Source organism: Caballeronia sordidicola, assembly GCF_001544455.2.
Lineage (GTDB): Bacteria > Pseudomonadota > Gammaproteobacteria > Burkholderiales > Burkholderiaceae > Caballeronia > Caballeronia sordidicola.
The window spans coordinates 171743-229413 of the sequence record NZ_FCOC02000007.1 but is presented as its reverse complement, the minus strand read 5'-3'; the positions used below and the strand labels follow the sequence as shown (position 1 = coordinate 229413).

At 60.5% G+C, this 57671-nt stretch carries 48 protein-coding genes and 1 other RNA gene (1 of these 49 cut by a window edge); 33 read left to right on the top strand and 16 right to left on the bottom strand.

All coding sequences use genetic code 11. From position 1 onward, the window contains the following. The first annotated feature begins 229 nt into the window (after positions 1 to 229). Positions 230 to 757 carry an inorganic diphosphatase gene (gene ppa / locus AWB64_RS14550; RefSeq protein WP_060856118.1) on the top strand — a complete coding sequence of 176 codons (528 nt, stop codon included), beginning with the start codon at positions 230 to 232 and terminating at the stop codon, positions 755 to 757. A gap of 70 nt (positions 758 to 827) precedes the next feature. Here the strand turns inward: ppa and AWB64_RS14545 are convergent, their stop codons facing one another. Next, complete coding sequence (locus tag AWB64_RS14545) at positions 828 to 1139, bottom strand: GIY-YIG nuclease family protein (RefSeq protein WP_060856165.1); 312 nt, start codon at positions 1137 to 1139, stop codon at positions 828 to 830. Positions 1140 to 1295: 156 nt separating this feature from the next. Between AWB64_RS14545 and AWB64_RS14540 the strand changes: the two genes are divergently transcribed. The 5 genes from AWB64_RS14540 (at position 1296) to AWB64_RS14520 (ending at position 8793) form a co-directional block, all read left to right on the top strand. Beyond that, positions 1296 to 2435: a GNAT family N-acetyltransferase gene (locus AWB64_RS14540; protein WP_060856117.1), complete on the top strand. Its 1140-nt coding sequence runs from the start codon at positions 1296 to 1298 to the stop codon at positions 2433 to 2435. 173 nt (positions 2436 to 2608) lie between these two features. After that, entirely contained in the window at positions 2609 to 4660 is a 2052-nt protein-coding gene (locus AWB64_RS14535) for an NAD(+) synthase (RefSeq protein ID WP_060856164.1), read from the top strand. A 193-nt stretch (positions 4661 to 4853) separates the two neighbouring features. Then, complete coding sequence (locus tag AWB64_RS14530; protein ID WP_056355876.1) at positions 4854 to 5192, top strand: P-II family nitrogen regulator; 339 nt, start codon at positions 4854 to 4856, stop codon at positions 5190 to 5192. 225 nt (positions 5193 to 5417) lie between these two features. Next, a complete protein-coding gene (locus tag AWB64_RS14525) occupies positions 5418 to 7175 on the top strand; it encodes a cation:proton antiporter (protein ID WP_060856116.1) in 1758 nt (585 codons plus the stop codon). Positions 7176 to 7296: 121 nt separating this feature from the next. Beyond that, positions 7297 to 8793, top strand: coding sequence for a gamma-glutamyl-gamma-aminobutyrate hydrolase family protein (locus tag AWB64_RS14520; RefSeq protein WP_060856115.1), 1497 nt, complete (start codon positions 7297 to 7299; stop codon positions 8791 to 8793). A gap of 87 nt (positions 8794 to 8880) precedes the next feature. On the opposite strand, the gene AWB64_RS14515 is transcribed toward AWB64_RS14520, so the two are convergent. From AWB64_RS14515 to AWB64_RS14505, 3 genes are all read right to left on the bottom strand, one after another. After that, positions 8881 to 9576, bottom strand: a complete 696-nt coding sequence (locus AWB64_RS14515) for a DUF2968 domain-containing protein (RefSeq protein ID WP_082850489.1) — start codon at positions 9574 to 9576, stop codon at positions 8881 to 8883. Between the two features lie 90 nt (positions 9577 to 9666). After that, complete coding sequence (locus tag AWB64_RS14510) at positions 9667 to 10860, bottom strand: hypothetical protein (protein ID WP_060856113.1); 1194 nt, start codon at positions 10858 to 10860, stop codon at positions 9667 to 9669. 356 nt (positions 10861 to 11216) lie between these two features. Further along, positions 11217 to 11705 (bottom strand): GNAT family N-acetyltransferase, encoded by a 489-nt coding sequence (locus AWB64_RS14505; RefSeq protein ID WP_060856112.1) that lies wholly within the window; start codon positions 11703 to 11705, stop codon positions 11217 to 11219. Between the two features lie 376 nt (positions 11706 to 12081). On the opposite strand from AWB64_RS14505, the gene AWB64_RS14500 reads away from it, so the two are divergent. Beyond that, positions 12082 to 13380, top strand: coding sequence for an MFS transporter (locus AWB64_RS14500; protein WP_060856111.1), 1299 nt, complete (start codon positions 12082 to 12084; stop codon positions 13378 to 13380). Between the two features lie 77 nt (positions 13381 to 13457). Here the strand turns inward: AWB64_RS14500 and AWB64_RS14495 are convergent, their stop codons facing one another. Next, the gene (locus tag AWB64_RS14495; protein ID WP_060856110.1) at positions 13458 to 15323 is read right to left on the bottom strand and encodes a tetratricopeptide repeat protein; all 1866 of its coding nucleotides are present in this window, start codon (positions 15321 to 15323) and stop codon (positions 13458 to 13460) included. A gap of 129 nt (positions 15324 to 15452) precedes the next feature. Here AWB64_RS14495 and AWB64_RS14490 point away from each other — a divergent pair, with 129 nt between their 5' ends. The 3 genes from AWB64_RS14490 to AWB64_RS14480 all read left to right on the top strand — a co-directional run bounded on the left by AWB64_RS14490 (position 15453) and on the right by AWB64_RS14480 (position 18583). After that, entirely contained in the window at positions 15453 to 15794 is a 342-nt protein-coding gene (locus AWB64_RS14490) for an ArsR/SmtB family transcription factor (RefSeq protein WP_060856109.1), read from the top strand. Continuing rightward, positions 15795 to 16802, top strand: coding sequence for a cation diffusion facilitator family transporter (locus tag AWB64_RS14485; RefSeq protein ID WP_060856108.1), 1008 nt, complete (start codon positions 15795 to 15797; stop codon positions 16800 to 16802). Positions 16803 to 16876: 74 nt separating this feature from the next. Continuing rightward, the gene (locus AWB64_RS14480) at positions 16877 to 18583 is read left to right on the top strand and encodes an FAD-dependent monooxygenase (RefSeq protein WP_060856107.1); all 1707 of its coding nucleotides are present in this window, start codon (positions 16877 to 16879) and stop codon (positions 18581 to 18583) included. A 4-nt stretch (positions 18584 to 18587) separates the two neighbouring features. On the opposite strand, the gene AWB64_RS14475 is transcribed toward AWB64_RS14480, so the two are convergent. From AWB64_RS14475 to AWB64_RS14460, 4 genes are read right to left on the bottom strand one after another with little or no spacing between them, the layout of a single operon-like run. Continuing rightward, the gene (locus AWB64_RS14475) at positions 18588 to 18830 is read right to left on the bottom strand and encodes a formate dehydrogenase subunit delta (protein WP_060856106.1); all 243 of its coding nucleotides are present in this window, start codon (positions 18828 to 18830) and stop codon (positions 18588 to 18590) included. A 2-nt stretch (positions 18831 to 18832) separates the two neighbouring features. Then, a complete protein-coding gene (fdhF, locus tag AWB64_RS14470; protein ID WP_060856105.1) occupies positions 18833 to 21742 on the bottom strand; it encodes a formate dehydrogenase subunit alpha in 2910 nt (969 codons plus the stop codon). A gap of 16 nt (positions 21743 to 21758) precedes the next feature. Beyond that, positions 21759 to 23315 (bottom strand): formate dehydrogenase beta subunit, encoded by a 1557-nt coding sequence (locus tag AWB64_RS14465; protein ID WP_060856104.1) that lies wholly within the window; start codon positions 23313 to 23315, stop codon positions 21759 to 21761. Then, positions 23312 to 23818, bottom strand: coding sequence for an NAD(P)H-dependent oxidoreductase subunit E (locus tag AWB64_RS14460; RefSeq protein ID WP_060856103.1), 507 nt, complete (start codon positions 23816 to 23818; stop codon positions 23312 to 23314). The genes AWB64_RS14465 and AWB64_RS14460 overlap by 4 nt, the downstream gene beginning before the upstream one ends. Before the next feature lie 130 nt (positions 23819 to 23948). Between AWB64_RS14460 and AWB64_RS14455 the strand changes: the two genes are divergently transcribed. The 3 genes from AWB64_RS14455 (at position 23949) to AWB64_RS14445 (ending at position 27052) form a co-directional block, all read left to right on the top strand. Beyond that, positions 23949 to 25040, top strand: coding sequence for a substrate-binding domain-containing protein (locus tag AWB64_RS14455; protein WP_060856102.1), 1092 nt, complete (start codon positions 23949 to 23951; stop codon positions 25038 to 25040). Positions 25041 to 25238: 198 nt separating this feature from the next. Then, on the top strand, positions 25239 to 25505 hold the full coding sequence (locus AWB64_RS14450; RefSeq protein ID WP_060856101.1) for a hypothetical protein: 267 nt from the start codon (positions 25239 to 25241) through the stop codon (positions 25503 to 25505). Positions 25506 to 25975: 470 nt separating this feature from the next. Further along, positions 25976 to 27052: a glycosyltransferase family 4 protein gene (locus AWB64_RS14445; protein WP_060856100.1), complete on the top strand. Its 1077-nt coding sequence runs from the start codon at positions 25976 to 25978 to the stop codon at positions 27050 to 27052. Between the two features lie 77 nt (positions 27053 to 27129). Here the strand turns inward: AWB64_RS14445 and AWB64_RS14440 are convergent, their stop codons facing one another. From AWB64_RS14440 to ompA, 5 genes are all read right to left on the bottom strand, one after another. Next, positions 27130 to 29550: an FG-GAP-like repeat-containing protein gene (locus AWB64_RS14440; RefSeq protein WP_244164062.1), complete on the bottom strand. Its 2421-nt coding sequence runs from the start codon at positions 29548 to 29550 to the stop codon at positions 27130 to 27132. A 209-nt stretch (positions 29551 to 29759) separates the two neighbouring features. Then, positions 29760 to 30128, bottom strand: a transfer-messenger RNA (tmRNA) gene (gene ssrA, locus AWB64_RS14435). Positions 30129 to 30202: 74 nt separating this feature from the next. Further along, positions 30203 to 30919 (bottom strand): phosphoglycolate phosphatase, encoded by a 717-nt coding sequence (gph, locus tag AWB64_RS14430; RefSeq protein ID WP_060856162.1) that lies wholly within the window; start codon positions 30917 to 30919, stop codon positions 30203 to 30205. A gap of 95 nt (positions 30920 to 31014) precedes the next feature. Then, entirely contained in the window at positions 31015 to 31713 is a 699-nt protein-coding gene (ubiG, locus tag AWB64_RS14425) for a bifunctional 2-polyprenyl-6-hydroxyphenol methylase/3-demethylubiquinol 3-O-methyltransferase UbiG (RefSeq protein ID WP_060856099.1), read from the bottom strand. Positions 31714 to 31870: 157 nt separating this feature from the next. Beyond that, positions 31871 to 32530 (bottom strand): outer membrane protein OmpA, encoded by a 660-nt coding sequence (ompA, locus tag AWB64_RS14420; protein WP_060856098.1) that lies wholly within the window; start codon positions 32528 to 32530, stop codon positions 31871 to 31873. 675 nt (positions 32531 to 33205) lie between these two features. Between ompA and gyrA the strand changes: the two genes are divergently transcribed. The 17 genes from gyrA to cysM all read left to right on the top strand — a co-directional run bounded on the left by gyrA (position 33206) and on the right by cysM (position 52368). Next, entirely contained in the window at positions 33206 to 35884 is a 2679-nt protein-coding gene (gene gyrA / locus AWB64_RS14415; RefSeq protein ID WP_060856097.1) for a DNA gyrase subunit A, read from the top strand. Positions 35885 to 36017: 133 nt separating this feature from the next. Continuing rightward, complete coding sequence (locus AWB64_RS14410; protein ID WP_060856161.1) at positions 36018 to 36623, top strand: DUF2059 domain-containing protein; 606 nt, start codon at positions 36018 to 36020, stop codon at positions 36621 to 36623. 201 nt (positions 36624 to 36824) lie between these two features. Next, on the top strand, positions 36825 to 37907 hold the full coding sequence (gene serC / locus AWB64_RS14405; protein WP_060856096.1) for a 3-phosphoserine/phosphohydroxythreonine transaminase: 1083 nt from the start codon (positions 36825 to 36827) through the stop codon (positions 37905 to 37907). A 60-nt stretch (positions 37908 to 37967) separates the two neighbouring features. Then, on the top strand, positions 37968 to 39050 hold the full coding sequence (gene pheA, locus AWB64_RS14400) for a prephenate dehydratase (protein ID WP_060856095.1): 1083 nt from the start codon (positions 37968 to 37970) through the stop codon (positions 39048 to 39050). A gap of 27 nt (positions 39051 to 39077) precedes the next feature. After that, positions 39078 to 40193 (top strand): histidinol-phosphate transaminase, encoded by a 1116-nt coding sequence (gene hisC / locus AWB64_RS14395; RefSeq protein ID WP_060856094.1) that lies wholly within the window; start codon positions 39078 to 39080, stop codon positions 40191 to 40193. A gap of 27 nt (positions 40194 to 40220) precedes the next feature. Then, positions 40221 to 41201: a prephenate dehydrogenase gene (locus AWB64_RS14390; RefSeq protein ID WP_060856093.1), complete on the top strand. Its 981-nt coding sequence runs from the start codon at positions 40221 to 40223 to the stop codon at positions 41199 to 41201. Between the two features lie 16 nt (positions 41202 to 41217). Continuing rightward, positions 41218 to 42522: a 3-phosphoshikimate 1-carboxyvinyltransferase gene (gene aroA / locus AWB64_RS14385; protein WP_060856092.1), complete on the top strand. Its 1305-nt coding sequence runs from the start codon at positions 41218 to 41220 to the stop codon at positions 42520 to 42522. Positions 42523 to 42577: 55 nt separating this feature from the next. Continuing rightward, entirely contained in the window at positions 42578 to 43258 is a 681-nt protein-coding gene (gene cmk, locus AWB64_RS14380; protein ID WP_060856091.1) for a (d)CMP kinase, read from the top strand. Between the two features lie 199 nt (positions 43259 to 43457). After that, positions 43458 to 45173, top strand: a complete 1716-nt coding sequence (gene rpsA, locus AWB64_RS14375) for a 30S ribosomal protein S1 (protein WP_060856090.1) — start codon at positions 43458 to 43460, stop codon at positions 45171 to 45173. Positions 45174 to 45193: 20 nt separating this feature from the next. Next, positions 45194 to 45535 (top strand): integration host factor subunit beta, encoded by a 342-nt coding sequence (locus tag AWB64_RS14370; RefSeq protein ID WP_060856089.1) that lies wholly within the window; start codon positions 45194 to 45196, stop codon positions 45533 to 45535. 278 nt (positions 45536 to 45813) lie between these two features. Next, positions 45814 to 46107: a LapA family protein gene (locus AWB64_RS14365; RefSeq protein WP_060856088.1), complete on the top strand. Its 294-nt coding sequence runs from the start codon at positions 45814 to 45816 to the stop codon at positions 46105 to 46107. 78 nt (positions 46108 to 46185) lie between these two features. Further along, positions 46186 to 47361: a lipopolysaccharide assembly protein LapB gene (gene lapB / locus AWB64_RS14360; RefSeq protein ID WP_060856087.1), complete on the top strand. Its 1176-nt coding sequence runs from the start codon at positions 46186 to 46188 to the stop codon at positions 47359 to 47361. 143 nt (positions 47362 to 47504) lie between these two features. Beyond that, positions 47505 to 48896, top strand: a complete 1392-nt coding sequence (locus AWB64_RS14355; protein ID WP_060856086.1) for a UDP-glucose dehydrogenase family protein — start codon at positions 47505 to 47507, stop codon at positions 48894 to 48896. After that, positions 48874 to 49857, top strand: coding sequence for a D-glycero-beta-D-manno-heptose-7-phosphate kinase (gene rfaE1, locus AWB64_RS14350; protein WP_060856085.1), 984 nt, complete (start codon positions 48874 to 48876; stop codon positions 49855 to 49857). The genes AWB64_RS14355 and rfaE1 overlap by 23 nt, the downstream gene beginning before the upstream one ends. Positions 49858 to 49875: 18 nt before the next feature. Then, positions 49876 to 50868, top strand: a complete 993-nt coding sequence (rfaD, locus tag AWB64_RS14345) for an ADP-glyceromanno-heptose 6-epimerase (RefSeq protein WP_060856084.1) — start codon at positions 49876 to 49878, stop codon at positions 50866 to 50868. A gap of 74 nt (positions 50869 to 50942) precedes the next feature. Further along, positions 50943 to 51296 (top strand): ComEA family DNA-binding protein, encoded by a 354-nt coding sequence (locus AWB64_RS14340; protein ID WP_060856083.1) that lies wholly within the window; start codon positions 50943 to 50945, stop codon positions 51294 to 51296. A gap of 169 nt (positions 51297 to 51465) precedes the next feature. Further along, complete coding sequence (gene cysM, locus AWB64_RS14335) at positions 51466 to 52368, top strand: cysteine synthase CysM (protein ID WP_060856082.1); 903 nt, start codon at positions 51466 to 51468, stop codon at positions 52366 to 52368. A gap of 78 nt (positions 52369 to 52446) precedes the next feature. On the opposite strand, the gene mltB is transcribed toward cysM, so the two are convergent. Then, on the bottom strand, positions 52447 to 53631 hold the full coding sequence (gene mltB / locus AWB64_RS14330) for a lytic murein transglycosylase B (RefSeq protein WP_060856160.1): 1185 nt from the start codon (positions 53629 to 53631) through the stop codon (positions 52447 to 52449). 321 nt (positions 53632 to 53952) lie between these two features. Here mltB and AWB64_RS14325 point away from each other — a divergent pair, with 321 nt between their 5' ends. Beyond that, positions 53953 to 54876 (top strand): histone deacetylase family protein, encoded by a 924-nt coding sequence (locus AWB64_RS14325; RefSeq protein WP_060856081.1) that lies wholly within the window; start codon positions 53953 to 53955, stop codon positions 54874 to 54876. Between the two features lie 18 nt (positions 54877 to 54894). Here the strand turns inward: AWB64_RS14325 and AWB64_RS14320 are convergent, their stop codons facing one another. Continuing rightward, positions 54895 to 55791 carry an alpha/beta hydrolase gene (locus tag AWB64_RS14320; protein ID WP_060856080.1) on the bottom strand — a complete coding sequence of 299 codons (897 nt, stop codon included), beginning with the start codon at positions 55789 to 55791 and terminating at the stop codon, positions 54895 to 54897. Positions 55792 to 56055: 264 nt separating this feature from the next. Between AWB64_RS14320 and AWB64_RS14315 the strand changes: the two genes are divergently transcribed. Both AWB64_RS14315 and AWB64_RS14310 read left to right on the top strand, forming a co-directional pair. Continuing rightward, complete coding sequence (locus tag AWB64_RS14315) at positions 56056 to 56805, top strand: electron transfer flavoprotein subunit beta/FixA family protein (RefSeq protein ID WP_060856079.1); 750 nt, start codon at positions 56056 to 56058, stop codon at positions 56803 to 56805. Between the two features lie 13 nt (positions 56806 to 56818). After that, positions 56819 to 57671 carry the 5' portion of an electron transfer flavoprotein subunit alpha/FixB family protein gene (locus AWB64_RS14310; RefSeq protein WP_060856078.1) on the top strand. Its footprint extends 83 nt past the window's final position, so the window shows 853 of its 936 coding nt (coding positions 1-853); its start codon is at positions 56819 to 56821; its stop codon lies off the right edge, out of view.

Here is a 57671-nt window from a genome sequence, read left to right as displayed (position 1 = left end):
GCTGTTTTCCCGGCCGTCCGCAGCCACCGGAGTGCGCGCTTCGATTGGCTATAATGACGCAAATACGCGGCGTGATGGGCGCGCAAGCGGCATGAAAATCGCGCCGTGGCTGAACGGTGACGCTTCACGTGTAACGCCGCGACGCAGTAAATCGCCGCTTTGGCGTGTACCGGATTCGTCGAATTCGCCTATCTCCCGACCCTGAATTTCCACTTCGAAGAGAGTGCATATGAGCTTTAACAACGTACCCGCAGGCAAGGATCTTCCGCAGGACTTCAACGTGATCATCGAGATCCCGGCGCAAAGCGATCCGGTGAAGTACGAGGCGGACAAGGACATGGGCCTGCTCGTGGTTGACCGTTTCATCGGCACGGGCATGCGGTATCCCGCCAATTACGGTTTCATTCCGCAGACGCTTTCGGGCGACGGCGATCCGGTCGACGTGCTGGTAATCACGCCGTTCCCGCTGCTGGCAGGTTCCGTGGTCCGCGCGCGTGCCTTGGGCATGTTGCAGATGACGGATGAGTCCGGCGTGGACGCGAAGCTGGTTGCCGTTGCCCACGACAAGATCTGCCCAATGACGGCGCACATGAAAACAGTCGATGACGTGCCGGAATACCTGAAGGACCAGATCAAGCATTTCTTCGAGCAATACAAGGCGCTCGAGAAAGGCAAGTGGGTAAAGGTCGAAGGCTGGCAGGGCGTGGAAGCAGCCCACAAGGAAATTACCGAAGGCGTGGCTAACTTCAAGAAGTAATTCAGCCGCTAACTTTCGAAATACAGTAGACCCGCCCGGTCCTGCCTGATGGCAGGACCGGGCGGTTTTTTTATGTATCGACCTGCTGGGCGCCTTCATCCTCAATGTCTTCTGCCGGCATAACTTCCGACAGCGCCAGTTCACCCGCCACCAACGCCCATTTGCGCGCCACCTTCAGCCGTTTCACCCAATATTCCGCCCGCGATGCCTCTGCGCGGCCGCTCAACTCAAACGAAGCCCGCACGGCCACGGGCTTGCGCGAGCGCGTATATCTCGCGCCATCGCCGCTCAGGTGCTTGGCGAACCGCGCATCGACATCCGTAGCAATCCCGGTGTAGAGACTTCCGTCGGCGCATTCGATGAGGTACAGGAACCAGGGCATGAGGCAGAAGATGAAAACCGGATGCCGCGCATTATCCCTCAAGCCCGCACACACCCCGCTCCGACAAAAACCTGCGACTTCGGCGAGAATAACCGTTCCGCGCCGCACCAGGCGCACGGCAGCAGCCATGAACAAGCTCGAAGCGAGGTAAGCCCGTTGAACCGCACGGTCGAAATACATGTGGTCGATTCGCTCGATACCGTGAGCCCTGACGAATGGAACCGTCTCGCCGGCGACAACCCGTTCGTCCGTCACGAATTCCTCTCCGCGTTGCAGGATACGGGCTGCGCGGTGGCTCGAACCGGCTGGCGTCCCCATTTCCTGCTGCTCAAACGCGACGGCCAGCTTGCCGGCGTCATGCCGCTTTATCTCAAGAAACACTCGCGCGGCGAATACGTGTTCGATCACGCCTGGGCCGACGCCTTCGAGCGCAACGGCATTCCGTACTATCCGAAAGGGTTATCGGCGGTGCCGTTTTCGCCTGTGACCGGGCCCCGCCTGATCGCCGGCACGCACGCGGAGCGCGTGATGCTGGCCCGCGGGGCGATAGAGTTGTCAAAGCAGTTGGAACTGTCGTCGTTGCACGTGCTTTTTCCGCAGGAGCAGGATCTCGAAGCGCTGACGGAAGCCGGTTACATGCTGCGCGAAGGCGTGCAGTTCCACTGGGAAAACGCAGCCGGCGGATACGAAAGCTTTGACGCGTTTCTCGCCACCATGAGCCACGACAAGCGCAAAAAGGTGAAACAGGACCGCCGCCGCGTAACCGATGCCGGCGTGAGCTACACCTGGCTGCGCGGTGCGCAAATCGATACTGACGCGCTCGATTTCTTCTACGCGTGCTATGAAAACACGTATCGCGAGCACTGGAATCCGCCATATCTGTCGCGCGAATTCTTCGGCCAGATCCACGCAGCCGCGCCCGAAAGCATGCTGCTCGTGATCGCCGAAGCCGATGGCAAGCGGCTCGCGTGCGCGCTGAACATGATCGGCGGCGACGTGATGTTCGGCCGTTACTGGGGCACGAAAGAGTTTGTCTCGGGGCTGCATTTCGAGACCTGCTACATGCAGGGCATTGAATATTGCATCGTGCATGGACTTGCGCGCTTCGAAGGCGGCGCGCAGGGCGTGCACAAGATGTCGCGCGGCATGCTGCCCACGCCGACATGGTCCGCGCACTGGGTTGCGGACCCGCGATTCGCGCATGCGATCAGCGAGTTCCTCGATGAAGAAACGGCCGCAATGGACCAGCATATTCAAGAGCTCGAAGCGCACACGCCATTCCGCAAAAAGGTTTGACGTTTTTGCTGAAAACCTGGCCGAATGGCCAACGTCGATGGTAATACGTGCCTGGAAATGGCAACTCGACTTATCATCATGTCGAAATGCTTTCGTTTCTCAACCGTAGTTCTCAACCCGTCATGCGCCGGAACAGGACCCCGAATACGGGGCATCGTATGGACAAGCTCAAGATGAAAAACCGATTCTTCAATCTTTATAGTCACGATTTCGCGCGCGTGGCAGTGGGCGTGCCGCGCTGCAAAGTCGCCGATCCGGCGTTCAACGCGGCTGAAACCATTGAACTGGCGAAGCAGGCGGCGGCGAATGGCGCCGTTCTCGTGGCATTCCCGGAACTCGGTATCTCGGCCTATTCCTGTGACGACCTGTTCCATCAGCGCGCTTTGCTCGACGCTTGCGAGGAAGCGCTGGCAACGGTGGTGGCGGCATCGAAAAGCGTGTCGATTGCAATGATCGTCGGCATGCCGTTGCGCGTGGAGCACACGCTTTTCAACTGCGCCGTCGTGGTCGCGAGCGGCCGGATTCAGGGCGTCGTGCCGAAGAGCTATCTGCCGAACTACGGCGAGTTCTATGAAGCGCGGCAGTTCAGCGCGGCCGAGAACGCGCAGGTTGATCGGGTGAATCTGCTGGGCTCGGACGTGCCGTTCGGTTCGTCGCTGCTGTTCGAAATCGCCGATTTGCCGCTGCTGCGTTTTCATGTGGAAATCTGCGAGGACGTCTGGGTGCCCATTCCTCCGTCGTCCTTTGCGGCGCTCGCGGGCGCAACGGTATTGGTGAATCTGTCGGCCTCGAACGTGGTGGTGGGCAAGGCGGGTTATCGGCATCAACTGGTGTCGCAGCAATCCGCCCGATGCCTGTCCGCCTATTTGTACACTTCGGCGGGAAGGGGCGAGTCGACAACCGATCTGGCATGGGACGGCCAGGCGATCATCTACGAAAACGGCGAGTTGCTCGCCGAATCCGAGCGCTTCCTGGACACGTCGCACCTCGTTTTCGCCGATGTCGATCTTGAGCGGCTCTCGCGCGAGCGCATGCGCCAGACCACGTTCGGCCAGTCGGTACGCCGGCACGCCGACGAAGTCTCCGCGTTCGAGACCATCCGGTTCGCTCTGGAGCTTCCGCTCGGCCGCGTATTGCCGCTCGATCGCGCCGTGGAGCGGTTCCCGTACGTGCCATCGGATCCGAAGCGCCGCGACGAGCGCTGCAACGAGGTTTACAACATCCAGGTGCAGGCGCTCGTGCAGCGTTTGTCGGCAAGCGGTATTTCGAAGGTGGTGATCGGCATCTCGGGAGGACTGGATTCAACGCATGCGCTGCTTGTCTGCGCCAAGGCAATGGACCGTCTGAAGCTGCCGCGCACGAATATTCTCGGCGTGACCATGCCCGGTTTCGCGACCAGCGACCGGACGCTGTCCCAGGCGCGGCAACTGATGGAAGTGGTTGGCTGTTCTGCAAGCGAGATCGATATCAGGCCGAGCTGCGAGCAGATGCTGAAGGACCTGGGTCATCCCTATGCGTCCGGCAAGGAAGACTACGACATCACGTTCGAGAACGTGCAGGCAGGCGAGCGCACAAATCATCTGTTCCGGCTCGCGAATTTCAAGGGCGGCATTGTGATCGGCACGGGCGACCTGAGCGAACTTGCGCTTGGATGGTGCACCTATGGCGTGGGCGATCACATGTCGCACTACAACGTGAACGCCAGCGTTCCGAAAACACTGATTACGCATCTGGTCCGTTGGGTCGCGGAGACGGGACAGATCGGCAATTCGGGCTCGGACGTCCTGATCAACATCCTGAATACCGACATCAGCCCCGAACTCGTTCCAGGCAAGGCGAATGGCGCTCCCGAGCAGAAGACCGAGAGCGTGATCGGCCCATATGAGTTGCAGGACTTCAACCTTTATTACACGCTGCGCTTCGGCTTCGCGCCCTCCAAGGTGGCGTTCCTCGCGTACACGGCCTGGAAAGATCGCGACGCCGGCGAGTGGCCGGAAGGCGCGCACGTTGCGAGAAACCAGTACGAGTTAGCGGACCTGAAACGCAATCTTGGTATCTTCCTTGACCGGTTCTTCAGGACCAGCCAGTTCAAACGCTCATGCATTCCAAATGCGCCAAAGGTAGGCACGGGCGGCTCGCTTTCACCGCGCGGAGATTGGCGCGCGCCGAGCGATTCGGAATCCATCGTCTGGATGAACGATTTGAAGAACATTCCTGCGGAGTGAGGCGTTTGCACCATATTTGCGCGTAAATCCGCGAATATCGATGGCTTTTGGCGTGGGATCGGTACGTTAATGCGAGATGCTTGCTGTGGACCGCGAAAACGCAGCTAGAATCAAAGCATCGATTTGTAGTTCGTTAATTACCCATCCGCACCATTCGCCATCTATGTGGCGACATCATTTAACGAGGCGCGCCATGAAACGCATTACCGCAGTCATCAAGCCGTTCAAGCTGGACGAAGTACGTGAAGCGCTGGCCACCGCCGGTCTTACCGGGTTGACCGTCACCGAGGTCAAGGGCTTCGGCCGGCAGAAAGGCCATACCGAGCTATATCGCGGGGCGGAGTATGTCGTCGACTTTCTGCCCAAGGTCAAGATTGAAGTCGTGGTGGCGGACGCGCAGACGGATCAGGTTATCGACGCCATCATTGGCGCAGCGCGGACCGGCAAGATTGGCGACGGCAAGATCTTTGTGACCGACGTCGAGCGCGTGATCCGCATTCGTACCGGCGAGGAAGACGAAGCCGCCGTCTGAGCGGACTTCGTGCAAGGGCGGCCTGACACAGCTTCAGGCCGTATTCGCTTCAAGTCTTCAAAATCTCCAAGGCTCGGCCAGCGGTCGTTCTTGTCATTTAAATCGTCGTCGGCCCAGTCCGATGGCGTATGTCATTTGTCCCTGTTCTGAACGTCCCGGTCATCAATGTAAAAACTTGTTGCGGTACTATCAGCATCCTTGTGTGCTTTTTGTAAGGGTTTGCGGATGCATCACGCGATTGGCTTCATTCAGGATCTGGCGGTAATCATGGCGATTGCGGGCGTGGTCACCGTGCTCTTTCATCGCCTGAAGCAGCCGGTCGTATTGGGATATATCGTGGCGGGCGTGATCATTGGTCCCTATACGCCGCCTTTCCAGCTTATCCACGACGAAGCCACCATCCAGACACTCGGCGAACTCGGCGTGGTCTTCCTGATGTTTTCCCTCGGATTGGAATTCAGTCTGAAAAAGCTGTTCAAGGTTGGTGCAACGGCTTTCGTGGCGGCGGCGTCCGAGATCGTGCTGATGATCTGGATCGGCTATGAGATCGGGCAATGGTTCGGCTGGAACGCGATGGATTCGCTGTTCCTCGGCGCCATGCTCGCCATTTCTTCCACGACCATTATCGTCAAGGCGCTTTCCGAGCTCGGCATGAAGGGCGAGCCGTTCGCGCAACTGATCTTCGGCATTCTGATCGTGGAGGATATTCTCGCGATCGCCATGCTCGTACTGCTTTCGGGCATCGCACAAACGGGCTCGGTGTCGGCGGGCGTGGCGTTTGTCACGCTGGGCAAACTGCTGCTGTTCATGACTGTGTCGATGGTCGTCGGCATCCTGATCGTGCCGCGTGCGCTCGACTATGTGGCGAAAGCCAAGAGCGACGAAATGCTGCTCGTCACCGTCCTTGGCTTCTGTTTCGGCTTCTGTCTGTTGGTGGTTAAGCTCGACTACAGCATCGCGCTCGGGGCGTTTCTGATCGGCGCGATCATGGCCGAATCGCGGAATCTGCAGCGTATCGAGCATCTGATTGCGCCGGTTCGCGACATGTTCTCCGCCATCTTTTTCGTGACCATCGGGCTGATGCTGAATCCGACCGTCCTTGTGGATTACTGGTGGCCGATTACGGTCATCACCATCGCGGTCGTGCTGGGCAAGATTGTGTCATGCGGGCTCGGGACGTTTCTCGCCGGTAGGGATGGGCGCACGTCGATGCGCGTCGGCATGAGCGTTGCGCAGATCGGCGAGTTCTCATTCATCATTGCTTCGCTGGGGGTGTCGCTGAAAGTGACCAGCAGCTTCCTGTATCCGATCGCGGTTGCGGTTTCCGCGTTGACGACCTTGTTCACGCCATATCTGATCAAGGCTGCCGATCCAATCACCCGGCGCATTGCCGGTTCCATGCCGGTTCCGGTCGCCAATACCTTCGGACTCTATTCGCAATGGCTCGGGAGCCTGTCGCCCGACACCGGCGGCCCAACGCTCTTCAGCATGACCCGGCGCATCGTGGTGCAGATCGCAGTCAATCTTGCGCTGGTTGCCGCCATTTTTCTCGCCGCTTCGTATTCGGCGCCCATCGCCACCGGATATCTTGCCCGCTGGCTGCCCACCAACGACGCGCAGCGCGTGGCCATCTGGAGCGCGGCGTTGCTGGTGTCGATGCCGTTTCTCGTCGCGGTCTATCGCAAGCTGCAGTCGCTTGCGTTGATGCTCGCCGAGGTGAGCGTGCAACCCGCGAAGGCGGGCCGCTTCACTAGCGCGTTGCGTTCCGCCATCTCCGGCCTGATCCCGATCCTTGCCATGTTCGGCGTCTTCTTGCTGGTCACCGTGCTGTCGGGCGGCATTCTTCCTCCGTTTGGGCTGATGATCGCTGTCCTGATTTGCGCGGCGCTTTTGCTGAGTGTGCTGTGGCGCTGGTGCGTGAAAATCCACGCGACCATGCAGATCGCACTCCGAGAAACTTTTGAAGAGCCCCGCGATCATTAACGGCACGAAATGTTTGTTTCCTCCGATAATGTGACCAATTGTTTGATGGTTTGCCGCTCCCGGACCAGAGGCGGATAATTGAACTCTGACCATTCTTAAAGCGCACAGCGCCTCTATCGGAATGAGCGAAAACAAGTCGTCAAATTCGGGTACGCCCGACACCGCAATTCCTGCCGTGGCGTCCACGGACTCAAATCCGCAGATTCCCAATCCTGATCCGGCAGTCCCATCCGCGTCATCTCAGAAAGTCACCCATGTCCCCGCGGCCGCACAGCCTGGCCCGGCGGCGAGCGCGGCGGAGCGTGCATCGACAGATGCGCCGTCGAGCGCATCAACGGTAGAACCTGTCGATACAGCCAAAGCCCAGCGTGAAGATGCAGCCGAAGCCCGCAAAGCGGCTGCGGCCGCCACGTCTGCGCAAGAAAGCGCGGCGCGCACGGGCGGCGCGAAGGCGGGCATCGAAAAACCGGCTGCTCCGAATTCGCCCCTTCACTTGAAAGCAGGCTTGGCGAAAGAAATCGAGTCGGCAACCGAAGCCGAAGCGAGTCTCGCGGAAGAGGTTGAAATCGCGACTGAAGCGCAGGCTGCGGAAACCGCTGAAACAAAGGCGGAAATCGATGCGGAAACGGTACGGGCGCGCACGAGCGCACTGCCTCCCGAATTCACGGCCGCGCCTGATTTCGGCACGTTTCATCCTCCGCCCATACCACCGGAAGCGCCCTCCGGCACGCAAGCGCCGCCTGCTTATCTGCGCCAGAGCGATTCCGCATGGTCGGTGTTCGGCCGCGTGATCAAGGCGCGCGCCCGGCAGATATTCGACCGCGCGGGGCAGCGCATCACGCAACGGACGCTCAGAATTGGCGTATCCGCGCGCATTTTTCATCCGGAGCCGGGCGCGAAAGGATTGCGCGGGAAGACGCTGCAATATCTCGAAGAGTCCATCGCGCATTGGGTGATGTCGCGTGACGTGCTTGTATTCATGATTCCCACGGTCGGTCATCAGGGCATGCTGCATCCGAGCAATATCCGGTTGCGTGATTACGCGAAGCATCTTGATGGCCTCTTGCTTCAAGGCGGCGCGGATGTTTCGCCGCAGTCCTACACGGAAGCGGCGACGCGCCACGAATGGCCCGGCGACCGTGTTCGCGATATGTACGAACTGGAACTGCTGCATGAGTTCATCGAATCGGGAAAGCCTGTGCTGGGCGTGTGCCGAGGCTGCCAGTTGATCAATGTGGCGTTCGGCGGCACGCTGTATCAGGACATTGCCACAGATGTCCCGACGGCCGGCATCCACGTCAATGAGCAATACGACCAGCATCGTCATCCGATTCGTTTCCCCGATGGCTCCACGCTCGTCAACATGTTTCCCGGTCATCGCGAAGCGCTCGTCAATTCGATCCACCACCAGGCGGTCAAGACGATTGGCCGCGATCTGAACATCGAGGCGGTATCGGCGGCGGACGGGATTATCGAGGCAGTGCGTTACCGGCGCGCGCCGTTCGTGATGGGTGTGCAATGGCACCCGGAGTTTCATCGCGCGGGCGGGGATGAACTGCTGGATTGCACGCCGCTGCTCGATACGTTCCTGCGCGTGGCGCGTGAAACGCGGTTCTAGGCGAGCTTCTGCAAAAACCGCAGCAACCATAACCATAAAGGCCGCTTCAACGTCAGTTGAAGCGGCCTTTGTGCTGTTGTGAAAGAGTTACTGCGCGATCCCCGCTTCGCTTTGTTCCTGAAGCTGCTGGACCTGCTGCTGGAGCGCGCGCAAACGACGCTCGGCGTTGGACTTGTCGTTCTGCAACGCCATGGATTCTGCCTGCATTTGCTGCTGACGTTGTGATACTTCACTTTCCTGCGCTCGGGCAATGGAAAGGTCGGCCGTGAGCCGTTGCGCCCGATCGTTCGATACCGCGATCACACGCTCCAGCAGCGCCTTTTGTGCCTGCAGTTGCGTGCGCTGGATTTCGCCCTCGGCGAGCGCGTAACTCTTTCTCGCAAATTGCGCGTAGACCGTTTCCGCGTGCACATTGTCCTGGGACTTCACCACGCGCCAGAAATTCTTGTCCTGAAACAACGCAACGTAATACACCATCTCCTGCGGATAGAAAAAGAGCGCAGCGCCATAGTTGCCGTTATACGTGACACGCAACTCGGTGAGCTTCTTCGCCTGGACCATCTGCCTGAGCTCCGATACATTCCCCGTAGCCTGTCCGCTGGACGTGCCGTCCTGGAAATCGTCCATTGATCCATAGGCGGGTACGGGACGCACAGGGTCTGCAAGACCCGTTGCCGAGAGCAGTGTGCCCACGGGCTGATAAGCATTCGCGACGGTCGAGCCGAACCCGATGGCAACAACGAACAACGCTTGTAGAACGGTGGAGATGGAGCAGGACTTCATGGTGCGGGGCTTCTAAATTAGGTGAGGGTCCGGTGCCAGGCGCGGCGCGTTAGAAACGCGTGCCGTGCCTTTCGCCACGATACCGTCTGGTTACTTGGCGAATTGCGATCCCGCGTCGGTGACACGGCGTTGGCTCAGGTCGGAACTCCAGTTCGATGAATCGCCGGAACCTGCGCGCGGCGTGGCAACGGAAGTTGCGCGAACCGTCTGGCGAGTGGCGCCGCTGTTGTCGTCGAGGACAGCCGAGTGCGCGAGCATGCTGTACATCTCGGCCACGCTGAGCGACGAACCCGTTGAGCTCGTGCGCATGTCATCGTGTGCATAGGTGCGACGGCTTGGCGACGCAAGCGGCGTGTCGTATCCACTGCTGCGATAAACCGGCGTGCCTCTATATTCATGACCGTGGCGCCGTTGCACGACTTCGTAGTTTCTCGCTTCGCGGACGACTGCTGCCGGACGCTTGCCTTTGACGCGAACCTTCGCCCATTCCGCCGTTGCCTTGGCGGTGGTTTTCGCGTTGTCGCTGGCGACTTCGCTTGTGTGTACGGATGATTTGGCGGTTGCGCCGGCAATGACGGCCGCTGGCTTTGCAACAGTTGTCGCGGAAGGTGTCTGCAATGCAGGTAAAGCCGCAACCACGACGGTCGAAGGCTTGGCAGATGTCGCGACGGAAGCGGAACTGTCCAAAGCTGCAGACATGGAAACAGGGGGCACGACAGGCGAAGCATGACCAATCGTCGCGTCGGCCATGGGCTTCGCTACGGGCGTTGCATTCAACGCAACCGTCGCTGGCTTTACTTCCGGACTCTGATGACCAATTCGAGTCCCGAACAGTGCCCATGCAATAAACGCAGCGCACGCCAGTGCAATTGCACCTCCGGCCGCCATTTTGTGACGATCATTTGCAGGCTGTTTCCGTACCGGATGATCGACAGGCGCGGTGAACGGTTCGAACTCGAACTGCGCCGGTTCCTCGACTGAAGGAGACGCATGAACGGAATCGGCGAGAGGATTCTGCTCGATCTGTGCGATTTCATCGTTGCGTTTGAACTTGCCCCACAGACTCGCTGGCGTGTATGGAAAATGCTCGTTGGGAAGAGACAGCGGACTGACATAAGCCGTGAGAAATCGCGCCGCGTAAAACGGAATTTCATATTCGGTTAAAGCCGGACGCGCGCGAGTCAGCGTCCACTCTTCGCCATACACGGCGTTAGGCATACCGGCGAGCGGGTACAGGGTTGGCAGAAGCAGATCGCCTTGTACAACGACCAGAGGAGCATTCATCTTTTTCTCATATCCGAAAGCGGGCGTCAGGACTGCTCAACGAATTAACAAGCGGGGCAGCCGTGTGGGCATCGTCCGGATGTTGCTACGAAGGTGCCAGATACTTCACCTTGCCGGACCCGCCACAGAACAGCCCTCGATCATACCCAGCGCCAGCTTGGCGCGTCGCTCAGAACCTTCTTAGTTCCATCATTCGATGGCGCTCGGAGTGAAAAAAACGCTGATTGGATACGGACGCGACGTACGTTTCAGCGAGACAGGCCAATCTGTGCCGGATACGTTGTCATGCATCCAGCAAGAGGCGTTGAACGAGATTACGCCAGCGATTGCACGAAGGCAAAGCAAACGCCGAGGCATCAGCCGATCGGCAGGGTATAGCGCAACGCGATGATATCTATGCCGCCCATCGTGTCATCTTCACGGCCCGCCAAACGCCATCCGTGCGATTCATAGAAGCCGATTGCCGCAACATTCGGTTCAAGCACATATAGATGCATGTTCTTCGCGCCACGATCCGCAGCCCATTGCGATGCGGTCGCGAGCATCGCGGTGCCCAATCCTGTGCCTCTGGCTTCGGGCATGGCGTGCAGATTGTCAACGAGCACGCTGCCCGTTTCGTCGGGGGCGATCACGCATACGAACCCTGCTGGCTGATCATTGACGACAGCGATAAAAACCTCGCCCGCACCGCCGGCGAGTTCGTTGAAGCGTGTGTTCCAGTGCGCCGCCCGGTCATCGGCCAATTCTTTGTCGAGAAATGTGTCCGGCAGGATGCCGCGATATGCCGCTGCCCAACTCCGCGCATGCATGCTCGCGATAAGCGCGGAGTCGTTGGATGTCGCCATTCGCAAAACGAACCCCGTTTGCGAAACATATTTTGAAGGCTGATTTATATGTATATGTAAGGCAAATTTAAGAAATTTTAAGTGCAAATACGCGAGTACGGCGCGGGCGCGTTTCACATTCGCCCTGTAACATTGACACTTGTGGTGTTTAGGTAAATGTACTGGTTAACCCTGATAAATTAGCTTCTTGTGCGTTTTTGTAGCGGTTTCGAGGCGTTTCGTCTCTTCTCGAGCAACGAAGCGTAGCTAGGCTCTTGGCATTTTGCACCGCGCAAGCAAACCGGCTGCTACCACTCCAACATTTCATTCTGCATCGGGCGACGCGCTTTCAGCGCAATCCGGCCAGCATCCTTAGACAGAGTTTTTAGAGATAGTCATGTCCATCCCTTCACATGCAACGCCCGCGAAAGAGTCGAAGGCGAAATCGGTGTTTCGCGTCGTCAGCGGCAATTTCCTGGAAATGTACGACTTCATGGTCTATGGCTATTACGCCTCGTCCATCGCGAAGACGTACTTTCCGAGCGGCAACGAATTCGCTTCGCTGATGCTTGCGCTCTCGGTGTTTGGCGCCGGCTTCCTGATGCGTCCGATCGGCGCCATCGTGCTTGGCGCGTATATCGATCATCATGGCCGCAGGAAGGGCCTGATTCTCACGCTGACCATGATGGCCATTGGCACATTGCTGGTCGCGGTGATTCCGGGATACGCGACCATCGGGGTTTTCGCGCCGATCATCGTGTTGCTTGGCCGCTTGCTGCAGGGTTTTTCGGCGGGCGTGGAACTGGGCGGCGTGTCGGTGTATCTGTCCGAGATCGCGACGAAGGGCAACAAGGGCTTCTATTGCTCATGGCAGTCGGGCAGCCAGCAAGTGGCCGTGGTGTTCGCCGCGCTGATCGGCGTGGTCATGAGCCGGATTTTGCCGCCCGACCAGATGACCGCCTGGGGATGGCGCGTGCCGTTCATCATCGGCTGCCTGATCGTGCCGTTCCTGTTCATCATCCGGCGCTCGTTGCAGGAAACCGATGAGTTCCTCGCGCGTAAACACCGTCCGTCGATGGGCGAAATCATGACGTCCATGGCCTCCAACTGGGGCGTCGTGCTCGCCGGCATGGGCATGGTGATCATGACGACCGTGTCGTTCTACATGATCACGGCATACACGCCGACGTTCGGCAAGGAAGTGCTGAAGCTTTCTTCCCTCGATACCCTGGTGGTGACGGTGTTCGTCGGTTTGTCGAATCTCGTCTGGCTGCCGCTTGCCGGCGCGGTGTCCGACCGCGTGGGGCGCCGGCCGGTGCTGCTGTTCTTTACCATCCTGACCATTCTCACTTCGTATCCGGCGGTGCAATGGCTGGTCGCGGATCCGTCGTTCCTGCGCCTGCTTGGCGTGGAGTTGTGGCTCTCGTTCCTCTACGGCAGCTATAACGGCGCGATGGTCGTGGCGCTTACCGAAGTCATGCCGGTGGAAGTGCGTACCACGGGTTTCTCGCTTGCGTACAGCCTGGCGACGACCATTGGCGGATTCACACCCGCCATCTCCACGTACCTGATTCACGCGACCGGAAACAAGGCGGCGCCCGGTGTATGGATGGGACTCGCGGCGGTATGCGGACTGATCGCCACGCTGGTGTTGTATCGGTCCAGCGAGGCGCGCAATCAGTACAAGACGGCCTGACGGTTTCTGCCCGTCACGCTGGAACAAAAACCCCTCGACGAGGGGTTTTTCATTTCGGGCCGGGGCGCGTCTCAACGCTATGACGACGCCGCGACATCCTTCGCCACCCGTTCGATGACTTCATCCCACGCGCCGGGTTTCGCCTGCCGGAACAGATGCGCTTTCGGATACCACGCGCTCGAAGGTGTATCGATACCCCAACGCCAGTCGGCGGCGAACGGCAGCATCAGCCACAGCGGTTTTCCGAGCGCGCCGGTCAGGTGGGCGACAGCGGTATCGATGGACACGACACCATCCATACGATCGATGATCGCGGCGGTATCGGCGAAACTCTCGAGCTTGTTTTCGAGCCGCTGGATAAAACGCGCGCGCGGATGGGCGTCGAGAAGGGCGCGTTCTTCGGCGGTGAACGTAGGTTGCAGCACAATCCAGTCGATGCCTTCCAGGCTGAACAGCGGCTCGAGCGACGCAAGCGGGGCGCTCCGCGTTTCTCCCGGTTGAATGCGTCCGGACCACGTGATCCCCAGCTTGCGCTTCGACTGGCCGCCAAGCGACCCGCGCCATTTTTTCCGGTACGCCGCCGGCACCACGAGATACGGCGTGCGCGCCGGCACCATTTCCATAGTCGATACCCCCAGCGCCAGCGGCAGGCTGAGCAGCGGAACAAATGCGTCGGCGTCAGTGGGTGTTGCAGGTGTCGATGCAGCCAGGCTTTTCAGCGTGACGCCTGCGGCGTGGGCCGCGGGTTCGAGCAACGCGACCAGCGCCGGTTGCACTTCGAGCACGACCTGGCCAACGAGCCTGGCGACAAACGGCACGAAACGCACGAACTGCAAGGTATCGCCGAAACCTTGTTCGGCCCGGATCAACAGCGTTTCGCGCGGCAGCGGTGCGCCTTTCCACACGGGCAACGCAGGTGGCGGGAGGGTGGTCGGCGCGCGCAGGCGCCATTCATAAGCCGGCAGTCCGCGAGCGTAGTCGCCAAGGGCGAGCAGTGTAATGGCGCGATTCAGGTTCGCCGCGACAAGACCGGGATCGAGGCGCAACGCCTGATCGAAGGCACGCAGCGCCGGTTTATGCGCGCCGAGTGCAAGATGCGCGTTGCCGAGGCCAAGCCACGCCACGCCGTACTTTGGATCGAGTCCTACCGCGCGCTCGAATTGCGGCAAGGCGGCTTCGTATTCGCCGATAGCCGCAAGCGCATGCCCCAGCCCGAAGTGCGCGGGCGCGAATTGCGGCTGCATGCGCAGCACTTTCTGCAGCACCGGCACGGCTTCGTGCGGACGGCCGGCGGCATCGAGCAGATTGCCCAGATTGAAATGCGCCGCGACATAGTTCGGCTCGGCAGCAATGGCTTCGCGAAATTGTCCGATAGCGCCGTGGGTGTCGCCGAGTGCATTGAGCGCCATGCCGAGATTGTTGTGCGCGCCCGCATGGCCCGGCCGGATTTGCAGCGCGCGGCGAAACGCCTTCGCGCCTTCCTCGAAACGGCGCATGCCGAGCAGCGCATTGCCGAAGTTGTTCCAGGTGGGCGCGTCGCCGGGTTGCAGGCGCAGGGCTTTTTCGAAGGCGTCGGCGGCGTCTTCGTGGCGTCCCGCTGCCGCGTACGCGTTGCCCAAGTTGTATTGCGCGAGCGAAAAGCCGGGTTCCAGATCCAGCGCATTGCGAAAGCGTTCGATGGCGTCGTCTATTCGGCCGAGCGCTTTCAGCGCGTTGCCGAGGTTGAGCTGTAGCGCGGGATCGGCGGGACGCAGGTCCACTGCGCGACGCACCAGATCAGCCGCTTCCGCGTGCTGGCCTTGCTGGTGGCGCAGCACGCCGAGCAGATGAAGTGCGTCGACGTGGGAGGGCTCTGCGGCGAGCGCGGCTTGATAGTCGCGTTCCGCTTCGGTCAGGCGGCCGTCGCGATGCGCCGCGAAGCCGCGTGCAAAAACTGTATCCATTGAGGGAAATCGAATGCGAACACGCCATTTTCCCACACGTTCACCGCCGATCGCGATTTTTGCGTTGACGCACGAAGGTTGTGTCAATAACATATGAACACCTGTTCATATGTTGGATGAAAGCCAATCGTGTCTTCTCCGCTGGTTTTGAGCGAAGTTTCAACCGACGAGCGTGTCGTTCCCCTCGCCGACCTGTTCCGCCTGCTCGGCGATCCCACGCGTCTGCGCATTGTGTTGACGTGCGTGGAAGGGCGTTCGCCGGTGGGCGCGATTGCGGAATCGCTGGGGTTGTCGGCGTCGCTTGTCAGCCACCATTTGCGCTTGTTGCGGGCGGCGCGGATTGTGCGTGCCGAGCGCGAAGGCAAGCAGGTTTTCTATCTTGCCGCGGATAAACACATCAGCGGCATGCTCGCCGAACTGCTCGAACATGTCGCCGAGCCTCACGCCGATTTCAGACCGGACAACGAATAAATGGCACCTCAACCGTCACACCACCATGAGCATCACGACCACGGGAATGCGCACGCTCATGAGCATGATCAAGGCCATGATCACAAAGGCGGCCATCATCACCATCACGCGCCGCAGGCTGGTCAGGGCCGCACTTTCGCCATTGCGGTCGGGCTGAACATGGTGATCGTGATCGTGCAGGCCGTGTACGGGTTCATCGCGCATTCCACCGCACTGCTTGCCGACGCAGGCCACAATCTCTCCGACGTCCTCGGCCTTCTGCTCGCGTGGGGCGCGGTCTGGCTCGGCGCGCGCAAACCGTCGGAACGCTATACGTTCGGGCTCGGCAGTTCTTCCATCCTGGCTTCGCTCGCCAACGCCGCGCTGCTGCTGTTCGCGTGCGGCGCGATTGTGCTCGAAGCGGTTCAGCGCTTGTTCAATCCGGCGCCGGTCGCGGGACTCGACGTATTCGTCGTTGCCACCATAGGTCTCGTGGTCAACGGCTTTTCCGCGTGGCTTTTCATGCGCGGCAGCAAGGAAGACCTGAACATACGCGGCGCGTTCCTGCACATGGCGGGCGACGCCGGCATTTCCGCCGCGGTCGCCATCAGCGGCCTCGTGATCCTTTTCACGGGCGCGAGCTGGATCGACCCGGCAATGAGCATTGTCGTGGTCGCGGTGATCGTGGCCGGCACGTGGGGACTGGGCCGCGACGCCATGCGGCTCGCCATGGCCGCCGTGCCGCCGGGCGTGGACAAGCCGCGTATTGAAAAGTATCTGGCGGATCTGCCGGGCGTGACCGATGTCCACGATCTCCACGTCTGGGCGCTTTCCACCACGGAGAACGCGATGACCGCGCATATCGTCATGCCGGCGGGGCATCCGGGCGATGTTTTTGTCGATTCGATTGTGGGAACGCTGCGTCGCGATTACGCGATGCATCACGCGACGCTGCAGGTGGAAATGGGCACGACGGAACACGGTTGCGCGCTGGGAGAAAAGATGGGCGCGAAGGCGCACGCGCACTGAGCGCGTGGTTCTCCGGCGTTTGCGCATTTCGGACCGGCGTACACTTGAGCCAGTGACGTTTGATGGAGAAGCGCATGCACCCGCCGCAGCCGAACCGACACAAATCACTCGACGTAGCGCCGGTGCTCATCGCGGGCGCTGGTCCAACGGGGCTCGCCGCCGCCATGAGCCTGTCGCGCGCCGGCATTCCCGTGCGCCTGGTCGACAAAGCCCCGGAGCCTTCGCCATGGTCGCGCGCAATCGGCATCCAGGCGCGCACGCTCGAACTGTTCGAGCAGCATAGGCTGGTGGAACCGTTTCTTGAGCGTGGTCACCGGGCGCGCATTGGCAATCTCTATTCGAACGGACAGCGTCTCATGCGGCTCGATTTCGATCCGCTGCAAACGCGTTATCCGTATCTTCTTTTCCTTGACCAGGCCGTCACCGAACGCCTGATGACCGAGCATGTTGAAACGTTCGGCGTGCGCGTGGAGCGCGGCGTGGAACTGGTGCATTTCAACCAGGGATCGGCAGGTCTGGAGGCAACGCTGCGTCACCCGAACGGTGCCGAAGAACACCTGCGCCCGTCTTACCTGATCGGTGCGGACGGCGCGCACAGCATGGTGCGGCATGGCTTGAATATCGAGTTCACGGGAAAAACCTTCGAGCAGACTTTCCTGCTCGCCGATCTCCAGGCCGATACCGAATGGCCCGACGACGAGTTCCATATTTTTGCATCGGGCGAGGGCATTGCCACGTTATTCCCGATGGGCGACGGCCGCACGCGGCTGATCGCGGATCAACGCGCGGCGGCGCAGTCGCCGGACGCGGCGGACATTCCGCCCAAAAGCGCGGCCCCCACGCTCGATGAATGCCGCGAGATTGTGGCGCGGCGCATTCATCATCGGGTGACGGTGAGGAATCTCGCGTGGTCATCGAATTTTCGATTGAACAATCGCATGGCGGACCGGCTGCGCTCGGGACGCGTATTTCTCGCTGGCGACGCCGCGCATGTCCACAGTCCGGCCGGCGCTCAGGGCATGAACACGGGCATTCAGGAAGCGTTCAATCTTGGCTGGAAGATCGCGCGGATGCTCACGGGCGTGGCGCCCGACCGTTTGCTCGATACGTACCACACCGAACGTCATCCCATAGAGCGGGAAGTGCTGCGGACATCGAGTTTCATGACGCAGATGGCCGCTGCAGAACATGGTCCGATGAAGCTGATCCGCGATCACGTGATGCCGGCTTTATCGGCGATTGGTCCCTTGCGCGATGCCGCGCGGCGCACGGTCAGCGAGTTGTCTATTCAGTATAGGCGCAGCCCGTTGACGCTCGATCGCGGGCTCGACGGCGGTCCGCGAGCCGGCGAGCGCGCGCCGGATGCGTGGGTGCATGTCGTCGATGGACCGCTCGGGCGGGCGCCGGGTGTCGGCTGTCTTTTCGACCTTCACGACCCCGCGTATTTCTCGCTGTTCCTGATGGTGAAGCCGTCGGAGGAAGACGACATCGCGATGGCGCCCGCGACGCTGACCGTCGCGCATGCGCTGCGCGACAAGGATCTGGATGATCTCGCGAAATCCGTGGAAGAGGTGCTGCCGAATTCGGTGCGCGTCTGGCGTATCACGGATAAAGGCGGTGACGGCGCGCGATCGCTCACCGAAGCGTATGGGCGAACGCGGCCTTGCTTTTATCTGGTGCGCCCGGATGGGTACATTGCGGCGCGCGGGCGCGCGCCTTCGGATACGCAGGCTTTGTTGAGGCACTGCGAGACGTGGTTCGGGGCGGGGAAGGACGAGTAAGGGATCAAGCTGTCACCGCCGGCGTCAACGCCTCCCGATGCTTGGTCAACGCCTTCAGCACGATCGGCTCAAGCCGCCCGCTAACCTCCGCATCGTCCAGTCCGTTAAGCAGCGCGATCCGCATGCGCGGCGCCCAGAACTTGTGAATGTGATTGGCGATGCCATCGACCGCTTCCTCGTGATCCGGCATCGAGTCGAAGAATTCGCCAATCTGATTCGCCATTTCCACCAGGCTGTTCACATCCATGATTATTTCCCCGATGTGACCGGCAACTCGCGCAAGTTCAGGAACTCGAGCTGCTGAACATTGAACGCCGAATAATCCTTCTGCCATTGCGACGGCTGCTCGACGGGCATCACCTGCACCGCTGTCACCTTGTACTCCGGACAGTTCGTGGCCCAATCGGAAGAATCGGTCGTGATCACGTTCGCGCCGGATTCCGGGAAATGGAAGGTCGTATACACCACGCCCGGCTGCATGCGCTCGGTGATCTTCGCGCGCAGCACGGTCTGCCCCGCACGCGATTCAATGCCCACCCAGTCGTCCGCCTTGATGCCGCGTTCCTCGGCGTCGTGCGGATGAATCTCCAGCCGGTCCTCGTCGTGCCAGCGCGAGTTCTCCGTGCGCCGCGTCTGCGCGCCCACGTTGTACTGCGACAAAATCCGCCCCGTGGTCAGCAACAGCGGGTATTTGCGCGTGACCTTCTCCGGCGTCGCAATGAACTTCGTGATCACGAAGTGGCCCTTGCCGCGCACGAATTCATCGATATGCATGGTCGGCGTGCCGTCCGGCGCCTGCGCATTGCATGGCCACTGGATGCTGCCAAGCTCATCGAGACGCTTGTAGGACACACCCGTGAACGTGGGCGTAAGGCTTGCGATCTCGTCCATGATCTGCGACGGATGCGTGTAGCCCATTTCATAACCCAGCGCGCGCGCCAGCTTGATCGTCACTTCCCAGTCGGCGAGACCCGGCAGCGGCGGCATGACCTTGCGCACGCGCGAGATGCGGCGTTCCGCGTTCGTGAACGTGCCGTCCTTTTCGAGGAACGACGAACCTGGCAGGAACACGTGCGCGTACTTGGCGGTTTCGTTCAGGAAAATATCCTGCACGACAATACATTCCATCGACGACAACGCCTTCGACACATGCTGCGTGTTCGGGTCCGACTGGACGATGTCCTCGCCCTGGCAATAAAGGCCGAGGAAGCTGCCGTGAACGGCGGCGTCGAACATGTTTGGAATGCGCAGGCCCGGTTCCGACTGCAGCTTCACGCTCCACGCTTCTTCGAACAATGCGCGCACGGCCGCGTCGCCAATATGGCGATAGCCCGGCAACTCGTGCGGGAACGAACCCATGTCGCACGAACCCTGCACGTTGTTCTGGCCACGCAGCGGATTCACGCCCACACCTTCGCGGCCGATGTTGCCCGTCGCCATCGCGAGGTTCGCGATACCCATGACGGTCGTCGAGCCTTGCGCATGTTCCGTCACGCCGAGGCCGTAGTAGATCGCGCCGTTGGCCGCGTTCGCATAGATGCGCGCCGCTTCGCGCACGGATTGGGCCGGAACGCCGGTGATGGCTTCCATGGCTTCGGGCGAATTTTCTTCCGCCGACACAAAGTCGCGCCATTGCTGGAATGCACGCGCTTCGCAGCGCTCGGCAACAAACGCTTCGTCCACGAGCCCTTCGGTGACGATCACGTGGGCGAGCGAATTGACCATCGCCACGTTCGTGCCTGGACGCAGCGCCAGATGATGCGACGCCTTCACATGCGGCGTGTTAACAATATCGATACGGCGTGGGTCCACCACGAGCAGTTGCGCGCCTTCACGCACGCGGCGCTTCAGGCGCGATGCGAACACCGGGTGACCATCGGTCGGATTCGCGCCGATCACCATGATTACGTCGGCCTTTTCGACGGATGCAAAAGTCTGCGTTCCCGCCGATTCACCCAGCGTCGTCTTCAGGCCATAACCCGTCGGCGAATGGCAAACGCGGGCGCAGGTATCGACATTGTTATTGCCGAACGCCGCGCGCACGAGTTTCTGCACAAGGTAGGTTTCCTCGTTCGTGCATCGTGACGACGTAATCCCGCCAATCGAATCCACGCCGTACTTGTCCTGAATGCGGCGGAATTCGCTCGCCGCATACGAAAGCGCTTCTTCCCAGGTCACTTCGCGCCACGGATCGGTGATCTTCGCGCGGATCATCGGCTTGGTGATGCGGTCCTTGTGCGTGGCGTAACCCCACGCAAAGCGGCCCTTGACGCACGCGTGACCATCGTTGGCCTGGCCGTTCTTGTTTGGCACCATGCGCACGACCTGACTGCCTTTCATCTCCGCTTTCAGCGAGCAGCCAACGCCGCAATACGCGCAGGTAGTCGTGACCGAATGCTCGGGCTGGCCGAGCATGATCACGCTCTTTTCCTGCAGCGTCGCGGTCGGGCACGCGGCCACGCACGCGCCGCACGACACGCATTCCGACTCCATGAACGGCTGGTTTTCGCTCGCGGCCACGCGCGACTCGAAGCCGCGTCCCGCGATAGTCAGCGCGAACGTGCCTTGCGTTTCCTCGCACGCGCGCACGCAGCGATTACACACGATGCACTTCGACGCGTCATACGTGAAATACGGATTCGATTCGTCCTTCTTGTCCTTCAGGTGGTTTGCGCCTTCATAGCCATATCGAACTTCGCGCAGGCCAACCACGCCGGCCATGTCCTGCAGTTCGCAATCGCCGTTGGCGGGGCAGGTCAGGCAATCGAGCGGGTGATCGGAGATGTACAGCTCCATCACGTTCTTGCGCAGCGACTGCAGCTTGTCCGTTTGTGTGCGCACTTTCATGCCCGCTTCAACGGGCGTTGTGCACGACGCCGGATAACCGCGCTTGCCTTCAATCTCGACTAGGCATAGACGGCAGGAACCGAAAGGCTCGAGCGAATCCGTCGCGCAGAGTTTCGGCACGTTTACACCGGCTTCAATAGCGGCTCGCATCACCGACGTCCCGGCAGGAACCGTGACCGACTGGCCGTCGATATCGAGCGTCACGTCAATATCCGCATGACGCAGCGGCGTGCCGTAGTCGGTATCGTCGAAGGGATCGCGCAGCTTGGTCTTGCAGGCGCAATTGCCGGAACCGCAGGAAGAACTGGACATGTGTGTGCTCCTTCTTTTAAGCCGCTTTCTGCGACGGCTTACGCGAGAGACCGAAGTCTTCGGGGAAATGATCGAGTGCGGACATCACCGGATAAGGCGTCATGCCGCCCATCGCGCAAAGCGATCCGCCGAGCATGGTGTCGCACAGTTCGCGCAGCAGCGTGACCTGTTTCGGCGATGTATCGCCGTCGCGAATCTTCGCGATGACTTCAACGCCGCGCGTTGAACCGATCCGGCAGGGCGTGCATTTGCCGCAGGATTCGACCGCGCAAAAGTGCATGGCGTATTGGGCGAGATCGGCGAGGTTGGAGGTGTCGTCGTGGATCACGATGCCGCCGTGCCCGACCACCGCGCCGACCGCCGCGTACGCTTCATAGTCCATGGGGATGTCCCACTGGCTTTCGGGCAAATACGTGCCGAGCGGACCGCCGACCTGCACCGCGCGCGCCGGCCGGCCGCTCGCCGTGCCGCCGCCGTATTCATAGATCAGTTCACGCAACGTGACGCCGAACGCGAGTTCCACCAGGCCGCCTTGCTTCACGTTGCCGGCAATCTGGAAAGGCAGCGTGCCGCGTGAGCGGCCCATGCCGAAGTCGCGATAAAACGCCGCGCCTTTTGCGAAAATGATGGGCACGGTCGCGAGCGTGATGACGTTGTTGATTACTGTCGGCTGGCCGAACAAACCGACCAGCGCGGGCACTGGCGGCTTTGCGCGCACCACGCCGCGCTTGCCCTCAAGCGATTCGAGCAGCGCCGTTTCTTCACCGCACACATATGAACCCGCGCCCTTGGCGACTTCCAGTTCGAAGACCTTGCCGCTGCCGAGCACGTTCTCGCCCAGCCAACCGGCCTCACGCGCGCGCTCGATTGCGCGGTTCAGCGTCGTGATCGCATGCGGATATTCGCTGCGCACGTAGATATATCCCTTCGTGGCGTTCGTCACGATCCCCGCGATGATCATCCCTTCGATCAACATGTACGGATCGCTTTCCATGACCAGCCGGTCGGAGAACGTGCCGGAATCGCCTTCATCGGCGTTGCAGACGACGTATTTTTGCGGCGCCTGGGCCGCGCGCACCGTGCGCCATTTGATGCCGGCCGGGAACGCCGCGCCGCCACGTCCACGCAAGCCCGATTCAAGTAGCGCTTCGCAGGCTGCGTCGCCATCGGTTTCCAGCGCTTTTCGCAGACCTTCCAGGCCGCCGTGGGCGACATAGTCATCGGTGGAAAGCGGGTCCGTGATGCCAATGCGTGCGAACGTCAGGCGCTGCTGTTTGGCAAGCCACGGCATGGTGTCGACCACGCCGATGCTTTTTTCATGCAAGCCGCCATTCACAAAACCGGCATCGAAAAGCGCGGCGACATCGCCTTCATCGACATTCGAATAGCCGATACGGCCTTCCGCCGTCTCCACTTCAACGAGCGGTTCGAGCCACAACATGCCGCGCGAGCCGTTGCGCACGACTTCGATTTCAATGCCGCGTTTATCGGCTTCGGCAGCAATAGCCAGCGCGACGCGATTTGCGCCAAGGGCCAACGCCGACGAATCGCAAGGGACGTAGATGCGTGTCATACCAGGTCCTCCGCGCTCGACTGGACGCGCGCCTCTTCATACAGCCGGTCGAACTTTTGCGGCGTGACGCGCGCGTACAGCTCGCCGTTGATCGTCATGGCCGGCGACAACGCGCATTGTCCGAGGCAATACACCGTCTCCAGTTCGGTATCCGTGTGATGGCCGGAATCGAACCGGCAGCCCGTATGTCCTTCGATATGCGCCGCCAGCGCCTCGGTTCCCATGCTTTTGCATGCTTCGGCGCGGCAAAGCTGCACGGTCACGCGCGCGGGCGGTTCCGAGCGGAAGTGGTGATAGTAGGTGATCACGCCATGCACTTCGGCGCGCGAAAGCGACATCGCCTGTGCAAGCGGGCCAATGAGATCGGCTGGAACATAGCCAGCCTCGTCCTGGATCGCGTGCAGCACGGCGATCAGCGACGCGCCCGGTTTCAAATGGCGTGCAACGCGCTCGTCTGGCGTGAGCGCGGGGTCATTCTCGTGACTGCTGGCAATCTGGATCATGTGGGGAAGTCTCCATCGCTCGGCATATGTTTTATAAATGCATATATCGGTCTTATAATCGCTTTACCGAGCCTCTGATATGCAAGATACGAGGCTATCCAGTCGATGGCAATAGGAACAACAACTGCATATGATCGACGTCGAATGCCGAACCGAACTCGTCTTGCGCGATGCGGCAGGCCGCGAAGCCAGTCTCAGCGCGGCTGTGCCGCTTTTATTACTCGTTTCCCAGACTGGAAGCATCGCGCAAGCCGCGTCGGCTAAGGGTTTATCCTATCGGCATGCATGGGGCCTATTGCGCGAAATCGAGACGCGGCTGGGCGGCGCGCTGATCACCAAGTCGCGCGGGCGCGGGTCGGTGTTGTCGGAGTTGGGCGAGGCTGTGTTGCGGGCGCAGCGCTTGTCGAACGAACGGCTCGATGGTCCGCTTCAGGCTGTAGCGAGCGAGGTAGCCGGTGAGTTGAACCGGCGTTTATCGCGCACGGTCACCGAGATCCGGATTCACGCGTCGCATGGTTATGCGGTTGCCGCGCTCGTTGGCGCGCTGGCCGAAAAGCGAATTCCCGCTGATATCAAATACCGCGAAAGCGCCGAAGCCGTGAGTGCATTGGCGCGCGGCGAGTGCGAACTCGCGGGTTTTCATTTGCCGATTGGCGAGTTTCGCGAGGCGTGCGGGGAAATTTATCGGCCGTGGCTGGACGCGGGGCGGCACAGGCTGATTCACTTGACGCGACGCACGCAGGGGCTTTTCCTGGCCAAGGGCAATCCAAAAGGCATACGCGGGTTGCGCGACCTTGCGCGCGACGACATCCGCTTCGTCAATCGCCAGCCCGGTTCGGGCACGCGCATGTTGCTGGACCTGGCGCTGCGCAAGATTGGCGTGAATCCCGCGACCATCAACGGTTATGCCACGGCCGAACTGACGCATTCGGCGATTGCCGCGTTTGTCGCGAGCGGCATGGCCGATCTCGGCTTCGGCGTGCAGCCGGCGGCGCAGCAGTTCGCACTCGATTTCATTCCGATCATCGACGAGGATTATCTGTTCGCCTGCGACCGCGACAAGCTCGACGATACCCAGCTTGCCGGCGTGCTCGACGTCCTGCGCAGCGCCGCGTTCAAGGGCAGCGTGGCGCATCTCGAAGGCTACGATCCGTTGCATTGTGGCGAACTGCTCGACGTGGAAGCGGCGCTTGGCGGCGCGAGCGAAACCCGTACGTTGTAAGCCAATGTAATACACCGATACATCCCCGAAGCCCGCGCAACGGGCCGATTGCGGAGCTTGCGTTTAGAATCGGGGTTCGCGCTCCGGTGTCTCCTCGCAGGCCAGCAGGAACATCAGGCCGAACGTTTAATCGAACTCTTTCTCACAGACTCGATTATTGACCCGCTCAGGGATCCGCTTACTGACCGTACTGCTGCCATGAAATTGCTTTTGAGTATTGCCGCGTTGATCGCATTTATTGCTGGCGCCGTCGCCTTCGTGCCCGTTGCGTTTGCACAGAATTCGCCGGGTATTCCGGGCGGTATCCTGCAGGATCAGTTCAGGCTGAAGGAACATCCGCAGTTGCAGTTCGCTGCGTCCGCGCCTTCCGACAAGTACCAGAACAATGTGACCGCCAAGCGCCGGCGCGGTGATCTGGGCGATCCGAACGGCTGCAACCTGCAATGCCCGAAGGATGGCGAGTAACCCGTAGTAAGTAACCAAAGCATAACGCGCGCCTTCAGACGCACACGGTTTCGCTTGTGGCATGGATAGCGAATTACGTGTGCGGCGTATGTCTTGTGCTTGCTTCCGGCCGCCAGGTTCACGCCAAGGCTGGAACCCCAGTGTTAACCCTGCTTCCATTCCGCGATTTCTCTTCGGGTCGGCGCCGACTCGACGCTTCATTTGTCTTAGCGTCTGCTACCACTCATTACCGACCGATTAATGCTACTTGATGGCGGCGTGCACGGCATGCGCTCGGGTATCTTATCGTTGCGTGCGTTGAACGGTCTTCAGTGATCGGAACACTTAACTTTCATAAAAAACAATGAAGCGAGCCGGCTGAGTGGCCGCGCGCGATAGAAAGCGTGCCGGGAAGGTCACTCTGACGGACACAGTCCATCCGGCGGATGGGCAGGAAGAACGCTTTAGAGAGGCGAGGGGAAGACAGCCAAATGAGAATTCTTCAAGTCGTTCTTGCACCCCGTTTATCGGGGGCCGAGGTATTGGCAAAGGGCGTGGCGATCGGACACCAGCAAGGCGGTCACGATGTTTGCATCACTTCGTTGATGCCGGAACACGACGATTTCGAGCACATCAGCGCCGAGTTGCGCGCGAACAATGTCCTGTGTCTGTTCCCTCAGCGATCGCTCGGCAAGCTCGGCCGCTTGTTGTTCCTGCATCGCGCCATTCGCCGCTTCAAACCCGACATCATTTTCGCCCACGCCACCATTCCCGCGCTGTATGTTCGCGCGTTGCCCACGCGCGTGCCTATTGTTTGGGTCATGCACTCCGGCGCCAATGACTTCGCAAACAACGCGCTGCTGATTGCAGAGCGCTTGTTGTCGGGGCGTGCAAAAGCGGTGATTGGCGTGTCGCAGAAGAATATCGATGATTACGTGAAGGAAGTCGGTTCTCATCCCTCCATGATCGTGGTGCCGAATGGCGTCGATATTTCGCGTTTCACGCATGCAAGCGAACCGCTGCCGTCCACGGGAATCCGGCAGATCGTCCAGATCGGGCGTTATATCCCCGAGAAGAACCAGTTGCAGACGGTGCAGGCATTCGCGCGCGTGGCGGCAGTCGATCCCGATGTGCGCCTGCTGCTGTGCGGCGTGATCGAGAATCTGGCGTATCACGCGGCGATCGTGAAGCTTGTCGATGAACTCGGCCTGAACGACCGCGTGGTGATCGCGGGACCGCAGAACAACGTGGCCGAAATCCTGCGCGAGTCGCGTGCGTTCGCCATGCCCTCCAGTTTCGAGGCGCATAGCATCGGGTTTCTTGAGGCGCTGGCTTCCGGCATTCCTGTGGTTGGAAACGCGATTCCGTCGTTTGCGTTCGCCGATGCTTTTGCGGGCGTCGCGCTGCTCGATACCAGTGACGCCGATGCGTACGGCCGCGCGCTGCTCGCCGCGCTTTCCCAACCGCGGGCTACGCGTCCGCTGAATGGGCTGACGTTGCAAAGCACGGCTGACCGGTATCTCGCGATTGCGTCGGACGTGCTGAATCTGCAGGTGCGGATGGGTTGATTGCCGGTACTAAAAAGCGCGCCGCCGGGGCTATCGGCGGCGCGCTTTTTTATTGGCGGGACAGCTTTACCGTGAGCTCACTGCGACAGATTCCTCAGCCACAGCGACTCGGAAAAAAGCCCGGGCATCTCGCTCCAGATTTGCGCCGCGCCGAGCTTACGTGTGGTGTCGAAGTCATAGCCAATCAACATTGGCGCGCCGCCCGTGTAGTAGAACGGGCCGAGTTTCGCGTTGGCGCGCTTGAACAGCACCAGTGTCGCCTGACGATCACGCTGCACAATATGCGGCAGCGCGTCCGCATACGACGACTCCTTCAGCGTCCCGGCAAGCACCGGCGTGGCGAGCGTGGCCCCGCGCCGGATCGTCCAGACATCGATATCAGGACCATCGCCGCGCGGCTGCAGCATGACGAGGTCATCGGTTCCGTCGCCGTCTATATCGCCGGCCGCGACCTTCGTCATCGCCGATGAAAACTGCGGATACGTATTGCCGCGCAACGCACCCTCGAACGCGCTGCCGGAGCTCGTCAATTGCGTGAGCGCGATCGCGCCATCCACATTTTCAAGCGCGACAAGACCGGCTCGCGACGTGCCCGCCGTATGAACCGGCAGGAAACGTGCGCTTGCGCTAATGCCGCTTGCCTGCATCCATAATGCGGGCGCGCGGCCAGTTTTGCCTGTGCTCGCCAGCAGCCACAGGTTCAGTCCGCCATCGCCGCGTTTATGCGCGATCATGACGTCGGCGCGTCCGCTTCCCGTGAAATTGCCCGCTACATATTGCTGTGCATTTGCGGGCTTCCATGCCGTGCTCGTCTGATACCAGAGCCGTGGCGCCTCGAAGCGCGTGCCTGTGCTGCGCATGAGCCAGAACGCCGTGCCGCCGTTGCGCGGCGAGATCACCATCAGGTCGTCTCGGCCGTCGCCATCGAAGTCGCCGAGCAGGAAACGCACGCTGTCGAAGCACAGCGTGTTCGCCGTGCAGGTGGGCGCGGTGGCGCGCGGGTCGAAGGGCACGGCGTTCAGATACCAGGGCTCCGCTGTTTCCAGCCGCGACATGTCCGCGACCCAAACGTTGAAGCCCGGCCCGTCCTTGCGACGTTGCACATAGACCGCGCTCGGGCGGCGCTCGTCCACGCCGCCGTCCACCGTGTCGCCGCGCACGTCGCCGAACAGCGCGCCTTCCTCGCGGTTATCGGTCCATTGCGTTCGCGCCGATGGCGCCCAGCGCGACTCGGCCGTGAGCGACGAGCACCCGCCCGCCGCGAGCGCGCCATTGCGGGCGGCAAGACAATGGCCAAGAGGCGTGTACACATAGCCGAAATCCCAGGGTGTCCACTTCTGGGCGGCATCGGCGGAATCCGGCGGCGAGCACGCTTCCTCGATCAAGCCGCCGTCGCGTTCGGCGACACATTGACGCGTGGTTTCATCGACGAGTTGCGCCGTGTTCTTGGTTCCCGGCGCCGCCGATACCTCTTGCCAGTGCCAGTCCTGCGTCTTCGCGCCCGTGCAAGCGGCGAGGGCGGGCGCGGCGCCCGCGCCCGCCGACGTCACGCACTGGCTCGAATATTCATTGACGATCTGCATCGGGCGCGGCTGGAAATCCGGCCCCGGATCGCTCGCGTGCGCGCGTGTCCAGTAGCGGCGCGCGACCCAGTTGCCGTCCCACTGATATTCGCCGAAAACATGGCCGCCGTTGTCGTCGCCGTCGATGGCGAAATACGACGCCACGTCGTCGCGTTTCTTTTGGGTATCGGCGGCGCTAAGGTTCTTGGGCAGGCCGCCGGTCGGATATGTCACGTGATAGCCGATAGGGATATCGCGGCCGAGTCCCTGCGCCGCGACCCGCGTGATGCGCGCGGCGTAGATGTGATCCGGATGCTCGATGAACGGGACGGTGTCCGGGTTGAGCGTATAGATCTCGGTTGCCGGCGCGAGCATGGCGCGCACGCTCGCGATCAGCGCGGCGCGGTCGTACTTGATCGTGTTCGAGCCATCGGCGTTCAAAGGATACGTTTCGATGCTTTCGCCCTTGTCCCACAGCAATCCAAGCGGCACGCGCCCGCCACGCACGCCGCCGCCGGGCAGGCGGACTTCGAGCAGCTTCACGCGCGGTTGTTGTCTGAGCAGCATCTGATGCACGGGTTTGCCGGCGAAATCGACCGTGGATTCAATCCAGTCGTCGGGCACGCCGGCCATGCGCGCGTAGGCGAGGCGCGTGCCTTTCTCGCGGAGTTTGACGTAGTCGAAGTTGGCGCCGTTCGCGCCGCCGATCAGGTGCACGGTGGTCACGCACCAGCCGGCGGCGAGCTTGTCGCTGATGCCTGGGTTGACGAAGAGCAGATCGTCGTCGAGATGGGCGACGACGGTGATGAGTGAACCGGCGTGGCAGTCGGCGGCGGGCGCGGGCGTCTGGGCCATGACCGGGGAAAGCAGGGCGCCGATGGCCCAGAGCATGATCGATAACAACGACAACCCGCACGCAACCGCCAACCTGCGCATGGAACGGCTTCCTTGCATGATTCCCCCGTATGGCATTTTTGTCTGCTGAATCGACGAATCTGGCAGCTTGAAGTGTAGCGGCGGGACGTTCCGTTGCCGAGCGAACATGGAGGAAGGAGTTGGCCGATTGTGCGGACCTGAAATGCAAAACCCCGCATGCCTTGCGGCACGCGGGGTCTTGTTTCCGGCAAGAAAACCGGAAGCGGTATTGGTGGAGGCGGCGGGAATCGAACCCGCGTCCAGTAGCGCTCTACGACCAGTTCTACATACTTAGTTCTATCATTTGATTTAACCTGGCGACGCGGACGAACACGCTTCGCTTCGGCGATTCACTAGATTTTCGACCTTGGCGTCGTGACGCCGACAAGGCTTATCTGACGTATATGACCTCTCTCGGTATTGCTACCGGTCTTGCGACTCTAGTCCGTCAGTAAACTAGGGAGAGGCAGGCGGCCCTTAGGCTGCCAGTGCGAACGTTTCGTCGTTTGCAGTTACGTTTTTCCCATTGATTTACGAGGTGACGGGTCCTCGGTATGCCCTAGCCGCTTCGCAACCCCTGTCGAAACCAGGTCGCCCCCGAAGCATTGCGTATTATCTCACAGAACCATTCGCGCATAGCGCCAGCGCCAATGAGCCTGAAAGACACCGCAAGTCATTGCACGTCCCTGAGCAATTCCTGCAGTTCGACGGTCGTTTCCACCACATGATCGGCGTGCCATCGCGTGGGCGGCAAGTCCGTGCCGCAGTATCCGTAGGCTGCCGCAACCGTGACCATGCCGGCCGCGAAACCCGCTTGGACATCGCGCAGATCGTCGCCCACGTAGACAACCTGCTCCGGTTTCTCTTCCATCAACTCGGCGGCGTGCAGCAATGGCGCCGGGTGAGGCTTGGAGTGCGAAGTGGTATCGCCGCAAACCAGGCATGCCGCCCGTTCGGCCAGCCCGAGCAACGCCACGAGCGGCTCCGCCAGCCGGGTCACCTTGTTCGTCACGATGCCCCAGCGCACGCCGCGGGCGTCGAGCTGATCGAGCAGTTCATCGATACCCGGAAACAGCGTGGTTTCAATGCACAAATCCGCTTCGTAGTTGGCGAGGAATTCCTCGCGCATGGACGCGTAATCCGGATGCTCCGGACTTATCTCAAACGCGCCGCCGAGCAGACCCCGCGCACCCGCCGACGCCAGCGGCCGCAAGGTTTCCAGCGGCCGCATCTCGAGCCCGCGGTCGTGGCGCATCTTGTTGACGGCGGCAACGAGGTCGGGCGCGGTATCGGCGATCGTGCCGTCCAGATCGAACAGGATCGCCTGGCATAGTTTCAGCCTGTCCCGATCCTTCTCGTGCTGGGGATAAGGCGTTGGATCGTCGCTCATCACTGTCCGTACCGGTTCGATGACGTTCGGCTGCACCGGGTCCGCGTCTGTGGAATTCGAGTTGTCCTTTGGGCGATCGTTCATGTTCGTTCCCGTCATGCCACGCGCCGGCAAGCCATCATGTAATTGATGCTGGTGTCGTCGGAGAGGCCGAAGCGCTTCGAGAGCGGCCGGTATGTAATCCCCTTGATCTCGACGATATCCAATTGCGCCGAACGCACGTGTTGCGCAAGTTCTGACGGCTTGATGAAGCGCGCGTAGTCGTGCGTGCCGCGCGGCAGCATCCGGGCAATGTACTCTGCGCCAATCACGGCAAACAGGTACGCCTTGGCGTTCCGGTTCAGCGTGGAGAAGAACACCCAGCCGCCCGGTTTCACCAATGTGGCGCAGGCCTGGACGATTCCAGCGGGATCGGGTACGTGTTCCAGCATTTCCATGCACGTCACGATGTCATACGTGGCGGGTTCACGCGCGGCGAGCGCTTCCGCCGCGATTTCCTCGTACGCCACTTCCACGCCACTCTCGAGGCTGTGCAGGTCGGCCACGCCCAACGCACTCGCCGACAGATCCACGCCTTTCACGCTCGCGCCGCGTACCGCCATGGATTCGGACAGGATTCCACCGCCACAGCCGATATCCAGCGCGCGCTTGCCCGGCAGATGGGCGAGGCCGTCGATCCAGTCGAGGCGCACGGGATTCAGTTCATGCAGCGGTTTGAACTCGGCATTCGGGTCCCACCAGCGGTGAGCCAGCTCGCTGAATTTCTGAAGCTCGTGGGGATCGGCGTTGATCATGTGCGCATAGCCTTGAAACGAAAGTCGTAAACGGTCAGGCACCAGTATATAGGCGGTGGCGCGACCGGGTAAAACGTGGCAGCCGGCTTGGGGGCGGCGAGCGCCCATAAAAAAAGCCCCGCCGAAGCGGGGCTTTGATCCTGCGGCAAACAGTCGCTTATTGCTGCGGCTGACGCGAGGTTCCAACAACTTCCACTTCCACGCGACGATCCGGTGCGAGGCAGGCGATAAGTTGCTTGCGGTTCTTCTGGTTGCAACCGGTGGTAACCGGGTTGCGCTTGCCCTTGCCTTCCGTATAGATACGGTTGGCTTCGATGCCCTTGCTGACCAGGTATGCCTTGACAGCTTGTGCACGACGCAAGGACAGACGATCGTTGTACTTGTCCGAACCAATGCGGTCGGTGTAACCCGTTGCGACCACGACTTCCAGGTTCAGGTCGCCAATCTTCGAAGCGAGATCGTCAAGCTTGACCTTGCCAGCCGGCTTCAGGATTGCCTTGTCGAAGTCGAACAGAGCGTCAGCTTGATACGTAACCTTCTGGCTTTGGATGACCGGAGCAACCGGAGCAGCCGGTGCCGGCGGCGTCGGTGCTTGTGCAACCAGCGCGCCGTCGCACTTTGCGTTTGCCGTAGCCGGCGTCCAGAACGCATCGCGCCAGCAAAGCTCGTTCGTACCGTTCATCCACACATATTCGCCCGTGCCGTTCACCCAGTTGTCATTGACTGCCTGACGTGAAGCCGGGACCGATTGCGCCATAGCCGATGCAGCCATAACTGCGGTAGCTGCAATGAACGCGAGCTTTGAAAGTTTATTCATATTTCTCCTCTCGAAATTGAGATTACCGCAGGTTTACTGCGAGCCTTGTTGACAAAGACAAGTCATACATTGCTCGAAGTATAACATTACCGCGGAACAAAACGCTGTGTGTAGACTTCGAGCAGTGTCTAACTTTGTGCGTTGGCATTTTGCCATATCGTTCCCTTGCAACGATAAAAATATCCCCGGGCCCCCAACGCCCGCAACCTTATGTGGTGCATGCGCAACAAGACGGGGCATGGGAAAAGCAGGGTTTGATATGCGCGTCTTATGCGCATGATACGTGCCACGACGGAACTTTTTGGCAAAACATCAATACATTTTTTTCGACGGTATTTCGCGCCTTGGTAGCAGCGTCAAAAACCCGGGAATCGCGATCATAACGGGTTAGTCTGACGTTTTCACATAGTTGCGTGAAGCAAATTGTAAGCTTTCGCTACGAATGTATTTCAAATTGTCGAAAAAGTTCCCTGTGATCCCGCGCCATTGCCCGGTGACTTCTCACTGACTATATGTATATACGCAGCACTGCCGGGCGCGGATGTCGCGCATGTTAGAATCGCGTGATGCGTTGCGTTCGCAATGCCGATGCTGAACGCCGGTGAATCGAGGGGAAAACGTCGCGAAAGGGACGTTTATTCCGCGCCGGCGCCGCACAGTTCAAGACACGGATAAATGGATCAATTCGCCAAAGAGACCCTGCCAATCTCCCTCGAGGAGGAAATGCGCCGCTCATATCTCGATTACGCGATGAGCGTGATCGTGGGGCGAGCGCTCCCCGATGTCCGCGACGGCTTGAAGCCTGTTCACCGTCGCGCGCTGTATTCCATGCACGAACTGAACAACGACTGGAATCGCGCTTACAAGAAGTCGGCGCGTATTGTCGGCGACGTGATCGGTAAATATCATCCGCACGGCGACCAGTCTGTCTACGACACCATCGTGCGGATGGCGCAGCCGTTTTCGCTGCGCTACATGCTGGTGGACGGGCAGGGCAATTTCGGTTCGGTCGACGGCGACAACGCCGCGGCCATGCGATACACCGAAATCCGGATGGCGAAGATCGGCCACGAACTGCTGGCGGATATCGACAAGGAAACGGTCGACTTCGGTCCGAACTACGACGGCAGCGAAAGCGAGCCGCTAGTGCTTCCGGCGCGTATTCCAAATCTCCTGATCAATGGCTCGGCCGGTATCGCGGTGGGCATGGCGACGAACATTCCGCCGCACAACCTCCGCGAAATCGTCGATGCCTGCATGCATCTGCTCAACAATCCCGACACGACCATCGACGAACTGATCGAGATCGTGCCCGCGCCGGATTTCCCGACGGCCGGCGTGATCTACGGCGTCTCGGGCGTGCGCGACGGTTATCGCACGGGACGCGGACGCGTTGTGATGCGCGCGACCACGCACTTCGAAGAGATCGATCGCGGCCAGCGCATGGCGATCATCGTCGACGAAATTCCGTATCAGGTGAACAAGCGCACGCTGCTCGAGCGCATCGCCGAGCTCGTGAACGAGAAGAAGATCGAAGGCATCTCGGACATTCGCGACGAATCCGACAAGAGCGGCATGCGCGTGGTCGTCGAGCTGAAGCGCGGCGAAGTGCCGGAAGTCGTGCTGAACAACCTGTACAAGCTGACGCAGCTTCAGGATACGTTCGGCATGAACATGGTCGCGCTGGTCGACGGCCAGCCGCGCCTCTTGAACCTGAAGCAGATGCTGGAGTGTTTCCTGTCGCATCGGCGGGAAGTGCTGACGCGGCGCACTGTATACGAACTGCGCAAGGCGCGGGATCGCGGCCACGTGCTGGAAGGCCTGGCGGTGGCGCTCGCGAATATCGACGAATTCATCCGCATCATCAAGGCCGCGCCGACTCCGCCGATCGCAAAGCAGGACTTGATGAACAACGCCTGGGACTCGGAAATCGTGCGCGAAATGCTGTCGCGCGCGGAAACCGAAGCGTCGGGCGGGCGCCAGGCGTATCGGCCGGAAGGTTTGAACCCGGCGTACGGCATGCAGGCGGATGGCCTGTACAAGCTGTCGGACGTTCAGGCGCAGGAAATCCTGCAGATGCGCCTGCAACGCCTGACGGGGCTCGAGCAGGACAAGATTGTCGGCGAGTACAAGGACGTCATGGCGCAGATCGCCGATTTGCTCGATATCCTCGCGCGGCCGGAGCGGATTCGCGGAATCATCGTCGAGGAATTGACGACGGTTCGCGCCGAATTCGGCGACGAGCGCCGTTCGCGCATTGAACTGAACGCCACGGAACTGAACACAGAAGACCTGATCACGCCGCAGGAAATGGTCGTGACCATGTCGCACACCGGTTATGTGAAGTCGCAGCCGCTTTCCGAGTATCGGGCGCAAAAGCGCGGCGGGCGCGGCAAGCAGGCCACGCAGATGAAGGAAGACGACTGGATCGACACGCTGTTCATCGCGAATACCCACGATCACATGCTGTGCTTCTCGAACCGCGGCCGTGTCTACTGGATCAAGGTGTACGAGGTTCCACAAGGTTCGCGGAACTCGCGCGGCCGTCCGATCGTCAATATGTTCCCGCTGCAGGACGGCGAGAAGATCAACGTCGTGCTGCCGATCAAGGAATTTTCGGCCGACAAGTATGTCTTCATGGCGACCTCGCTGGGTACGGTCAAGAAGACGCCGCTGGAAGCATTCAGCCGGCCGCTGCGCAAGGGCATCATTGCGGTTGGACTGGATGAGGGCGACTTCCTGATCGGCGCGGCGATCACGGACGGCGAGCATGACGTGATGCTGTTCTCGGATTCGGGCAAGGCAGTTCGCTTCGACGAAAACGACGTTCGCGCCATGGGCCGTGAAGCCCGCGGCGTGCGCGGCATGCAACTGGAAGACGGGCAGCAGGTCATCGCGCTGCTGGTGGCGGGCGGCGAGAACCAGTCGGTACTGACCGCGACCGAGAACGGGTTTGGCAAGCGCACGCCGATTGGCGAGTACACGCGTCATGGCCGCGGCACGAAGGGCATGATCGCCATCCAGACTTCGGAACGTAACGGCAAGGTGGTCGCCGCAACGCTCGTGGAGCCGGAAAGCGAGATCATGCTCATCACCAATACGGGCGTGCTGATTCGTACTCGCGTGTCGGAGATTCGTGAGATGGGCCGTGCAACCCAAGGTGTTACACTCATTAGTCTTGACGACGGCACGAAGCTATCCGGCCTGCAGCACATCGCCGAGGCGGAAGTGGCGGTCGAACTCGACGCGGATCTGGAAGGTGATGCGTCTGACTCGCTCGACACGCCATCAGCCGGCGACGCTGGCGACAGTCCCGATGACACGTCCGAAGGCGGCGAGGACACACCGTCCTGAGCGCCGCCTGGGTGACGAGCACTCGTTCTGTTTCTGAAAGCTTGAATCTATAAGCTGCGCGAACTTGAGGCATGTCCACGTTACATGCCGACTCGCGCAGCAGTAGAAACGAAAATTTTTTAAGGGAGTAATGATGCAAAAACAGTTTAAACAATGGATCTTGCTGGCTGCTTTGGTACCGGCTTTCGCATCGGCTCAATCGCTCCAGAGCCAATCGGCAGCGCCGGCATCGGCTGCGGCTACAGCGGCTCCGGATCCGGCGAAGCAAGCTGCGATCAAGAGCCTGCTGGATGCAATCGACGCGCAAAAGCTCGTCGGCGCCATTGGTAACAGCGCGCAAATGCAGTCGAAGCAACTGGTTCCGGCCATCTTGTCCGACGCTCTGAGCGAAAACAAGACGCTGAACGACAAGCAGAAACAAGCGGCAGTTCCTCAGCTCCAGAAGGACACGGTACCGAAGCTGGTTGACTCGGCAGGTCAGGTGTTTGCAACCGACTCGTTCCGTCAGGACGCCATGCAAGCTCAGTACGACGCTTACGCGAAGTACTACACCACGGCTGAAATCAACGACCTGACGACGTTCTACAAGAGCCCGACAGGACGCAAGTTCATCCAGGTTCAGGACCAGGTTGGTCGTGACGTGGTGAACGGCCTGATGCAAAAGTACATGCCGCAATCGATCAAGGCAACGCGTACGCAAGCAGACAGGGAAGTGGCAGCCGTCAAGCCGGCTAAGTAAAGTTACCGGCTCGCCAACCGGAGGCCGCGAGCGAGGTTGCCAGCGCGGTCGTAGTTTGGCGGGTTTTCGGGACGGTGCGATAATGGCTGTTTGCGTGCATACGCAAACAGCCATTTCTTTTTCAGGCGCGGTTTCGGTGTGATTCAGCGTTATCGCTGAGGTGCTCGCCGTCGCGTCCGGCTTTTCGGGGTCTCTATTCTCATGCGCGTGTTCAATTTCTCCGCTGGTCCTGCTGCAATGCCCGAAGAAGTACTCCGTCAAGCTGCCGACGAAATGCTCGACTGGAACGGCAGTGGAATGAGCGTGATGGAAATGAGTCATCGCGGTGCCGAATTCATGTCGATTCATGAAGCGGCGCTGACCGATCTTCGCGATCTGCTCAAGGTGCCCGCGTCGCACCGGATCTTGTTCCTGCAGGGCGGCGGGATTGGCGAGAACGCCATCGTGCCGTTGAACCTGCTTGGATCGCGCAAGACGGCGGATTTCGTGGTGACCGGTTCCTGGTCGCAGAAATCGTTCAAGGAAGCGCAGAAATACGGCACGCCGCATATCGCGGCAAACGGCAAGACGGACCAGGGCTTCACGCACGTCCCGAAGATCGCCGAATGGCATCTCTCCGACGACCCCGCGTACGTCCATCTCTGCACGAACGAAACCATCGACGGCGTGGAAACGTTCGAGATTCCCGATCTCGGTTCCGTGCCGCTGGTTGCCGACGCTTCGTCGCACATTCTTTCCCGCCCGATGGACATCGCCAAATATGGCGTGCTCTTTGGCGGCGCGCAGAAGAATATCGGCATGGCGGGCGTGACGGTCGTGATCGTGCGCGAGGATCTGCTCGATCGCGCGCTGGCTATTTGTCCTTCGGCGTTCGAATGGAAGACCATCGCCGAAAACAATTCCATGTACAACACGCCGCCCACCTACGCCATCTACATTGCCGGCCTCGTTTTCAAGTGGCTGAAAAAGCAGGGCGGACTGCAAGTCATGGAGGCGCGCAGCATAGAGAAGTCGTCGCTGCTGTATGACACCATCGACTCGAGCAGTTTCTATCTGAACAAAGTTGAGCGTCAGTCGCGCTCGAGAATGAACGTACCGTTTTTTCTCGCCGACGAAACCCGTAACGAAGCATTCCTGGCCGGCGCGAAAGCGCGCGGCCTGCTGCAGCTGAAAGGCCACAAGTCGGTCGGCGGCATGCGCGCGTCCATCTATAACGCCGTGCCGCTCGAAGCGGTGAAGACGCTTGTTGAGTATATGAAGGAATTCGAGCAGGCCAGCGCTTGACGCTGGCGGCGTTTTCTTTTTGATGCTTCACCTTGCCTGACCGACTCAAACAAACATTGCATGGACGACGACCTTAATTCTCGACTCAAACCACTGCGTGAACGCATCGATGCGCTCGACGCGCAACTCATCGCGCTCCTGAACCAGCGTGCCGCGGTCGCGCTCGAAGTGGGCGAAGTGAAAAAGCATTTCAACGCGCCGGTGTTTCGCCCGGAACGCGAACTGCAGGTGATCGCGCGGCTCCAGGACATGAGCGAAGGACCGCTCGGCGGCGATCACATCAGCGCGATCTGGCGTGAAATCATGGCGGCCAGCCGCGCGCTCGAACAGACGCTTCGGGCCGCGTTTCTCGGACCGGTTGGCACGTACAGCGAGCAGGCGATGTTCGAGTATTTCGGACATTCCATTGAAGGCTTGCCGTGTCCCTCCATCGACGAAGTGTTTCGTTCCGTTGAAGCGGGCGCGGCCGAGTTTGGTGTCGTGCCGGTCGAGAATTCGGCGGAAGGCGCGGTGTCGCGGACGCTGGATCTGCTGTTGCAGACATCGCTTGTGATCGGCGGCGAACTGGCCTTGCCGATTCACCATAATTTGTTGAGCGCAACTGGCTCGCTCGAAGGCGTGACGCGTGTGTTTGCCCATCCGCAAGCGCTCGCGCAATGCCAGCATTGGTTGACCGCGAATGCGCCCACGTTGACGCGCCAGGCGGTATCGAGCAATGCGGAAGCGGCGCGGCTCGCGGTCGACGACCCGACCATTGCCGCGATTGCCGGCGACCGGGCCGCAACGCATTACGGCCTGGGCGTGGTCAGTTCCATGATTCAGGACGACCCGCATAACCGCACGCGCTTTGTGATGATTGGCAAGGAGCGCACCGGCGCGAGCGGGTTCGACCAGACTTCGCTGATTGTTTCGGTGGCGAACGAGCCCGGCGCATTGCTGAAACTGCTTGAACCGCTGGCACGGCATGGTGTGTCGATGACGCGTTTCGAGTCGCGCCCGGCGCGCGTCGGCACGTGGGAATACTACTTTTATATCGACGTCGAAGGCCATCGCGACGATGCCGCCGTCGCCGCCGCGCTCGCCGAACTCGGCGAAAAAGCCGAGTTCCTCAAGGTCCTTGGATCGTATCCGCGCGCTCGTTGAGTCCTGATAAAAAACGCTGGAGAAACTATGACATCGCAATTCGGCCCTTCCTACGTGCGTGCGATCGCGCCTTATATTGCCGGCAAGCCGATCTCGGAAGTGGCGCGTGAATTTGGGTTGAACGAAGCGGACATCGTGAAGCTCGCATCGAATGAAAATCCGCTTGGCATGCCCGAATCGGCGAAGCGCGCGATGACGCAAGCCATGGCCGAACTCGGCCGCTATCCGGATTCGAACGGCTTCGAGTTGAAGGCCGCGCTCGGCGAGCGCTATGGCGTGCCGCCGGAGTGGATCACGCTTGGCAACGGCAGCAACGATATTCTCGAAATTGCCGCGCATGCATTGGTGGAAAAGGGCCAGTCGGTGGTTTATTCGCAATACTCGTTCGCGGTCTATGCGCTTGCCACACAAGGCCTGGGGGCGCGCGCGATTGTCGTGCCGGCTGTGAAATACGGTCACGATCTGGATGCGATGCTCGCCGCAATCGCCGACGACACGCGGCTCGTGTTCGTCGCGAATCCGAACAACCCAACGGGTACCTTCATTGAAGGTCCGGCGCTCGAAGCATTTATCTCGCGCGTGCCGCGGCACGTGGCAATCGTGCTGGACGAGGCGTACACGGAATACCTGGCGCAGGACAAGCGCTACGATTCCATCGAATGGGTGCGTCGTTATCCGAACCTGATCGTGTCACGGACTTTTTCCAAGGCGTTCGGTCTGGCTGGATTGCGCGTGGGTTTTGCCATCGCCCAGCCGGAACAGACCGATTTGCTGAACCGGCTGCGCCAGCCGTTCAATGTGAATTCGCTCGCGCAAGCCGCGGCTATCGCTGCGTTGAAGGACACGGCGTTTCTCACGAAGAGCGCGGAGATCAACGCGGCGGGTTATCGCCGGCTGACCGAAGCGTTCGATAAACTCGGCCTGGAATACGTGCCCTCAGACGGCAACTTCGTGATGGTGCGCGTGGGCCAGGACGACGCCGCCGGCCAGCGCGTCAATCTCGCGTTGCTCAGGCAGGGCGTGATCGTGCGCCCGGTGGCGAACTATGGCCTGTTGCCGTGGCTGCGTGTCACGATTGGTTTGCCGGAAGAAAACGAGGCGTTTATTGCCGCGCTCGAAAAAGCGTTGGCGGCAACAGCCTGATCGTTTCAGGGTTCGCCTGGGGCTTGCATGCGAGCCCTTGATTTTTCACTCTCGCGCCTTCGGGCGCGTTTTTATCGATGTGCCGTGGCTGCGTTCTCATTCAATAAACTCGTGATTTTCGGTGTCGGCCTGATCGGCGGATCGCTTGCGCGCGCGTTGCGCGAACGCGCCGGCGCGACGGGCGAAATCATCGGCGTCGGCCGTTCTGCGAGATCCGTCGAACGCGCGCTGGAACTTGGCGTGATCGATTCCGCCGTACTTTTTGACGACGACACCGCGCTGGAAAAAGCGCTGCACGATGCCGATTTTGTCCTGATCGCGGCGCCCGTTGCGCAAACCGAGCCGCTGCTGCGAAGGATCGTGCCGTTCCTGGACGCACGCACTATAGTCACCGATGCCGGCAGCACAAAAAATGATGCCGTTGCCGCAGCGCATGCAGCGCTTGGCGCGCGTGCTGCGCAGTTCGTGCCGGGCCATCCCATAGCCGGCCGTGAGTCGAGCGGTGTTGATGCCGCGCTGCCCGATCTTTACGTCGATAAAAACGTGGTGCTCTGTCCGCTCCCGGAGAACGCGCCGCAATCCGTGGAACGCGTCGCCGAAATGTGGCGTGAAACGGGCGCCTGCGTGCATCGGATGAGCGCCGAGCAGCACGACGGCGTGTTCGCGGCGGTGAGCCACTTGCCGCACGTGTTGTCGTTCGCGCTCGTCGAACAGATTCTGGAAGCGCCGGACGCCGCGCTGAAATTCTCGTTCGCGGCGGGCGGTTTTCGCGATTTCACGCGGATCGCGGCATCGAGCCCGGAAATGTGGCGCGACGTGTGTATCGCGAACCGCGCGGCGTTGCTGACCGAAATCGATGCTTATACCCACGTACTGGCGCGTTTTCGCCAGGCTATCGAAGCTTCCGACGCCGCCGCGCTCGAAGCCGCATTCGAGCGCTCGCGCCAGGCGCGAAGCCAATGGCAACAAGGCGGCGCGATCAAAACCGCCGACGATTCCGCACAATAGTTAACTGGACTTGCACATGGAACATCTCGATCTCGGACCTTTTTCACGTGCGTCCGGCACGCTCCGGCTGCCCGGATCGAAGAGCATTTCTAACCGCGTTCTGCTGCTCGCCGCGTTGGCGCAAGGCGAAACGGTCATCACCAATCTTCTTGATTCCGACGATACCCGCGTCATGCTCGCCGCGCTCGATACGCTCGGCGTCGAAGTCAAGAACGATGGCGAGCGTTGCGTCGTGAAGGGCACGGGCGGCGGCTTTCCCGTGAAAGCGGCGCAACTGTTTCTCGGCAACGCCGGCACCGCGGTGCGGCCGCTCACGGCGGCGCTTGCGTTGAACGGTGGCGAATATCGCGTGCATGGCGTGCCGCGCATGCACGAGCGGCCGATCGGCGATCTTGTGGATGGCCTGCGCCAGATCGGCGCCGCGATCGATTACGAAGGAAACGCTGGATTCCCGCCGCTGCGCATCCACCCGGCGCAGATTTCCGTCGATCAGCCGATCAAGGTTCGCGGCGACGTTTCCAGCCAGTTCCTGACCGCGCTGTTGATGAGCTTGCCGCTTGCGCACAGCACGCGCGGCCCGATCGTGATCGAAGTTGAAGGCGAACTGATTTCGAAACCGTATATAGAGATCACGATCAAGCTGATGGAGTGTTTCGGGATGACCGTCGAGCGCGACGGCTGGTCGCGCTTCACGCTGCCGGCGGGCGCCCGTTATCAATCGCCGGGCGCGATCGCGGTGGAAGGCGACGCGTCGTCGGCGTCATATTTTCTCGCGGCCGGCGCGCTGGGCGGCGGGCCGCTGCGCGTGGAAGGCGTGGGCCGCGCGAGCATTCAGGGCGACGTGAATTTCGCCGATGCGCTGATCCGCATGGGCGCGAACGTGATGCTCGGCGACGACTGGATCGAAGTGCGCGGCGTGGAATCCGACGACGGCCGCCTAACGCCCATCGACATGGATTTCAACCTGATCCCGGATGCCGCCATGACCATTGCAGTCGCGGCGCTGTTCGCCAACGGCACGACCACGCTGCGCAATATTGCGAGCTGGCGCGTGAAGGAAACCGACCGCATCGCCGCAATGGCCACCGAACTGCGCAAGGTCGGCGCAACGGTGGAAGAGGGCGCGGACTATTTGGTCGTGACGCCGCCGGCGCAACTCACGCCGAATGCGGCTATCGACACCTACGACGATCATCGGATGGCCATGTGTTTCTCGCTCGTGAGCCTCGGGCGCGTGCCGGTGCGCATCAACGATCCGAAATGCGTGGCGAAGACTTTCCCGGATTACTTCGAGCAATTTGCCCGGCTGGCGAGGGCGTGATGACTGTGACTTATATATATAGACGGGCCGTTCTTGGCCGCCCGGGACGCCCGCGATGAAACCGACCCGTCCCTTTCATCAAACGCCGGTCATTACCATCGACGGCCCAACGGCCTCGGGCAAGGGCACCGTGGCCGCCGTGGTCGCGGCCACACTGGGCTTCCATTTGCTCGATAGCGGCGCGTTGTACAGGCTCACCGCACTGGCGAGCGCGCGTTACAACATCGAGCCCGATAACGGCGATGCACTCGCGGAACTCGTGGCCGAGCTTCACATCACGTTTCGCGAAGGCTGCGCGCAACTCGATGGCGTAGACGTTTCCACCGAGATTCGCGCCGAGGAAGTCGGCAACCGCGCGTCGGCGATTGCGGTGCACAGTCAGGTTAGGACGGCGCTGATTGCCCGCCAACGCGCGTTCCGCAAGCCTCCGGGGCTCGTCGCGGATGGCCGCGACATGGGAACTGTTATTTTCCCCGATGCAACGCTCAAGGTATTCCTCACGGCGAGCGTGGAAGCGCGCGCCGCGCGGCGGCATAAGCAATTGATACAAAAAGGCTTTTCTGCTAATATGGAAGACTTGCTGCGAGATTTGCGCGAGCGGGACGCACGGGACAGCAGCCGCGCGGCCGCACCGCTCAAGCCCGCAGTGGACGCGAAGACCCTGGACACTTCCGGACTCTCCATCGACCAGGCGGTCGATCAGATCATCGGGTGGTACAAGGCAATTCACGTTTAAGGCGCTGTATTCGTTGTTTACGTGTTGCAAAAAGCCGACAGATTTGTCGGCCGAAGTTCTGGAAGTTCGTTGGAGCTCCATGAGAAACATGGAGCATGTTTTAACCCCTCAACCCCGTGTGGCGCTCGCTTTTTTCTTGCAATCAGCCCGAATGTTTCGGGCAGGCAAACGCGAAGTAGCCGCGCAACTATAGATTTTTATGTCCGACCTGCAAACATCTACCCCGAATACCGAATCTTTTGCGGCTCTGTTCGAAGAGTCGTTGACCAAGCAGGACATGCGTGCGGGTGAAGTCATCTCCGCCGAAGTCGTGCGTGTCGACCACAATTTCGTGGTTGTCAACGCTGGTCTCAAGTCCGAAGCCTACATCCCGCTCGAAGAATTTCTGAACGACGCGGGCGAGGTAGAAGTGCAGGCGGGCGACTTTGTTTCAGTGGCTATCGATGCGCTGGAAAACGGTTATGGCGACACTATCCTGTCGCGTGACAAGGCGAAGCGTCTGGCTTCGTGGCTGTCGCTGGAAAAAGCGCTGGACAACAACGAACTCGTGACCGGCACGATCACGGGCAAGGTCAAGGGCGGCATGACCGTAATGGTCAACGGCATCCGCGCGTTCCTGCCGGGTTCGCTGGTTGACACGCGTCCGGTCAAGGACACGACCCCGTACGAAGGCAAGACCCTCGAATTCCGCGTGATCAAGCTCGACCGCAAGCGTAACAACGTCGTGTTGTCGCGCCGCGCCGTGATCGAAGCCACACAAGGCGAAGAGCGCGCAAAGCTGCTCGAAACGCTGAAGGAAGGCGCGATCGTGGAAGGCGTGGTCAAGAACATCACCGACTACGGCGCATTCGTGGACCTCGGCGGTATCGACGGCCTGCTGCACATCACGGACATCGCATGGCGTCGTGTGCGTCACCCGAGCGAAGTGCTGTCGGTTGGCCAGGAAGTCACCGCGAAGATCCTCAAGTTCGACCAAGAGAAGAACCGCGTTTCGCTGGGTATCAAGCAACTCGGCGACGATCCGTGGGAAGGCATTTCCCGCCGCTACCCGTCGGGCACGCGCCTGTTCGGCAAGGTCACGAACATCACCGACTACGGCGCATTCGTTGAAGTGGAATCGGGCATCGAAGGCCTGGTTCACGTGTCGGAAATGGACTGGACGAACAAGAACGTTGCACCGTCGAAGGTTGTGCAGCTTGGCGACGAAGTCGAAGTCATGGTTCTCGAAATCGACGAAGACCGCCGCCGCATCAGCCTCGGCATGAAGCAGTGCAAGCCGAACCCGTGGGACGACTTCAGCCGCAACTTCAAGAAGGGCGACAAGCTGGAAGGCGCCATCAAGTCGATCACCGACTTCGGCGTGTTCATCGGTTTGCCGGGCGGCATCGATGGTCTGGTTCACCTCTCGGACCTGTCGTGGAGCGAAACGGGCGAAGAAGCAGTTCGCAAGTACAAGAAGGGCGACGAAGTTCAGGCAATCGTTCTGGGCATCGACGTGGAGAAGGAACGCATTTCCCTGGGTATCAAGCAGCTCGAAGGCGATCCGTTCAGCAATTTCGTGGCAATGAACGACAAGGGTGCGACGGTTGACGGCGTGGTCAAGTCGGTTGACGCGAAGGGCGCAGTCGTGACGTTGACGGCGGACGTGGAAGGTTATCTGCGTGCTTCGGAAATCGCTCAGGACCGCGTGGAAGATGCTCGCAACGTGCTGAAGGAAGGCGACAAGGTCAACGCGATGATTATCAACATCGATCGCAAGTCGCGTGGCATCAACCTGTCGATCAAGGCCAAGGATTCGGCTGAGCAACAGGAAGCTATCCGTGGTCTGGCTTCGGCTGACTCAAGCACGGCCGCAACCGGCACGACGAACCTTGGCGCGCTGTTGAAGGCCAAGCTCGACGGCCAGAACAGCTAAGCCGCAGGTATTGCTGCAGCATGACCAAATCGGAATTGGTCGCCCAACTGGCGCTGCGATTTCCGCAACTTGTTCTTAAAGATGCGGATTTCGCAGTGAAGACGATGCTCGATGCGATGTCGGACGCCTTGGCAAATGGTCATCGCATTGAAATTCGCGGCTTCGGCAGTTTCGGGCTCAATCGCCGGCCATCGCGCGTTGGCCGCAATCCCAAGTCAGGGGAAAAAGTGCTGGTACCGGAGAAATTCGTACCGCATTTCAAACCGGGCAAGGAGTTGCGTGAACGTGTCGATGGGCGGGCGGGCGAGCCGCTGAAGCAGTCGAATGAACCGGACAGCGACGAAGACGACGATATCGTTTGATCAACGTCCAATTCCTGGCGGTTCAAGCGCCGCATAGCCAGCGGCAAATGACCGAAAAAAGCACCCATCCGGGTGCTTTTTTTATGCCTGCGCGGCAATGTGTCCGGGTAGACCGATCGGCCTAACGCCCCAAGCTTTGCGCTTCGCTCCATACGCATCAATTACAATACCGGACGCTCACCCACCTCCGGCGACGTGGCGCGCGCATTGCGCGTCAGCGAAAGCCGTGGCTTGGTTATGAGCCGCTTCATCCGGTTATTGCCGTCAAAGAGACCCTTATGAAATTTTTTGTCTGGCTGATTCGTATCCTCGTTTTCATCGTGTTGCTGGTGCTTGCGCTCGCCAACACGCAAACGGCGACGCTTAATTTCCTTGCCGGCTATTCGTGGAGTGCGCCGCTTATCCTGATCGGGCTGGCGTTTTTTGTGGTCGGCTTGCTGGCCGGATTGCTGTCCTCGCTGCCGACAGTATTTCGCCTGAGGATGGAAAATGCCCGGCTCAAGCGGGAGTTGCGCACGGTGCGTGACGTGCCGGTCGTCCCGCAGGACCCGCCCATGCCGCCACTGATTTAACGGGTCGCAAGCGTGAATGCGCTTGGCGCCGGCGTCACGCAATCGCCGCATTCGCCCCTAACTTAAACAATAATTCGCATGGATCTAGATTTCTGGTGGTTGCTTGTCATTCCCGTCGCGTTTGCGCTTGGCTGGATGGCTTCCCGCTATGACCTGAAAACGCTACTGTCCGAAAACGCCAATCTGCCGCGCTCGTACTTTCGCGGCCTCAATTTCCTGCTGAACGAGCAGCACGACAAAGCCATCGATGCGTTTATTGAAGTGGCGAAGCTCGATCCTGAAACCATCGAACTGCACTTTGCACTCGGCAATCTGTTTCGCCGGCGCGGGGAAACCGACCGCGCGATCCGCGTGCATCAAAATTTGCTGAGTCGTCCCGATCTTCCTGTCGCCGAGCGCGATCACGCGCTGTACGAACTCGGGCAGGATTTCCTGAAAGCGGGCCTGCTCGATCGTGCGGAAGAGACGTTCCGCTCGCTCGAGGCGGGTGAGTACGCGCTTGGTGCGCAACGGGCGCTGCTGACCATTTACGAGATCGAAAAGGACTGGAACAAGTCGATTGCCACGGCCGAGCGCATCGAGCAAATGGGTGCGGCTTCGCTCGCCAAGGAAGTTGCGCAGTTTCATTGCGAGCTCGCACAGGAAGCGCTGCAGCGCAAGAACCCTGCCGATGCGCGCGCCGAGTTGAAACTTGCGCTCGCGGCGAATCCGGAGAACGTGCGCGCGACTATCCTAGTTGGCGATGTGGATGCAGCCGGCGGCGACCTGGAAGCGGCAATTGTGTGCTGGCGCCGGGTGGAGGCGCAAAACCCGGCCTATCTGCCACTGGTCGCGGAAAAGCTGGTGCAAGCCTACACGCAACTTGGCCGGACCGCCGAAGGCGTGGATCTGCTGGTCGACTTTGTAAACCGCTATCCGACCAATGATCTACTCGACGTCGCGTTCAAGCATGTATCCGAACTGCGCGGGCTAGATGCTGCGCACACGCTCGCGCGGCATCAGATGCAGACGTCGCCGAACCTCGCAGGCATGACGCGGTTGCTGGAGGCGCAAGTGGCGACCGCCGAGGAGCCGCGCCGTAGCGAACTCGAACTCATGCGTGCGCTCGTCAAGCAGCGGACCAAAAACCTGCCGCGCTACACGTGCCAGAATTGTGGTTTTCGCGCGCGTCTTTTTTATTGGCAATGCCCAGGCTGCAGTGGCTGGGAAACCTATGCACCGCGCCGGGTGGAACCGATCACCGCAGCCGCCTGAAGGTGAGCGCATCGGTCGCCCGTGCGGGCCAATTGCGCGCCAGGGACCCAGGTCCCGCATGGTGCATGCAATGTTTAAATCGATCGGATTTCGTGGCCGTCGTGGCCTGATTTTCGACACTCACCGGATCCTCCGGAACGCATATGAAAATATCCATCATCGGGACGGGCTACGTCGGACTTGTGACCGGCGCGTGCCTTGCTGAAATCGGTAACGACGTGCTCTGCCTCGATGTCGATCCGACCAAGATCGACATCCTCAACAACGGCGGCGTGCCGATCCACGAACCGGGCCTTCTCGAAATGCTCAAGCGCACTCGGGCCGCGGGGCGGATTCGCTTTTCGACCGATATAAAAGAGAGCGTCGAGCACGGCGAGATTCAGTTCATTGCTGTGGGAACGCCTCCCGACGAAGACGGTTCTGCGGATCTGCAATACGTGCTCGAAGCGGCGCGAAACATCGGGCGATATGCGAACGGCTTTAAAGTGATCGTCGATAAATCCACGGTCCCGGTCGGCACGGCCCAGCACGTTCGCCGGGTGATCGAAGAGCAGTTGCGGGAGCGCGGCATCGAGCCGACCGGACAGAACGGGTTCTCCGTGCTGTCGAATCCTGAGTTCCTGAAAGAAGGCGCGGCCGTTGATGACTTCATGCGTCCTGACCGCATCGTGCTAGGCGTTGACGACGACGAAGCCGGCCAGCGCGCGCGCGAAAAGATCAAGGTTCTTTACGCGCCGTTCAACCGCAATCACGAGCGCACGCTCTATATGGACGTGCGCTCGGCCGAGTTCACGAAATACGCGGCCAACGCCATGCTGGCCACGCGCATCTCGTTCATGAACGATCTCTCGAATCTCGCCGATGCAGTCGGTGCGGACATCGAGGCGGTGCGTCGTGGGATTGGATCGGATCCGCGCATCGGTTACCACTTCCTGTACGCAGGTTGCGGTTATGGCGGTTCGTGTTTCCCGAAGGACGTGCAGGCGCTCGCACAAACGGCGCGCGAAAACGGGCATCGGCTGCGGATTCTAGAAGCGGTCGAAGAAGTGAACGATCTGCAGAAGGAAATACTCGTCACGAAGATCACGAAGCGCATGGGCGAAGACTTGCGCGGGCGCACGTTCGCCGTGTGGGGGCTCGCGTTCAAGCCGAATACCGACGACATGCGCGAAGCGTCGAGCCGCCCGCTGATCGGCGCGCTGCTTGCGCGGGGCGCGACGGTGCGTGCCTACGATCCCGTGGCGCTGGCGGAAAGCCGCCGCGTTTTCGCGCTCGATCTCGCCGACAAAGCCGATCAACTCGAGCGCCTTCTTTTTGTCGATTCACAAAAAGACGCGCTGCCGGGCGCGGATGCGCTCGTGATCGTGACCGAGTGGAAGGAATTCAAGAGTCCGGACTTCGCGCATTTGAAGAGCGAACTCAAGATGCCCGTCATCTTCGACGGCCGCAACCTGTATGAACCCGAGGCGATGGCGGAACTCGGCATCGATTATTTTGCAATAGGACGTCCCCATGTCGAACTCACTCACGCCTGAAATCGCATCGGGTGCGTCGGTGAGCCGGATTGCTTCGGTTCCGCGCGCTCGCATTGCCGCGGCGCGCGTGCTGGTGGTCGGCGACGTGATGCTCGACCGCTACTGGTTTGGCGACGTGAACCGTATCTCCCCGGAAGCGCCGGTGCCGGTCGTGCACGTGCAGCGCAAGGAGGACCGGCTTGGCGGCGCGGCCAACGTCGCGCGCAACGCGGCGGCGCTCGGTGCGCAAGCCGGCCTCCTGTGCGTGGTCGGGCACGACGAGCCCGGCGAGTGCATTGTCCAGTTGCTGGACGAGAGCCGCGTGACGGCTCATCTGGAGCGCGATCCGGAGTTGCTCACGACCATCAAGCTGCGCGTTTTATCGCGGCAGCAGCAACTGCTGCGCGTCGATTTCGAGAACTCGCCCACGCACGAAGTGTTGAGCGCGTGCCTTGCACGCTTCGAAACACTTTTGCCGCAACACGATGTGATCCTGATGTCGGACTACGCGAAGGGCGGTTTGACGCACGTCACGCAGATGATCGCGGACTCCCGCCGAACCGGCAAAGCCGTGCTGGTCGATCCGAAGGGCGACGACTGGGACCGTTATCGCGGCGCCACGCTGATCACGCCGAACCGCGCCGAATTGCGCGAAGTGGTCGGGCGCTGGAATTCCGAAGAAGATTTGCTGGCGCGCGTGACCGCGTTGCGCGAATCGCTGGAAATCAGCGCGCTCTTGCTTACGCGCTCGGAAGAAGGCATGACGCTTTTCACCGCCGACAAAGTCGTCCACACGCAGGCCGATGCACGCGAAGTGTATGATGTTTCGGGTGCGGGAGACACGGTCATTGCAACCGTTGCAACCATGCTGGGCGCGGGCGTGCCGCTGATTGACTCCATCGCTTACGCCAACCGGGCGGCGGGAATCGTCGTCGGAAAACTGGGTACGGCGACCGTGGACTACAACGAACTTTTCGCCTGATATTCGGCTAAAACCACCATGACAATCATCGTTACCGGCGCGGCCGGTTTTATTGGCAGCAATATCGTCAAGGCGCTCAACGAGCGTGGCGAACAACGGGTGATCGCGGTCGACAACCTGACGCGCGCCGATAAATTCAAGAACCTGGTCGATTGCGAGATCGACGATTATCTCGATAAAACCGAGTTCGTCGCGCGCTTCAAACGCGGCGATTTCGGCAAGGTGAAAGCCGTTTTCCACGAAGGCGCGTGCTCCGACACCATGGAGACGGACGGCCGCTACATGATGGAAAACAACTTCCGCTACAGTCGAGACGTGCTGGATACTTGCCTCGCAAATGGCGTGCAGTTTCTGTATGCATCGTCGGCGGCGGTTTATGGCGGATCGAGCGAATTCGTGGAAAACCGCGAACTGGAGAAGCCGCTGAATGTATACGGCTATTCGAAATTCCTCTTCGATCAAATCATTCGCCAGATCCTGCCGACCGCAAAAAGCCAGATTGCGGGCTTCCGGTACTTCAACGTGTATGGTCAGCGCGAGACCCACAAAGGGCGCATGGCTTCGGTAGCGTTCCACAACTTCAACCAGTTTCGTGCCGATGGCAAAGTGAAGCTGTTCGGCGAATACAACGGTTATGGCGCGGGCGAGCAGACGCGCGATTTCGTTTCCGTGGAAGACGTGACCAAGGTGAACCTGCACTTCTTCGATCATCCGGAGAAGTCGGGAATCTTCAATCTCGGCACTGGGCGCGCGCAGCCGTTCAACGACATTGCGTCGACGGTGGTGAACTCGTTGCGCGCAATCAACGGCGAGCCGCCGCTGTCGCTCGCCGAGCTCGTGCAGCGCGGCTTGATCGAATACATTCCGTTTCCCGACGCACTGCGCGGCAAGTATCAATGCTTCACGCAGGCGAACCAGTCGAAGCTGCGCGATGCAGGCTACGACGCACCGTTCCTGACGGTACAGGAAGGCGTCGATCGCTACGTGCGTTGGCTATTCGGTCAGCTATAAAAGCGCTTGCCGTTTTTCTACACTGGGTCTCCCGGTCAGCGATCAGCGCGGACCGGTTTTCAAGGGAGACTCACATGATCAAGAAATTTGTTGCCGCGTTTGCGCTGGCTGTATCAATGGCGTCGGCGTTCGCTGCCGTCGATATCAACGCGGCCAATTCCGACGCCTTGCGCGGTATCAAGGGCATCGGCCCGGCAAAGGCAAAAGCCATTCTCGACGAACGCGAGGCGCACGGCCCTTTCAAGGACGCGGCCGAGCTCAGTAAGCGCGTCAAGGGAATGGGCGGCAAGACGGTCGAGAGACTGCAGGCCGAAGGGCTGACCATCGGCTCGGGCGGGGCAGCGGTAGCTGCGGCGGGAGCCGCTGGCAAACCCGCTGGGGGAACCTTAGCCAAGCCGGCTGCCGGCGCGGTTGTCGTGAAGAAGTAGTGCCGTACGCATCGGCCGGCGCGCCGGTCGGCCGATGCGGTTTTTCGCGCAGCTTTTGAGCGCATGCTCTCAATGCCTGTGCACCCCTGAGCCCAATAGGGCCGGCGGCATCAAAAGAACCCGTGGGCTACAATCAAAAGCTCTACGTTTCGCAGCAGACAAGACCGCTATGGCTTACAAAACTATTGAAGACACCATTGGCAATACGCCGCTGGTGCAACTGGTCCGGATTCCGGACGACGAAATCCGCGCGCGAAACAACGTGATCCTCGGCAAGCTGGAGGGCAACAACCCGGCGGGCTCGGTGAAGGACCGCCCGGCGCTGTCCATGATCAAGAAGGCGGAAGAGCGTGGCCGTATCAAGCCCGGCGACACGCTGATCGAATCGACCAGCGGCAACACGGGCATTGCACTTGCCATGGCGGCCGCTATTCGCGGCTACAAGATGGTGCTGCTGATGCCGGAGGATCTGTCGATTGAACGCCGCCAGAGCATGGCCGCATACGGCGCGGAAATCGTGCTCACGCCGGTGACGGGCGGCATGGAATACGCGCGCGATCTGGCCGAGCAAATGCAGCGCGACGGCAAAGGCACGATCCTTGACCAGTTTGCCAATCCTGATAATCCGGTCGCTCACTATGAGACCACGGGTCCGGAGTTGTGGCGCGATACGGAAGGGCGCATTACCCACTTCGTTTCCGCAATGGGCACGACCGGCACGATCATGGGTGTATCGCAGTATTTAAAGGAGCAGAACGAAAAGATCGAGATTGTCGGCGCGCAGCCGGAAGAGGGTTCGCGTATTCCTGGCATTCGCAAATGGCCTGAAGCGTATTTGCCGAAGATCTTCGATCGTAGCCGCGTGGATCGAACGGAAAGTGTCAGTCAGGCAGCATCCGAAGCCATGGCGCGGCGGTTGGCATCGGTGGAAGGCATCTTCTGTGGAATCTCCGCCGCCGGCGCATGCGAAGTAGCGCTGCGCGTGGCGCGTCAGGTTGAGAACGCGACCATCGTGTTCGTGGTTTGCGATCGTGGCGACCGCTATTTGTCGACAGGCGTGTTTCCGGCCTGATGCCTGGTATTAGCCGAAGAAAGGACGTTAAAAAGCCCGGAAAAGTCCGGGCTTTTTAACGTCTGAATGAGGCGTCGTTCATTGCGAAGCAGATACTCCTCCACCCGCTGCCATTTGCGCCTTGACCGCTTCGCCCAGTTGATACACGGCGAGCGCGTAGAAAAAACTGCGGTTATACCGGGTCAGCACATAGAAGTTCTTTAGTCCAAGCGTGTATTCCGTCAAGCGGCCCGGCGTCGGCAAATCGACGACCGTTACGGGCGTTCCCGCTTCTGCGGAAGTATTGAGCCCTGGCTCACCCATCAGCATGCCCGCTTTCGTGAGCTGCGCGAGCGACCAGTGCGGCTCGGGCTGGCCGTCGGCTGCGGCTTGCGCAATTCCCTGACTGCCCACATCGCCGGCGATCTTCCAGACCACCGGGCGTCCGGACTCCCAGCCATGCTGTTTCAGGTAATTCGCCACGCTGCCAATGGCGTCCGCGCTGCTCGTTCGCAAATCGATATGGCCATTGCCATCGAAATCGACGGCGTATTTCACGATGCTGCTAGGCAGGAATTGCGGAATGCCGATAGCACCGGTGTACGAGCCCAGCACCGTGGTGGGATCGATTTGCTGATCGTGTGTCCAGACCAGCAGATCCTCCAGATTCTTGCGGAATGTCGCCTGCCGTTCTTCGCGATTCGGCGTGTTGGGGTAATCGAAGGTCAGCGTGGTCAATGCGTCGAGCGCGCGGAAATTGCCCATGTAACGGCCATAGATGGTCTCCACGCCGATAATCCCGACGATCGCCTCCGGCGGCACGCCATATTGATCCGACGCACGTTGCAGCGCGGCCTGGTTCGCGCGCCAGAACTTCACGCCGGCGGCTATGCGTACCGGCTCGATGAAACGCGCCTGATAGGCACGCCAGTTCTTGGTGGCGGGCGTGGGCGAGGGCAAGACCAGCTTGACGGCGGTAGCGGAGTAGCTCACGCGGTTAAAGAGTGCGTGCAGCGAGCCGGAATCGAAGTCATAACGCGCGACGAGATCGTTGATGAACGCGTCTACATTCGGATTGTTCGCGTAGCGCTGCGGCACAATTTCTTCTTCGAAGTCTTGCCCTTGCGGCACCGCGGGTTGCGGCGAGCCTTGCGCCGCTGCCCGGCCAGTACTTAACGCGCCGAGCGCACCAGCAAGACAGGCGATTGAGATGAAGCGCGCGGTCGCACGGCGCGTGGTTCGCGCCGAAAGAGGCAAGCTGATCGAAGCAAACTTGAAGGTCATAGTGAGCGAAGTTATGGCGGAATAACGCGAGGCGCGCGGGAAATGCGCACAGTGCATACAAGATTCGGGTCAGTATAACCGACGTGTTTTCAAGGCTATCCCGAAAGCCGGCTCACGCGCGGGAGTCCGCAAACCCGTATCCAACATGCGTATTGGTTTCAGTGTGGTAACTTAACGGGAAACCGCGCGATATCGCTTCTTGCCATGGCTTGGGCAGGTCGAAGGACAGATCGAAAGGCAATCGAAGTCCCGCATCGCGTATGACAAAAACATCTGAACGTTTCGAGAGACACGCGCGGCCGTCCGGCGCGGCAAACCATCATGGCTACCGGCTTCTATACCCATCCAGATTGCCTTCTTCACGACATGGGGCCGTGGCATCCCGAGTGTCCCGCCCGTCTTCAGGCAATCGAGGACCAGTTGATTGCAGCCCGTATCGATTCGTTGATCGAGCGCGAAGAAGCGCCGTTCGCAAGCGTCGAGGATCTGGCGCGGGTTCACACACAGGCGCATATCGACTTCGTGAAGCAGACGGCGCCATTGACGGGCTACGCGGAGATCGATCCCGACACGCTGATGTCGCCCGGCTCATATCACGCGGCTCTGCGCGCAGCGGGCGCGGCGGTGGCGGCCACCGACGCCGTGATCGCCGGCACCTATGACAACGCATTTTGCAGCGTGCGCCCGCCCGGACATCACGCGGAACCGGCGCGCGCCATGGGCTTTTGTTTCTTCAACAACATAGCCATTGCAGCGCGTCACGCGCTCGAGGTGCATGGCCTGCAGCGCGTGGCGATCATCGACTTCGATGTGCATCACGGCAACGGCACCGAAGCCGCCTTTTCAGGCGATCCGCGCGTGCTCATGTGCAGCTTCTTCCAGCACCCGTTCTACCCCTACAGCGGCGCCGGTAATCACGCCCCGAACATGGTCAACCTGCCCATGCCGGCGCGTACGAAAGGCATGGCGGTGCGTGAAGCCGTCGACATGATGTGGTTGCCGAGGCTCAACGAATTCAAGCCGGAGATGATCTTCGTCTCGGCAGGTTTCGACGCGCATCGCGAGGACGATCTTGGCAACATGGGCCTGGTCGAGGACGACTATACGTGGCTGACCGAGCAGATTTGCACGGTGGCGCGGCGGCATGCCAAAGGGCGCATAGTCAGTTCGCTCGAAGGCGGCTATAACCTTTCGGCGCTCGGGCGCAGCGTGGTCGCGCATGTGCGTGCGCTGGCCGAAATTTGATGCCGCAACGGCCACGCGTCAATTCCTGTTTAGATGCAGGTCCGCGCGCACGAGCGTCCAGTCAATCAACGCCTTGATCACACGATCGCGGTCAAGATCGTTGAGCGTCTCGTGGTAGCTACCTTCCAGCATCAATAGCGTCTTGTCGGTCGAACCTGCATGGGCTTCGAATTCGCGGCTGCCGTCCGGATTCGTCAGCGCATCGTGGGTGCCGTGAAAAACGAACAGCGGCAACGTGATCGATTGCCTCCGGGCTTCAATGCGCGCCATGGCCGAGCCAATCTCCGCGACCGTGCGCGCGGGAATCGCCTGATGATGAACAAGCGGATCACGCCGGTTCGCCTCGACTACGCCGTGGGCGCGCGACAACGTTGCGGGGTCGATGGCCATCGCCGGAAAGCGCGGCATGAAGCGGCTGACGACGCCGCCCATCGCCAGTTTCCAGCGCGGCGCACTGGCCGGCATTCTCAACGCCGCGCTCGACAGAATCAGACCCGCGAGCGTGCGGCCACTTTCCGGCAAGCGCTCGGCTGCGTACAGCGCGGCAATCGCGCCGCCCATGCTATGACCCATCAGCAGCAGCGGCACGCCGGAAGGCGCGGTCGATTGCGCTGCGCTCAGCAGGGCGTCGGTATCGAGCAGATAGTCATTGATGGAATCGATCCACACGCGCTCGCCCGGCGACCTGCCGTGACCGCGCAGATCCATTGCAATCAGTTCGATGCCCGCCGCATTCAGCCGCAGCGCCAGCGCCTCGTAACGCCGCGCATGTTCGGCCAGCCCGTGCACCAGTGCGATTCTCGCCAGCGGCTTGGGGAACGACGGGGCGGCTTCCCATCGGTGCAGAAAAAGGTCGATGCCATCGCGCGTGGCAACGCTGCTGGTGGAATACGTGCTGCGCTCGACTTTCGGCATGGCAGATCGGCTGTGTCAGGATGGCGCTGATGATAGCGTCTGCGTCGCCGAACAGGGTTTTAGAGCAAATCCCCGATTGTCTCGGAAGACAGATCGTGCGTAAAATAGCACGGTCGTTCTGTAAAGAATAAGAATCTTACTGAATTCAAAAACTTGACGAGTCCTTTCGCGGCGGGTTGTCACCGTTGCGTCCTTGGCGTTCGACGACGGGAGTCACTCGTTATAATGGGACTGGTGACGTATTCGTAACTCAGGAGCGTGTGCATGAAAATCTTGGTACCAGTCAAACGCGTGGTCGACTACAACGTGAAGGTCCGGGTAAAGCCGGATGGCAGTGCAGTCGATATCGCGAACGTGAAGATGTCAATGAATCCGTTCGATGAAATCGCCGTGGAAGAAGCCGTGCGCCTGCGTGAAGCGGGCGTGGCGACCGAGGTGATCGCAGTGTCGTGCGGCGTGACGCAATGCCAGGAGACGCTGCGCACGGCCATGGCGATTGGCGCGGATCGGGCAATCCTGGTTGAATCGACTGAGGAATTGCAGCCGCTCGCGGTCGCGAAGATCCTCAAGGCGCTGGTCGATAAAGAACAGCCGCAACTGATCATCCTTGGCAAGCAGGCCATTGACGACGATTCGAACCAGACGGGCCAGATGCTTGCCGCGTTGGCTGGTTTGCCGCAGGCGACGTTTGCGTCGAAGGTGACAGTGGCCGACGGCCGCGTTTCCGTTGCGCGTGAAATCGATGGCGGTTCCGAAACCTTGTCGCTGACGCTTCCCGCCGTCATCACCACGGATTTGCGCCTGAACGAGCCGCGCTACGTCACGCTGCCGAACATCATGAAGGCCAAGAAAAAGCCGATGGAAACCATCAAGCCTGCCGATCTCGGCGTGGATGTCACACCGCGTCTCAAGACGCTGAAAGTCGCCGAACCGCCGCAGCGCTCCGCTGGCGTGAAGGTGCCGGACGTGAAGACGCTGGTCGAGAAGCTGAAGACCGAAGCCAAGGTTCTGTGAGGGAGTTGAGAAAGTGACCATTCTTGTAATTGCAGAACACGACAACGCATCCATCAAGGCAGCGACGCTGAACACCATCGCGGCTGCATCGAAGATTGGGGGCGACGTGCACGTGCTCGTGGCTGGCGCGAACGCACAAGGCGCAGCCGATGCCGCCGCAAAAATCGCAGGTGTTTCGAAGGTGCTTCTGGCCGATGCGCCGCAACTCGCCGAAGGACTCGCGGAGAACATCGAGGGCACCGTGTTGCAGATTGCGAAGAACTATTCGCATATCCTCGCGCCGGCAACCGCGTACGGCAAGAACATCGCGCCGCGCATTGCAGCGCATCTGGACGTGGCGCAGATCAGCGACATCACCGCGGTGGACAGCGCCGACACGTTCGAGCGGCCAATCTACGCGGGCAACGCAATCGCGACCGTTCAATCAAGCGACGCCATCAAGGTCATCACCGTGCGCTCTACGGGCTTCGATCCAGTCTCGGGGGAAGGCGGCAGTGCGCCGGTCGAGAAAATCGAAGCTGCTGCGGACTCGGGCATCTCGAAGTTCGTGAGCCGCGAAGTGACCAAGCTGGACCGGCCGGAACTGACATCGGCGCAGATCATCGTGTCGGGCGGCCGAGGTCTTGGCAACGGCGAGAACTACACGGCTGTGCTTGAGCCTTTGGCGGACAAGCTGGGCGCGGCGCTGGGTGCATCGCGTGCTGCAGTCGACGCAGGGTTCGTCCCGAACGATTATCAGGTCGGGCAAACAGGCAAGATCGTGGCGCCGAACTTGTACGTTGCTGTGGGCATTTCGGGCGCGATCCAGCATTTGGCCGGGATGAAGGATTCGAAGGTCATCGTCGCGATCAACAAGGACGCCGAAG

Excerpts from the sequence above, each read along its gene's own strand:
- ppa (WP_060856118.1), top strand. The coding sequence starts at position 230 with ATGAGCTTTAACAACGTACCCGCAGGCAAGGATCTTCCGCAGGACTTC.
- AWB64_RS14545 (WP_060856165.1), bottom strand. The coding sequence starts at position 1,139 with ATGCCCTGGTTCCTGTACCTCATCGAATGCGCCGACGGAAGTCTCTAC.
- AWB64_RS14535 (WP_060856164.1), top strand. The coding sequence starts at position 2,609 with ATGAAAAACCGATTCTTCAATCTTTATAGTCACGATTTCGCGCGCGTG.
- AWB64_RS14530 (WP_056355876.1), top strand. The coding sequence starts at position 4,854 with ATGAAACGCATTACCGCAGTCATCAAGCCGTTCAAGCTGGACGAAGTA.
- AWB64_RS14525 (WP_060856116.1), top strand. The coding sequence starts at position 5,418 with ATGCATCACGCGATTGGCTTCATTCAGGATCTGGCGGTAATCATGGCG.
- AWB64_RS14520 (WP_060856115.1), top strand. The coding sequence starts at position 7,297 with ATGAGCGAAAACAAGTCGTCAAATTCGGGTACGCCCGACACCGCAATT.
- AWB64_RS14515 (WP_082850489.1), bottom strand. The coding sequence starts at position 9,576 with ATGAAGTCCTGCTCCATCTCCACCGTTCTACAAGCGTTGTTCGTTGTT.
- AWB64_RS14510 (WP_060856113.1), bottom strand. The coding sequence starts at position 10,860 with ATGAATGCTCCTCTGGTCGTTGTACAAGGCGATCTGCTTCTGCCAACC.
- AWB64_RS14505 (WP_060856112.1), bottom strand. The coding sequence starts at position 11,705 with ATGGCGACATCCAACGACTCCGCGCTTATCGCGAGCATGCATGCGCGG.
- AWB64_RS14500 (WP_060856111.1), top strand. The coding sequence starts at position 12,082 with ATGTCCATCCCTTCACATGCAACGCCCGCGAAAGAGTCGAAGGCGAAA.
- AWB64_RS14495 (WP_060856110.1), bottom strand. The coding sequence starts at position 15,323 with ATGGATACAGTTTTTGCACGCGGCTTCGCGGCGCATCGCGACGGCCGC.
- AWB64_RS14485 (WP_060856108.1), top strand. The coding sequence starts at position 15,795 with ATGGCACCTCAACCGTCACACCACCATGAGCATCACGACCACGGGAAT.
- AWB64_RS14480 (WP_060856107.1), top strand. The coding sequence starts at position 16,877 with ATGCACCCGCCGCAGCCGAACCGACACAAATCACTCGACGTAGCGCCG.
- AWB64_RS14475 (WP_060856106.1), bottom strand. The coding sequence starts at position 18,830 with ATGGATGTGAACAGCCTGGTGGAAATGGCGAATCAGATTGGCGAATTC.
- fdhF (WP_060856105.1), bottom strand. The coding sequence starts at position 21,742 with ATGTCCAGTTCTTCCTGCGGTTCCGGCAATTGCGCCTGCAAGACCAAG.
- AWB64_RS14465 (WP_060856104.1), bottom strand. The coding sequence starts at position 23,315 with ATGACACGCATCTACGTCCCTTGCGATTCGTCGGCGTTGGCCCTTGGC.
- AWB64_RS14460 (WP_060856103.1), bottom strand. The coding sequence starts at position 23,818 with ATGATCCAGATTGCCAGCAGTCACGAGAATGACCCCGCGCTCACGCCA.
- AWB64_RS14455 (WP_060856102.1), top strand. The coding sequence starts at position 23,949 with ATGATCGACGTCGAATGCCGAACCGAACTCGTCTTGCGCGATGCGGCA.
- AWB64_RS14450 (WP_060856101.1), top strand. The coding sequence starts at position 25,239 with ATGAAATTGCTTTTGAGTATTGCCGCGTTGATCGCATTTATTGCTGGC.
- AWB64_RS14445 (WP_060856100.1), top strand. The coding sequence starts at position 25,976 with ATGAGAATTCTTCAAGTCGTTCTTGCACCCCGTTTATCGGGGGCCGAG.
- AWB64_RS14440 (WP_244164062.1), bottom strand. The coding sequence starts at position 29,550 with ATGCGCAGGTTGGCGGTTGCGTGCGGGTTGTCGTTGTTATCGATCATG.
- gph (WP_060856162.1), bottom strand. The coding sequence starts at position 30,919 with ATGAGCGACGATCCAACGCCTTATCCCCAGCACGAGAAGGATCGGGAC.
- ubiG (WP_060856099.1), bottom strand. The coding sequence starts at position 31,713 with ATGATCAACGCCGATCCCCACGAGCTTCAGAAATTCAGCGAGCTGGCT.
- ompA (WP_060856098.1), bottom strand. The coding sequence starts at position 32,530 with ATGAATAAACTTTCAAAGCTCGCGTTCATTGCAGCTACCGCAGTTATG.
- gyrA (WP_060856097.1), top strand. The coding sequence starts at position 33,206 with ATGGATCAATTCGCCAAAGAGACCCTGCCAATCTCCCTCGAGGAGGAA.
- AWB64_RS14410 (WP_060856161.1), top strand. The coding sequence starts at position 36,018 with ATGCAAAAACAGTTTAAACAATGGATCTTGCTGGCTGCTTTGGTACCG.
- serC (WP_060856096.1), top strand. The coding sequence starts at position 36,825 with ATGCGCGTGTTCAATTTCTCCGCTGGTCCTGCTGCAATGCCCGAAGAA.
- pheA (WP_060856095.1), top strand. The coding sequence starts at position 37,968 with ATGGACGACGACCTTAATTCTCGACTCAAACCACTGCGTGAACGCATC.
- hisC (WP_060856094.1), top strand. The coding sequence starts at position 39,078 with ATGACATCGCAATTCGGCCCTTCCTACGTGCGTGCGATCGCGCCTTAT.
- AWB64_RS14390 (WP_060856093.1), top strand. The coding sequence starts at position 40,221 with ATGCGAGCCCTTGATTTTTCACTCTCGCGCCTTCGGGCGCGTTTTTAT.
- aroA (WP_060856092.1), top strand. The coding sequence starts at position 41,218 with ATGGAACATCTCGATCTCGGACCTTTTTCACGTGCGTCCGGCACGCTC.
- cmk (WP_060856091.1), top strand. The coding sequence starts at position 42,578 with ATGAAACCGACCCGTCCCTTTCATCAAACGCCGGTCATTACCATCGAC.
- rpsA (WP_060856090.1), top strand. The coding sequence starts at position 43,458 with ATGTCCGACCTGCAAACATCTACCCCGAATACCGAATCTTTTGCGGCT.
- AWB64_RS14370 (WP_060856089.1), top strand. The coding sequence starts at position 45,194 with ATGACCAAATCGGAATTGGTCGCCCAACTGGCGCTGCGATTTCCGCAA.
- AWB64_RS14365 (WP_060856088.1), top strand. The coding sequence starts at position 45,814 with ATGAAATTTTTTGTCTGGCTGATTCGTATCCTCGTTTTCATCGTGTTG.
- lapB (WP_060856087.1), top strand. The coding sequence starts at position 46,186 with ATGGATCTAGATTTCTGGTGGTTGCTTGTCATTCCCGTCGCGTTTGCG.
- AWB64_RS14355 (WP_060856086.1), top strand. The coding sequence starts at position 47,505 with ATGAAAATATCCATCATCGGGACGGGCTACGTCGGACTTGTGACCGGC.
- rfaE1 (WP_060856085.1), top strand. The coding sequence starts at position 48,874 with ATGTCGAACTCACTCACGCCTGAAATCGCATCGGGTGCGTCGGTGAGC.
- rfaD (WP_060856084.1), top strand. The coding sequence starts at position 49,876 with ATGACAATCATCGTTACCGGCGCGGCCGGTTTTATTGGCAGCAATATC.
- AWB64_RS14340 (WP_060856083.1), top strand. The coding sequence starts at position 50,943 with ATGATCAAGAAATTTGTTGCCGCGTTTGCGCTGGCTGTATCAATGGCG.
- cysM (WP_060856082.1), top strand. The coding sequence starts at position 51,466 with ATGGCTTACAAAACTATTGAAGACACCATTGGCAATACGCCGCTGGTG.
- mltB (WP_060856160.1), bottom strand. The coding sequence starts at position 53,631 with ATGACCTTCAAGTTTGCTTCGATCAGCTTGCCTCTTTCGGCGCGAACC.
- AWB64_RS14325 (WP_060856081.1), top strand. The coding sequence starts at position 53,953 with ATGGCTACCGGCTTCTATACCCATCCAGATTGCCTTCTTCACGACATG.
- AWB64_RS14320 (WP_060856080.1), bottom strand. The coding sequence starts at position 55,791 with ATGCCGAAAGTCGAGCGCAGCACGTATTCCACCAGCAGCGTTGCCACG.
- AWB64_RS14315 (WP_060856079.1), top strand. The coding sequence starts at position 56,056 with ATGAAAATCTTGGTACCAGTCAAACGCGTGGTCGACTACAACGTGAAG.